This window comes from Chryseobacterium sp. CS2K3, from assembly GCF_059515185.1.
Genome location: NZ_JCAKRW010000009.1, coordinates 114,141 through 171,811, shown reverse-complemented (window position 1 = coordinate 171,811; position 57,671 = coordinate 114,141). Strand labels below are relative to the sequence as shown.

57 protein-coding genes (2 of these 57 cut by a window edge) are annotated in these 57,671 nt (G+C 34.1%); 41 read left to right on the top strand and 16 right to left on the bottom strand.

Features of this window, described 5'->3' with window-relative positions; all coding sequences use genetic code 11:
* Nucleotides 1-207 carry the 5' portion of a S24 family peptidase gene (locus AC5YGG_RS16320; protein ID WP_496145521.1) on the bottom strand. Its footprint begins 459 nt before the window's first position, so 207 of the gene's 666 nt are visible here — the first part of the coding sequence; the start codon lies at nucleotides 205-207; the stop codon falls past the left edge of the window.
* Between the two features lie 921 nt (nucleotides 208-1,128).
* On the opposite strand from AC5YGG_RS16320, the gene AC5YGG_RS16315 reads away from it, so the two are divergent.
* The 14 genes from AC5YGG_RS16315 to AC5YGG_RS16250 all read left to right on the top strand — a co-directional run bounded on the left by AC5YGG_RS16315 (nucleotide 1,129) and on the right by AC5YGG_RS16250 (nucleotide 16,164).
* Nucleotides 1,129-1,287, top strand: a complete 159-nt coding sequence (locus AC5YGG_RS16315; protein WP_165602205.1) for a hypothetical protein — start codon at nucleotides 1,129-1,131, stop codon at nucleotides 1,285-1,287.
* A gap of 357 nt (nucleotides 1,288-1,644) precedes the next feature.
* Complete coding sequence (locus AC5YGG_RS16310) at nucleotides 1,645-1,812, top strand: hypothetical protein (RefSeq protein ID WP_496145520.1); 168 nt, start codon at nucleotides 1,645-1,647, stop codon at nucleotides 1,810-1,812.
* A 52-nt stretch (nucleotides 1,813-1,864) separates the two neighbouring features.
* A complete protein-coding gene (locus AC5YGG_RS16305) occupies nucleotides 1,865-2,242 on the top strand; it encodes a hypothetical protein (RefSeq protein ID WP_065393014.1) in 378 nt (125 codons plus the stop codon).
* Between the two features lie 408 nt (nucleotides 2,243-2,650).
* Nucleotides 2,651-6,676 (top strand): phage tail protein, encoded by a 4,026-nt coding sequence (locus AC5YGG_RS16300; protein WP_496145519.1) that lies wholly within the window; start codon nucleotides 2,651-2,653, stop codon nucleotides 6,674-6,676.
* 6 nt (nucleotides 6,677-6,682) lie between these two features.
* Nucleotides 6,683-7,219, top strand: coding sequence for a hypothetical protein (locus tag AC5YGG_RS16295; protein WP_496145518.1), 537 nt, complete (start codon nucleotides 6,683-6,685; stop codon nucleotides 7,217-7,219).
* A 156-nt stretch (nucleotides 7,220-7,375) separates the two neighbouring features.
* Nucleotides 7,376-7,786, top strand: a complete 411-nt coding sequence (locus AC5YGG_RS16290) for a 5-fold beta-flower protein (RefSeq protein WP_496145517.1) — start codon at nucleotides 7,376-7,378, stop codon at nucleotides 7,784-7,786.
* A 502-nt stretch (nucleotides 7,787-8,288) separates the two neighbouring features.
* Nucleotides 8,289-9,146, top strand: coding sequence for a hypothetical protein (locus AC5YGG_RS16285; protein WP_496145516.1), 858 nt, complete (start codon nucleotides 8,289-8,291; stop codon nucleotides 9,144-9,146).
* A gap of 107 nt (nucleotides 9,147-9,253) precedes the next feature.
* Nucleotides 9,254-10,108: a hypothetical protein gene (locus AC5YGG_RS16280; protein ID WP_496145515.1), complete on the top strand. Its 855-nt coding sequence runs from the start codon at nucleotides 9,254-9,256 to the stop codon at nucleotides 10,106-10,108.
* Between the two features lie 83 nt (nucleotides 10,109-10,191).
* A complete protein-coding gene (locus AC5YGG_RS16275; RefSeq protein ID WP_496145514.1) occupies nucleotides 10,192-11,031 on the top strand; it encodes a hypothetical protein in 840 nt (279 codons plus the stop codon).
* Between the two features lie 199 nt (nucleotides 11,032-11,230).
* Nucleotides 11,231-12,088: a hypothetical protein gene (locus tag AC5YGG_RS16270; protein ID WP_496145513.1), complete on the top strand. Its 858-nt coding sequence runs from the start codon at nucleotides 11,231-11,233 to the stop codon at nucleotides 12,086-12,088.
* A 305-nt stretch (nucleotides 12,089-12,393) separates the two neighbouring features.
* Nucleotides 12,394-13,704: an ATP-binding protein gene (locus AC5YGG_RS16265; protein WP_496145512.1), complete on the top strand. Its 1,311-nt coding sequence runs from the start codon at nucleotides 12,394-12,396 to the stop codon at nucleotides 13,702-13,704.
* A 67-nt stretch (nucleotides 13,705-13,771) separates the two neighbouring features.
* A complete protein-coding gene (locus tag AC5YGG_RS16260) occupies nucleotides 13,772-14,341 on the top strand; it encodes a hypothetical protein (RefSeq protein ID WP_496145511.1) in 570 nt (189 codons plus the stop codon).
* Complete coding sequence (locus tag AC5YGG_RS16255; protein ID WP_496145510.1) at nucleotides 14,338-14,937, top strand: glycoside hydrolase family 19 protein; 600 nt, start codon at nucleotides 14,338-14,340, stop codon at nucleotides 14,935-14,937. The genes AC5YGG_RS16260 and AC5YGG_RS16255 overlap by 4 nt, the downstream gene beginning before the upstream one ends.
* A 108-nt stretch (nucleotides 14,938-15,045) precedes the next feature.
* Nucleotides 15,046-16,164: an HNH endonuclease gene (locus AC5YGG_RS16250; RefSeq protein WP_496145509.1), complete on the top strand. Its 1,119-nt coding sequence runs from the start codon at nucleotides 15,046-15,048 to the stop codon at nucleotides 16,162-16,164.
* Between the two features lie 686 nt (nucleotides 16,165-16,850).
* Here the strand turns inward: AC5YGG_RS16250 and AC5YGG_RS16245 are convergent.
* On the bottom strand, nucleotides 16,851-17,798 hold the full coding sequence (locus AC5YGG_RS16245; protein WP_496145508.1) for an alpha/beta hydrolase family protein: 948 nt from the start codon (nucleotides 17,796-17,798) through the stop codon (nucleotides 16,851-16,853).
* A gap of 95 nt (nucleotides 17,799-17,893) precedes the next feature.
* Nucleotides 17,894-18,364 (bottom strand): hypothetical protein, encoded by a 471-nt coding sequence (locus AC5YGG_RS16240; protein ID WP_496145507.1) that lies wholly within the window; start codon nucleotides 18,362-18,364, stop codon nucleotides 17,894-17,896.
* Between the two features lie 671 nt (nucleotides 18,365-19,035).
* Between AC5YGG_RS16240 and AC5YGG_RS16235 the strand changes: the two genes are divergently transcribed.
* On the top strand, nucleotides 19,036-21,792 hold the full coding sequence (locus tag AC5YGG_RS16235; RefSeq protein WP_496145506.1) for an RCC1 domain-containing protein: 2,757 nt from the start codon (nucleotides 19,036-19,038) through the stop codon (nucleotides 21,790-21,792).
* Between the two features lie 139 nt (nucleotides 21,793-21,931).
* Here AC5YGG_RS16235 and AC5YGG_RS16230 read toward each other — a convergent pair whose 3' ends face one another.
* The 4 genes from AC5YGG_RS16230 to AC5YGG_RS16215 all read right to left on the bottom strand — a co-directional run bounded on the left by AC5YGG_RS16230 (nucleotide 21,932) and on the right by AC5YGG_RS16215 (nucleotide 25,011).
* Nucleotides 21,932-22,720, bottom strand: a complete 789-nt coding sequence (locus tag AC5YGG_RS16230; protein ID WP_496145505.1) for a PhzF family phenazine biosynthesis protein — start codon at nucleotides 22,718-22,720, stop codon at nucleotides 21,932-21,934.
* Between the two features lie 120 nt (nucleotides 22,721-22,840).
* Nucleotides 22,841-23,353 (bottom strand): hypothetical protein, encoded by a 513-nt coding sequence (locus AC5YGG_RS16225; RefSeq protein WP_496145504.1) that lies wholly within the window; start codon nucleotides 23,351-23,353, stop codon nucleotides 22,841-22,843.
* 395 nt (nucleotides 23,354-23,748) lie between these two features.
* Nucleotides 23,749-24,138 carry a hypothetical protein gene (locus AC5YGG_RS16220; protein WP_496145503.1) on the bottom strand — a complete coding sequence of 130 codons (390 nt, stop codon included), beginning with the start codon at nucleotides 24,136-24,138 and terminating at the stop codon, nucleotides 23,749-23,751.
* Nucleotides 24,139-24,243: 105 nt separating this feature from the next.
* Nucleotides 24,244-25,011: a hypothetical protein gene (locus AC5YGG_RS16215; protein ID WP_496145502.1), complete on the bottom strand. Its 768-nt coding sequence runs from the start codon at nucleotides 25,009-25,011 to the stop codon at nucleotides 24,244-24,246.
* Nucleotides 25,012-25,662: 651 nt separating this feature from the next.
* Here AC5YGG_RS16215 and AC5YGG_RS16210 point away from each other — a divergent pair.
* From AC5YGG_RS16210 to AC5YGG_RS16185, 6 genes are all read left to right on the top strand, one after another.
* Nucleotides 25,663-26,490 carry a hypothetical protein gene (locus AC5YGG_RS16210; protein ID WP_496145501.1) on the top strand — a complete coding sequence of 276 codons (828 nt, stop codon included), beginning with the start codon at nucleotides 25,663-25,665 and terminating at the stop codon, nucleotides 26,488-26,490.
* Nucleotides 26,491-26,966: 476 nt separating this feature from the next.
* Nucleotides 26,967-30,866, top strand: coding sequence for an ATP-binding protein (locus AC5YGG_RS16205; RefSeq protein ID WP_496145500.1), 3,900 nt, complete (start codon nucleotides 26,967-26,969; stop codon nucleotides 30,864-30,866).
* A 158-nt stretch (nucleotides 30,867-31,024) separates the two neighbouring features.
* Complete coding sequence (locus AC5YGG_RS16200) at nucleotides 31,025-31,450, top strand: transposase (RefSeq protein ID WP_496145499.1); 426 nt, start codon at nucleotides 31,025-31,027, stop codon at nucleotides 31,448-31,450.
* On the top strand, nucleotides 31,426-31,764 hold the full coding sequence (locus AC5YGG_RS16195; RefSeq protein ID WP_496145498.1) for a helix-turn-helix domain-containing protein: 339 nt from the start codon (nucleotides 31,426-31,428) through the stop codon (nucleotides 31,762-31,764). The genes AC5YGG_RS16200 and AC5YGG_RS16195 overlap by 25 nt, the downstream gene beginning before the upstream one ends.
* Before the next feature lie 266 nt (nucleotides 31,765-32,030).
* On the top strand, nucleotides 32,031-33,032 hold the full coding sequence (locus AC5YGG_RS16190) for an OmpA family protein (RefSeq protein WP_496145497.1): 1,002 nt from the start codon (nucleotides 32,031-32,033) through the stop codon (nucleotides 33,030-33,032).
* Nucleotides 33,033-33,056: 24 nt separating this feature from the next.
* Nucleotides 33,057-33,971 (top strand): hypothetical protein, encoded by a 915-nt coding sequence (locus tag AC5YGG_RS16185; protein ID WP_496145496.1) that lies wholly within the window; start codon nucleotides 33,057-33,059, stop codon nucleotides 33,969-33,971.
* 73 nt (nucleotides 33,972-34,044) lie between these two features.
* On the opposite strand, the gene AC5YGG_RS16180 is transcribed toward AC5YGG_RS16185, so the two are convergent.
* The 3 genes from AC5YGG_RS16180 to AC5YGG_RS16170 all read right to left on the bottom strand — a co-directional run bounded on the left by AC5YGG_RS16180 (nucleotide 34,045) and on the right by AC5YGG_RS16170 (nucleotide 36,731).
* Nucleotides 34,045-34,866, bottom strand: a complete 822-nt coding sequence (locus AC5YGG_RS16180) for an alpha/beta fold hydrolase (protein ID WP_496145495.1) — start codon at nucleotides 34,864-34,866, stop codon at nucleotides 34,045-34,047.
* A gap of 421 nt (nucleotides 34,867-35,287) precedes the next feature.
* On the bottom strand, nucleotides 35,288-36,040 hold the full coding sequence (locus AC5YGG_RS16175; RefSeq protein ID WP_496145494.1) for an HD domain-containing protein: 753 nt from the start codon (nucleotides 36,038-36,040) through the stop codon (nucleotides 35,288-35,290).
* Between the two features lie 100 nt (nucleotides 36,041-36,140).
* A complete protein-coding gene (locus AC5YGG_RS16170; protein ID WP_496145493.1) occupies nucleotides 36,141-36,731 on the bottom strand; it encodes a TetR/AcrR family transcriptional regulator in 591 nt (196 codons plus the stop codon).
* A 286-nt stretch (nucleotides 36,732-37,017) separates the two neighbouring features.
* Here AC5YGG_RS16170 and AC5YGG_RS16165 point away from each other — a divergent pair, with 286 nt between their 5' ends.
* A complete protein-coding gene (locus tag AC5YGG_RS16165) occupies nucleotides 37,018-37,701 on the top strand; it encodes an MBL fold metallo-hydrolase (RefSeq protein ID WP_496145492.1) in 684 nt (227 codons plus the stop codon).
* Nucleotides 37,702-37,739: 38 nt separating this feature from the next.
* On the opposite strand, the gene AC5YGG_RS16160 is transcribed toward AC5YGG_RS16165, so the two are convergent.
* A complete protein-coding gene (locus tag AC5YGG_RS16160) occupies nucleotides 37,740-38,570 on the bottom strand; it encodes an anti-sigma factor (RefSeq protein ID WP_496145491.1) in 831 nt (276 codons plus the stop codon).
* A gap of 1 nt (nucleotide 38,571) precedes the next feature.
* Nucleotides 38,572-39,084, bottom strand: coding sequence for an RNA polymerase sigma factor (locus AC5YGG_RS16155; RefSeq protein WP_496145490.1), 513 nt, complete (start codon nucleotides 39,082-39,084; stop codon nucleotides 38,572-38,574).
* 356 nt (nucleotides 39,085-39,440) lie between these two features.
* Here AC5YGG_RS16155 and AC5YGG_RS16150 point away from each other — a divergent pair, with 356 nt between their 5' ends.
* From AC5YGG_RS16150 to AC5YGG_RS16070, 17 genes are all read left to right on the top strand, one after another.
* Nucleotides 39,441-40,010 (top strand): fasciclin domain-containing protein, encoded by a 570-nt coding sequence (locus tag AC5YGG_RS16150; protein WP_496145489.1) that lies wholly within the window; start codon nucleotides 39,441-39,443, stop codon nucleotides 40,008-40,010.
* A gap of 74 nt (nucleotides 40,011-40,084) precedes the next feature.
* Nucleotides 40,085-40,795: a ferritin-like domain-containing protein gene (locus AC5YGG_RS16145; RefSeq protein ID WP_496145488.1), complete on the top strand. Its 711-nt coding sequence runs from the start codon at nucleotides 40,085-40,087 to the stop codon at nucleotides 40,793-40,795.
* A 23-nt stretch (nucleotides 40,796-40,818) separates the two neighbouring features.
* Nucleotides 40,819-41,634: a ferritin-like domain-containing protein gene (locus tag AC5YGG_RS16140; RefSeq protein WP_496145487.1), complete on the top strand. Its 816-nt coding sequence runs from the start codon at nucleotides 40,819-40,821 to the stop codon at nucleotides 41,632-41,634.
* A gap of 351 nt (nucleotides 41,635-41,985) precedes the next feature.
* The gene (locus AC5YGG_RS16135) at nucleotides 41,986-42,639 is read left to right on the top strand and encodes a MarR family winged helix-turn-helix transcriptional regulator (RefSeq protein WP_496145486.1); all 654 of its coding nucleotides are present in this window, start codon (nucleotides 41,986-41,988) and stop codon (nucleotides 42,637-42,639) included.
* Between the two features lie 42 nt (nucleotides 42,640-42,681).
* On the top strand, nucleotides 42,682-44,166 hold the full coding sequence (gene crtID, locus AC5YGG_RS16130; RefSeq protein WP_496145485.1) for a bifunctional phytoene desaturase/3,4-desaturase: 1,485 nt from the start codon (nucleotides 42,682-42,684) through the stop codon (nucleotides 44,164-44,166).
* 6 nt (nucleotides 44,167-44,172) lie between these two features.
* The gene (locus AC5YGG_RS16125) at nucleotides 44,173-45,009 is read left to right on the top strand and encodes a phytoene/squalene synthase family protein (RefSeq protein ID WP_496145484.1); all 837 of its coding nucleotides are present in this window, start codon (nucleotides 44,173-44,175) and stop codon (nucleotides 45,007-45,009) included.
* A gap of 55 nt (nucleotides 45,010-45,064) precedes the next feature.
* Entirely contained in the window at nucleotides 45,065-45,532 is a 468-nt protein-coding gene (locus AC5YGG_RS16120) for an SRPBCC family protein (protein ID WP_496145483.1), read from the top strand.
* Between the two features lie 2 nt (nucleotides 45,533-45,534).
* On the top strand, nucleotides 45,535-45,987 hold the full coding sequence (locus tag AC5YGG_RS16115) for a sterol desaturase family protein (protein WP_496145482.1): 453 nt from the start codon (nucleotides 45,535-45,537) through the stop codon (nucleotides 45,985-45,987).
* On the top strand, nucleotides 45,984-46,673 hold the full coding sequence (locus tag AC5YGG_RS16110; RefSeq protein WP_496145481.1) for a lycopene cyclase domain-containing protein: 690 nt from the start codon (nucleotides 45,984-45,986) through the stop codon (nucleotides 46,671-46,673). Before AC5YGG_RS16115 ends, AC5YGG_RS16110 begins: the two co-directional genes overlap by 4 nt.
* Complete coding sequence (locus AC5YGG_RS16105; RefSeq protein ID WP_496145480.1) at nucleotides 46,663-47,208, top strand: lipocalin family protein; 546 nt, start codon at nucleotides 46,663-46,665, stop codon at nucleotides 47,206-47,208. Before AC5YGG_RS16110 ends, AC5YGG_RS16105 begins: the two co-directional genes overlap by 11 nt.
* A gap of 151 nt (nucleotides 47,209-47,359) precedes the next feature.
* Nucleotides 47,360-47,659, top strand: a complete 300-nt coding sequence (locus AC5YGG_RS16100) for a DUF883 domain-containing protein (protein ID WP_496145479.1) — start codon at nucleotides 47,360-47,362, stop codon at nucleotides 47,657-47,659.
* Between the two features lie 529 nt (nucleotides 47,660-48,188).
* The gene (locus AC5YGG_RS16095) at nucleotides 48,189-49,475 is read left to right on the top strand and encodes a cryptochrome/photolyase family protein (RefSeq protein WP_496145478.1); all 1,287 of its coding nucleotides are present in this window, start codon (nucleotides 48,189-48,191) and stop codon (nucleotides 49,473-49,475) included.
* A 35-nt stretch (nucleotides 49,476-49,510) separates the two neighbouring features.
* Nucleotides 49,511-50,539 (top strand): ferrochelatase, encoded by a 1,029-nt coding sequence (gene hemH / locus AC5YGG_RS16090; protein WP_496145477.1) that lies wholly within the window; start codon nucleotides 49,511-49,513, stop codon nucleotides 50,537-50,539.
* A gap of 65 nt (nucleotides 50,540-50,604) precedes the next feature.
* The gene (locus AC5YGG_RS16085; RefSeq protein ID WP_496145476.1) at nucleotides 50,605-51,279 is read left to right on the top strand and encodes a MarR family winged helix-turn-helix transcriptional regulator; all 675 of its coding nucleotides are present in this window, start codon (nucleotides 50,605-50,607) and stop codon (nucleotides 51,277-51,279) included.
* Between the two features lie 230 nt (nucleotides 51,280-51,509).
* Entirely contained in the window at nucleotides 51,510-52,106 is a 597-nt protein-coding gene (locus AC5YGG_RS16080) for a Crp/Fnr family transcriptional regulator (RefSeq protein WP_496145475.1), read from the top strand.
* Between the two features lie 1,011 nt (nucleotides 52,107-53,117).
* Nucleotides 53,118-53,720 carry an alpha-ketoglutarate-dependent dioxygenase AlkB family protein gene (locus tag AC5YGG_RS16075; RefSeq protein WP_496145474.1) on the top strand — a complete coding sequence of 201 codons (603 nt, stop codon included), beginning with the start codon at nucleotides 53,118-53,120 and terminating at the stop codon, nucleotides 53,718-53,720.
* 147 nt (nucleotides 53,721-53,867) lie between these two features.
* Nucleotides 53,868-54,290: a low affinity iron permease family protein gene (locus AC5YGG_RS16070; RefSeq protein ID WP_496145473.1), complete on the top strand. Its 423-nt coding sequence runs from the start codon at nucleotides 53,868-53,870 to the stop codon at nucleotides 54,288-54,290.
* 64 nt (nucleotides 54,291-54,354) lie between these two features.
* Here the strand turns inward: AC5YGG_RS16070 and AC5YGG_RS16065 are convergent, their stop codons facing one another.
* The 4 genes from AC5YGG_RS16065 to AC5YGG_RS16050 form a co-directional block, all read right to left on the bottom strand.
* Nucleotides 54,355-54,945, bottom strand: a complete 591-nt coding sequence (locus tag AC5YGG_RS16065) for a YciE/YciF ferroxidase family protein (protein WP_496145472.1) — start codon at nucleotides 54,943-54,945, stop codon at nucleotides 54,355-54,357.
* A gap of 55 nt (nucleotides 54,946-55,000) precedes the next feature.
* A complete protein-coding gene (locus AC5YGG_RS16060; RefSeq protein WP_496145471.1) occupies nucleotides 55,001-55,291 on the bottom strand; it encodes a hypothetical protein in 291 nt (96 codons plus the stop codon).
* 194 nt (nucleotides 55,292-55,485) lie between these two features.
* Nucleotides 55,486-55,935 carry a ferritin-like domain-containing protein gene (locus AC5YGG_RS16055; protein ID WP_496145470.1) on the bottom strand — a complete coding sequence of 150 codons (450 nt, stop codon included), beginning with the start codon at nucleotides 55,933-55,935 and terminating at the stop codon, nucleotides 55,486-55,488.
* A 390-nt stretch (nucleotides 55,936-56,325) separates the two neighbouring features.
* Nucleotides 56,326-56,691, bottom strand: a complete 366-nt coding sequence (locus AC5YGG_RS16050; protein WP_496145469.1) for a Crp/Fnr family transcriptional regulator — start codon at nucleotides 56,689-56,691, stop codon at nucleotides 56,326-56,328.
* A 199-nt stretch (nucleotides 56,692-56,890) separates the two neighbouring features.
* On the opposite strand from AC5YGG_RS16050, the gene AC5YGG_RS16045 reads away from it, so the two are divergent.
* The gene (locus tag AC5YGG_RS16045; RefSeq protein ID WP_496145468.1) at nucleotides 56,891-57,109 is read left to right on the top strand and encodes a hypothetical protein; all 219 of its coding nucleotides are present in this window, start codon (nucleotides 56,891-56,893) and stop codon (nucleotides 57,107-57,109) included.
* A 262-nt stretch (nucleotides 57,110-57,371) separates the two neighbouring features.
* A protein-coding gene (locus tag AC5YGG_RS16040; RefSeq protein WP_496145467.1) for a KGG domain-containing protein crosses the window boundary here: on the top strand, nucleotides 57,372-57,671 show its start. 591 nt of this gene lie beyond the right edge of the window; the window shows 300 of its 891 coding nt (coding positions 1-300); it begins with the start codon at nucleotides 57,372-57,374; its stop codon lies beyond the right edge, outside the window.

Here is a 57,671-nt window from a genome sequence, read left to right as displayed (position 1 = left end):
AACAACGGGAGATGCACCATCGTCATTAAGCTTCTTTTGTTGTTCCTGCAATAAATTGGTTACAAAATATGCTGTAGTTTCCGGTATTTTCCGTTCGCCTTTTTCCCAATATTGTACGGCTCTGGTGCCCACTCCTATAGATTTTGCTATATCAGCTTGCTTCATGTTGAGCTTTTTCCTGATTTCTTTAAATTCTAAATAGTTCATTTTGATATGTTTAATAGTTTACATGAAAAAAATATGCAAAATATTCGTTTTAATGTTTTTAAAAACGAACAATGTTCGTATATTTGTTTCGCCGTTAGAACGACACATGGCAAATATACAAAATTATATTTATAATTTAATGTCGATTTGATGTTTTGAAGCTTTGATAATGTGTTGTAAAATATTGTAATTAAAAGGATTGTGTGGTTGCTTTTCTTCTTAATTCTTATTGCAGGCTGATTTTGGTTTTTTTTCTTTTTCCAGCGCTGATTAAGACAAAAATAACCTTTGTAGCAGAATTTAAATGCAATAATTACATGTTTTTAATCTTTTTTAAATGCTTTTTGTGCGTTTGTTGTTCGTTGTTGCGCGCTTAAAATGCGTTTGTTTTGATTCCTTATCTAAATAAAGCAGCCCTTTTGTTCTTTGTTTTCCTGAAAAATAAAAAAACATCCCAAAATGTATAATAACGCTGCCATTGAGCATATAAAATATCGATTAATTATAATCAGCGGTAGAGAGATATACATTCTGAAGGGTAAATGAATTGGTAAAATAACTCAGCTTTTTTAAGAATAATTTAATAAAAATATAACAGGCTGTTGTGCAATTTTACAGTAAATATTAGATATAAATAGAACTATTGAATTGTTTATAAAGCATAGGCTCCACAAATGTCAATAGAATATTTATATGAAAGTAAAATTTAAAAGAAAGAAGTCAGGGTAATATTTCGACTGGAAAAAGACCTGTGATCGGCTTCCCAAAAAACAAAACTTAAAATGGATTCAGGCATCTGCTTAAAGGTTAAAAATAATTAGCCTTTAGGAATTCTTATGGATTTAATTAACATTCAAGAAATAGGAAATGTGAAGTCTGATTCAAAAAACTATAACCAAAAAACTTTTTAAACCAGAGAAAATGAAACGTAGTAAAGAATTAGTAGAGAAAAGAAAAGATTTTGTGATCGATTATGTAAGACGTAATCAAAATAAACAAATGAAGGTGATTGTAACCGAGCTTACAGAAATGCTGTTTTTATCGGAAAGAACAATATATAATATCATCCTCCAGGCTTAAGTTAAAAATCAGCTTTAACATTACGTTGAATGCTATTGTTAAAATAATCTTTTAGAACTAATAAATACCATGAATCAGATCTTGAAATTATTCATTCTCAAAAACAAAAGAAAGGGATAAATGGTATGATATAATTATCAATAACAACCCTGCCGGACTCTTCTGGAAACAGTATCGGAATCTTTTTCAAATTTAAATTTATAGGTAAAATACTCAGGTGAAAAACGGTTTTTGCTTTTTAGTTCTGTTGCTTTAAATGAAGATGAGCTTTAAAAAAGAAACCGTTTAACCTTGAGCTGTTAACTGAGCCAATGTTCAAAAGATTAAAAACTATTACCCATTTAAAATTCTATAACCATGAAAAAAAAAGAAAAGAAGAAACAGAAAAAAAATAAGGAAAAGCTTGAGGATCAAAGAAGAGACATCAATGATCTGATTGACGAATTAGCTTACGCCGATGATAGCGAAAATATCAAAAAAATCAGAAAATTTTTAGATGATATGTACATTCTAAGTCAGGAATAATGAACTCCTGAAACTTACTGAAAAATAAAAAAACTTAATCAATAACATTTAAATGAATTTGGATAGTATAAAAGCCCTTTTGATCGGAACTGCAATAGCTTTTTCAGGAGGATTATTAAGGGTATTGGTCTCCATACAAAATAAAGAGAAAAAACAGCCGTGGGAACATTTCATTACATTAATGATCGTAATCATTGTAGGCTTTACAATGAGTTATTTAATGAACAGAGCTGAGCTGCATGACAAATGGTATTCCACAGGAATATTGTTTGTTCTGGGTTACGGCTATGATAAATTCCTAAAGATGATTACCACAAACCTGCCTAACTGGATAGACAAATCAGTGAATCTTTTTATTGAAAACAGATATGGAGTGAGATCAGACAGACAGCCTGATGAAGAAGAAAAGAAAGATGATGTGATTCAATAGAACATAAAGTGAAAAAGTGGGAGCTGAACCTAATTATTAATTAAACCTAATAATCAGATATTATAATTGATAAATAACTCTCAAATACTTAGTTCCTTGCGGTGAAATATTTCTTGAAAAATACTTTGCTGCAACTACAGAATCCATCACTTGAAAAAAGGGTAATTCTCCCCAAAAAGAGTGAATTTTGAAACTAATAACCTGAAAACTCAAAAGAGAGAAAGCCAGAAGTGGTTCAGCATTCCCTGTTTCTCATTGCAGCGCTGAACACACTTCCGGTTATTTACCTTCTTAAAGAAATCCACCATACACGGACTGATTTTTCAGATCAGCAGGTATATAAAACGCAGTAGTATCATTGCGTTTTGTTCGCCTTTTAACTCAATATGAAATTAAAAAACTAAGTCAATGAAAACAGCAAATCCTGTAGAAAAAGACAACAAATCCCATCAGAGTAAGGGCAAAAAGCAAAGCCCCAAAGACTCGGTGGTCATCCCTCTATCCGAGGTAGATGTAGCCAGAACGCAAATAAAACAATCCCAACGTAACGGAAATATCGGAGGAGCTTCTGGCTTACAAAACATTCATGATCAGGGATCAGAAATAATGAACGGAAAGTTCCAGAATAGCCTGTCAAAAACCGGCGATATCCACCATCCCCAAACCAAAGAAGCTGAAAAGGATTATATGGCAACCACGAGTATTGATCAGGCACGTGATTACAATGATCGTAAATCGGGAACTTATCTTCCTAAAACGGCGCAGGAACAGGCGGTTGCTTATCAGGGAAGTAAAACAAGTACAGGAGTAACCGGAACAGTCAAACAGGCAACGACAAAAAGTACATCGGGGAAATCAAATATTGCTGCTACAGAACAATCCCCGTTAATCTCAGCGGATGAGGCAGTAGAAATTAATACTGAAGTTAAAGTGCCTGCTAGTGCTAAAGATAATCCGGGCTTTATGGAGCTGAGTGGTAGCATCAATACGACAGCCAAACTACAGAAACACCACGAGTCTGCTCCCAAAGCAAGTAACGATGCACAAGCCGCTGCACCATCACCATCCAATGAGCGTGAAAGTATGGCACAGGCAGGGCAGGTGAATGTAATGGATGAACAGAAGCCTGGGATATTCAGTAAAGACGAGTTTAAAGCTTTATTGACTGCGAAAATCAAAGGAATAAAGCTTCCGGCAAATGAAGCCCAGGCAGATGAATTTGAGAAAAATAACAACATCCAGGAAGTAAATAAAAGCGCAATGGGTGATGTGAAGAACGAGAAAAATGCAGCTTCACATGATATCGCTGATGCAACAGCTAAAAAACCTGATATTACAGGACAGCCTGTACGATCTGTTGCCAAAATGCCTACCCCTAATGTGGGCAAAGCTCCAGGTATACCAAGTGTAGCTAAAGCAATGCCTGTTAAACGAGATGCAGCAAGCGTGGAGAAACCTATTCAGGAGCAAACCGCAAGTATTGATAACGAGATGAAAGCTAATGGTGTGACTGATAGTATGCTTGCTAATTCCAATGAACCTTCGTTTACAAAAGCTTTGGCAGAAAAGAACAACGCAAAAACCCAAAGTGCCGCCGCTACACAGCAGTTTAGAAAAACAGAAGGAGGTGAATTGGCGAAAACCAAAGAGGAAGCTCAATCACAGGCTGCCCGTCATATCACTGGGATGCATAGCGCCCATAAAGGTGGTTTAGATCATGCTCATGGTGAACAAAAGCAAACGGCAACCAAAGACAGCCAGAAACGTAAAGAAATTGCAGATCATATTAACAGCATTTATAATAGCTCCAAAACAGATGTAGATGGTATTTTAAATAATCTCGATAAATCTGTAGCAGAAAAATTTGACAGAGGAAGTAAGGCAGCCAAAAAAGCATTTGAAGATCATATAGATAAAGAAATGGATGCTTACAAGCTAAGGCGTTATGGAAGAGCTGGTATGACTTATGGTGCTATGGCAGCACTCGCTTTAGTAGTATGGGATAAACTTACCAGCTTGCCTGATGAGGTTAATAAATACTTTGACAGTGGTAAAAAATTATACATTAAAGTTATGGACAGTTATATCGACGATATCGCGACCCATGTTACCACTCAGCTTAATGCAGCTAAAACCAGAATTGCCAAAGGTAAAAAAGATGTACAAACATACGTCAGCAGTTTATCACCAAGTTTACGTAAAATAGGTAAGGAAGCTATTACAGAAATTCAGAAAAAGTTCAATGCCCTGGAGGAAAGTGTAAACAGCAAAAAAGATGCATTAATTGATACGTTAGCTAAAAAATACGCAGACAATGTAGCAGGTATTGATGCCAGAATTACTGAACTGAAATCACAGAACAGCGGATTGATTAATAAAGCTCTTGATATGCTTAAAACAAGTGTTTTTGCAATCATAATTGAAATTAAAAACACACTTACCAATCTATTGTCTGGTGTGATAGAAGCAATTCAGGCGATTATAACAGATCCGATAGGCTTCTTCAGAAACCTTATTGCAGGAGTTTCACAAGGGTTTACCAATTTTGGAGCCAATATCTGGACTCACCTTAAAACCGGATTCTTCGGATGGTTGACCGGAGCGATGAAAGGTATTTCTTTAACCATGCCGGAAGATGTATTCTCTCTAAAAGGCGTATTCTCTATTACCACACAGGTGCTTGGTTTGACATGGAATGGCATTAGAGCTATCGGAGCCAGAGTAATAGGAGAACCTGTAATGAAAGTTCTTGAAACAGGTTTTGAAATGGTTCAGGTGGTTCGTAAGGAAGGTGTTGCCGGACTTTGGGAGCACTTGAAAGACCAGTTTGCAGACCTGAAGGAAACAGTAATGGATGCTATTATGGACATCATCCAAAATCAGGTGATCCAGGCAGGTATTAAATGGGTGATGGGATTATTAACTCCGGTTGGAGCCTTTATAAAAGCCGCTATGGCAATTATAGATGTAGTGAAATTCTTCATCCAGCGAGCAGCCCAAATTATGGAACTGGTGAAAGCCTTTACAGATAGTATCAAAGCAATTGCCAGCGGAAATGTAGGTGCAGTAGCCAAAGCCATAGAAAATGCATTAGGTAAAGCTGTTCCGGTACTGATTGGTTTCCTGGCTTCATTACTGGGAATTGGAGGATTAGCAGATAAAGTTGTAGGAGTGATACGCAAAATACGTCAGCGTATTGAAAATGCGATTGTGAAGTTCTGGACTTTTGTGAAAGGTAAAGCAGCTAAACTGCTAAGCAAAGTAGGAATTGGGAAATTTGGTAAGAAGAAAGAGAAGGTTGATGATAAGCATATCAAAAACATGGATTCTGAAATCGCTCCGGAACCATTTACGATGAATGGAGAAAGTCATACTCTGACTTTTGAAAATGGGGAGATCTATATGGCGAGTGAGAAAGCTCCATTAACATATAAACTTACCAAATTTAAAAAGTATGTAAGCAGAAAACCTGATGCTGATGAGTTTGGAGGAAATGGACATGCAATTTTGGCCGATATAGAAGGATTACAAACAAGAAATGAAAGAGTAAAAAAGGATTTAACAAATGCTAAAAATCGTGTAGAAAGTCCAGAAAAAGACCAAAAAATGGAAGAGGCAGAAGCTAAATTTGACAGATTGAGTAAAGATATTGAAAAATTTGGAAATAAATTTAAATTAGAAGATTTAATTGAGTCTTCTAAAAAGACAAAGTACAAACCAGAAAAAATAGATTTTTATGTATCAGGTGACAAGCAAATTACAATAGGATATCATTATGATATTGAAGTTAATGGTAGAAATGCAAGAAGATTTTTTAAAAGTAGTTTTAAATTAAACGAAGACAATTTGATACAACAACAAACAATAGGACGTGGTGTTGTTACAAAAGAACCAGGAAGTAGAAGTCATACAGATTCGGCTAATCAGGCTGCTTCTAACAAAGCTATTGAGGATTTAAAGAAAAACCCTGAAGAGCAGATAAAATTCAATGCGGCTCATATATTAGCAGATTTATTTTTAGGTTCCGGTTATAAATCGACATTAAATCTCGTAACAGTTTCGGCACATTATAACGGAGAAACTATGCTTAAGACTGAAAGAAGATTGAAAGAAGAATTGATAAGATTTGAAAGAGATTTTATAAAAAAAAATGGTGGAAATTATATTACCTTTGACATAAAAGTTACCGCTACATGGAAAGAATTAGTCGATAATATGATAACTTCCGAATTAGCAAAGCTAAATCCTGAGACAGACAAAGAACTATTGGAGAGTATGCATAAAATTTTGGCTAAAAATGTAGATCCTAAGTTGGTGCAAAGTGTGACGTATGAAGTTATAAAAGCAAAACTCAATGGAACCAAAAAGGTTACACATAATATTGAGATAATGGAAATTGGAGCTGATAAAACATTACAAAAAATATTAAAATAATATAATATGGAGAAAATAAAAGAATTCATTATTAATTTTATAAAACAAGAAGCGGAAACGATTTATTTAAGGAGACAACCTGATCTTGCGGCTTACAACAAAGCTCTCCAAATAATGAACGATTATTGTGTTGAACCTTTACATGATAGTTTCAGTATGATTCCTTTAACTAGGCTTTATGGCCAAGAGTATTATGATGAGTGGAGCAAGAAAGAATATCCAAGTACAAGAGATATATATAAAATAAGCTGTTATGAAAATGAAAAATACGGGGAAGTTTATATAGCTTATCTTTCGTTGCGTACTCCAAATAGAATTTTAACTTATGGTGACTGTTTATTCGTAACAAAAATAGATGGGAATTTAATGATTGTGAAATCATATCTTTTTACTAGTGATATAGGTAAAAAGAAAAAATTTGAATTTCCAACAGGTCTTGAAGATATTTCTTTCAAAACTCTAAAAAAACCAGTAAAGATAGAACGATACCTTGAACCAGTAGATGATGAAGATGGTATGGAACATTATTTAAAAGATATTTAATTCTGTAGTTGTTATATAAAGCGAAACTTTGCAAAAAGTTTCGCTTTTTCTTTCCCCAATCACCAATCTCATTTCAATCATCCAACATAAAAGAATAATCAATACTTTTGAATACATCAAATAAACCAAAATTAATAACCCATTAAAATTTTAAATATGAAAAAAATACTATTCCTTTGCTCTTTGCTCTTCGGGCTTGCTGTTGTAAGTGCACAGACTATAGAATCCGGAAGCCGCAGTACTACAGGTTATATCAAAAGTGACGGAACCATAGAAAACAGTAGCCATTCTACAGTAGGATATATTAAAAGCGACGGAACAATTGAAAATAAAAGCCGTAGCACAATTGGTTATATCAAAAGTGACGGAACAATCGAAAATAAGAGCCGTTCTACAGTAGGGTATGTGAAAAGTGATGGGACAGTAGAAAACAGCAGCCGTTCAACCATTGGTTATATCAAAGATGATGGAACGGTAGAAAGCAGTAGCAGAAGCACTATAGGTTATGCAAAAGGGATCAAAAAAGAATGGGCAGCAGTAGTATATTTCTTCTTTAAGCTGGATTAATAATTGATCTCTTCATAAAGAAACTATACTTAAAATATACAGTTAAAAGCAAGGCTCGGATTTTATAATCCGAGCCTTTTTATTGAAACATCTATGAAAGAATTTTAAAAAAATATCACGCAAATCAATCAGCCGCTTTATCAGAATCGATTATCGATTCCCTCCTTAGCTTACTTAAAATAAAGCGTAACTAAGAAGAAACCTTTGCGTTTATAAAATCTACATTACTCAATTCTCCTCATCCGGAAAAACAGAACCCACTGCAACTACAGAATAGGAAGGTCAAAAAACTTTCCCAGGAACAAAAAAAGTATGAATTTTGAGCATTGAAACTTAAGCAACCAGCCATCCGATTTTTTTAAAAAAAGGACTGAAACTACTGAGGATCCGGGCTACAAAATTTTTCCCAACACAAAAAACAAGTTTCGAATCTTAAAAACATACTATAAATCATCTAAAAACCTAAGGCTTTTATACCCAATAAGCCATAAAAAATATTATCATGGAAGAAAATAAACCCATCACGAGAGAAGAGCTAAAAACCTATTTTGAAACAGGTAAATATCCTACACAAAGTCAGTTTTCGGACCTGATTGATTCTTTAAAGCATAAAAAAGACCGCTTTACGAATAAGGAAGCCATCATTATGGCTAACAGCATTGTCTCTATAAATAATGTATACCTTGGTTTTTATGCGTTTGGTGTTGAAAATCAAAAATTTCCAATATTGATCAGTTCTGATGATGAAGAGGTTCAGGAGATCATTATAGAGAATACGCCCAGAGGTGAAATAAAGCAATATTTATTTGGTAATGGTCCTTATACCTTTAGAACAAAAAAATTCCCTGCAGAAGGATTAGGAGAGAATGAGTATTATTATTTAGAGATTGTTTCGAGTGATACTACCAGAATGGTAAGGATATTTGGAAATAACCTTCCAACAATTCCTGAGGGATTAGAGTTTGTGATGTCTGAGGATAGGTGGTTAAGCGCAAGGATAAATAAGATGAATGCAGGGCAACAATTAAAAATTGCACACACAAATATTGAATTTGTTAATAAAACAGAGGTATCTGTTCAATATAAGATAGAGGCAGGACAATGGGCAAATCCTTATACGGGTAAAAGCATCGTTACTGATCATTATGATATGCATGATATCCTTTATTTAGTGTTTAGAGCAGATCTTAGGGGAGTAAATCAATCTGTAGCTTGCAGTGTTTATGATCTGGATAGCAACAAGCTTTTAAAAACTATTAGTCTGGAAGCCGGACAAAATATCCAAGCTGGTGATGTAGTAGAAATAAAAGAAATAAGAAATGTAAGAATCGAGTGTGATTATTACAGAAACGAAAAATAATAGACTGTAAATATAGATCCCAAAATAATCTCAGGCTTAAAAATATAAATAATCATTGAAAACCAAAACAGTAATGCTAATACGCATAAGCTGTAAAAAATAGTATTATGGAAGAAAAAAAACTAATTTCCAAAGATCAGTTGAAAACCTATTTTGAAAATGGAAAACGCCCTACAGAAAATCAATTTTCAGATTTAATTGATGCTTTAAAACATAAAGGAGATGCTCTTACTAACAGAGAAGCTGTAATGATAGCTAATAGCTTGGAAAGTATAGATACGGAGTATATTACATACTCTGGAAATAATATTGATGATCAAAAATTCCTGATGGCGATACATTCAGACGAAAAAGAAGATCAGATTATTACTCTAATTAATACTCCTGAAGGTCAAAAAAAATTATATTTCTTAGGTAATGCACCTTATACCATTAGAGCAAAAGAATTTCCTACAGGCGGATTAGAGCAAAATGAATACTATTATGCGAGTTGCCAATTAGGTGAATACTCTAATACGACCAGACTATTCGGTGGTAATCTGCCAAAAATATATGATGGATTTGAATTTGGGACATTGGAGGCTAAAAACTTGTCAGTTCAGATTGGAAAAATGAATCTTGGTCAGAGAATAGACGTTATAAACGCAAACATTAGGTTCGTTAATACAACAGGAGCCCCTGTTCAATATAGTACTCAGGCACTCTATTGGTCTCATGTATATACGGATAAAGATATTGTTACCGATCATTACAGCATATGGAACTATTTTGCGTTGTACTTCAGAGCAGATCTCAGGAAAATTGATCAGTCTATAGAATGTAACATATATAATGAAGATAACGGAACTCTTTTAATGACAATTATCCTGAATGCAGGACAAAATAATAAAAATATTCCGGCTAGTGAAGCAATCAGGGAAATCAAAAATATAAGAATCGAATGCAGGTATGCTGTAAAATAATCAATAATCCTTCTGAAAATACTTAAACGAAATAACAGCTGTTTTAAAATTCTAAAAATATATCAGAAGAATATTAAAGTACTATGGAAAAAAATAAATTAACCTCAAGGGAAGAGTTAAAAACTTATTTTGCAAAAGGAGAATCACTGAACCAAAATGATTTTTCGGAATTGATTGACTCCTTTAGATATAAGGAAGATAGTCTTACTCATAGAGAGGCTATAGTTCTTTCCAATACTCTCCGTCTTTTAGACAATGGTCACATTCATTATTCTGGAAGCAATATTGGAGATAAAAAATTTATGATCACTGTAAGTTCGAAAGATGAAGAAGATCAGGCGATCATATTAAGGGAATATCTTAGAGATGAAAAAAGATATTTATTCGGCAGTCCGCCTTATACCATTAAAGCAAAACAATTTTCGACAGAAGAATTGCTTGAAACTGAATATTATATTTGGAGTTTGCTGGCAGACAATAGTATGGTGAATAGCAGGTTGTTAGGAAATAATCTGCCAATGATCCCTGACGGTTTTGAATTTGGAACAGTAGAAGGAAAACGACTGCAATTTCGAATCACCAAACAAAATTTTGGAAAAAAAATAAACATCATCAATACGAACGTTAAGTTTGTAAATAATACTTCTGTACCTATTCAATACAACGTATTAGGAATGTATTGGAATCAGGCATCTACCACAGATATGATTACCGATCATTATGATCTTTCGGATGATTTGAATATTTGGTATAGGGCAGACCTTCGGGGAAACAAAGAACGCATAACGTGTAAAATCTATGATACAGATAAGAATGTCCTGTTGATGACAGCTTATTTAAATGCAGGAGAAAATAATACAGATGTTTGGGCTGGCGGTAGGATAATAAAAAGCAGAAATATAAAGATCGAATGTGATTATTAAAGAAACGGAAATATGAGTAATAGAGATCTATTTTCTATAAAGATCATTACAATACCTTCTTTTGAAAGATAAAAAATAACACTTACTGCAACTACAGAATAGAGAAGCCCAAAAACTTCCTCAGGAATTAAAAAATGATGAATTTTGAACTTTAAAACAGAATAAAAATAGAAACTAAACCAAAGAATGATAGAGTATTATGGAGGATAACAAACTAATAACCAGAGACCAGTTAAAAACCTATTTCGAAACAGGAAAATACCCCACAGAGAGTCAGTTCTCAGACCTGATAGACTCTTTAAAGCATAAAGAAGATATTCTTAATAGAAGAGAATTATTAATCCTTGCTAATAGTTTAGCAATTATAGATGATGCAACATTTTACTATACTACAAATAATGTTGGTGATTTTAAAATGCAGGTTGCCATAAGTTCGTCGAATGAAGAAGATCAAATGATGACCATAAAAGACTCTACCAGTTTAGGTGCAGTAAAACAATACTTATTAGGTAGCGCACCTTATACTGCTGAAATTAAAAAAACAGTATTTGATGATTTAAATGGAACTATATATTATAGTCTGAATTATGCTTTGAATAAGAGCTATCGTGTTAGTCGATTATTTGGAAATAATTTGCCGGGTATTCCTGATGGATTCTATCTTGGAGAAGTGAATAATTTTAATGTAGCACTAGAAATTAATAAAGCAGATTTTGGACAAAAAATAGAGACTATCAACACGAAAATTAAATTTATTAATAAAACTGAAGTTCCGATTCAATATATGGTATCCTCTCAGTATTGGGGTGACAGAGCCAGAAGTGAAGATTCTGTTACGGATCATTATAGCGCATGGGATTTTCTGATTTTTAATTATAATGCAGATCTTCGTGCATTCAGTCAATCTGTACGATGTGATATTTATAATGACAATGATAATAAACTTTTAACGACAGGCTATCTACAGGCTGGATTTAATCAGGATTTATGGAGTGGTGGTGGAATTAATGGAATTAGAAATGTAAGAATTGAATGTACCTATTTTGAGGTTCAGTAATAATCACAATATAAACGCTTACATTCTGTAAATATTAAATATAATTCCAGAATCATAAATAAAAAAGAGGTAATATACTTTATTGCCATTCCTGAAAATACAATCCTCATCCAGTAAAAAACTCTTTTAATACTGGAGTTTCCGATGTATCATCATCCATTTCGAAGGATATTCATCATCAACAATTATCGTATTTATTTTTCAAAATCAGTAAACAAATTCCGTGAAAACGGAGCGTGTCGGCTGAGGTTATCCTTAATGGAAAATAAAAAGATCATTTCAAAAATAAAAAAGAATAAAACCCCATGGAGTCAGAACAATTACAAGAATTATTTACTCACTTAGAAAAGGTTATTATATGGCGTATCAACAATCCTTCAGAGGATTTTAATGTAGGAGCCCCTGAATTTAATCCCAATAACCATGAAAACTTTCAATTAGGACATTATATTTCAGGGAAAGGGCTTACCCATAAAGAAATTATCATTCTTTTAATGGCATTATTGCCAAGGTTGGAACCTTCATTGTTGAAGCGCATCTTTCTGGAGTTTCCGGGAAATGCACTGTTTGATTTTTGTTCAACCAATGATAATGGTAGGCTCTTTTATCCTACAATTCAGACCATTCAGTATATTTTGGGAGGTGAAAATATCTCCGAACGATTAAAAACACTGGATTATTTCGGATCAGATTCCGTTTTGATCAGAGAAGAAATTCTTGTTTTTTCGAGTCATGATCCTATAGCAATGAATAGCCAGATCAGTATTCATCCTGAAGCCTTCGGAGCAATGATTTTTGGATTGGAATCACTTCCTACAATGAGCAATGATTTTCCGGCAGAGCAAGTGAAAACCCTTAGATCATGGTCAGATTTAATACTTCCTGAAGCTACCCTCAACGAACTTCAGAATATCGAAGAATGGTATAACAGCAGACATATCCTTATGGAAGAATGGGGCATGCAGAAAAAGCTTAAGCCAGGCTTCAGAGTATTGTTTTATGGAGATCCGGGAACTGGAAAAACCCTTGCAGCAAGTCTCTTAGGAAAATATACCAACCGTCCGGTGTTCAGAATAGATGTTTCTATGCTCGTCTCCAAATATATCGGAGAAACAGAAAAGCAATTGGCTAAGCTATTTGACAAAGCAGAAAATAAAAACTGGATCTTATTCTTTGATGAAGCAGACGCTATTTTCGGAAAACGTACCACCGTAAGAGATGCTCATGATAAATATGCCAACCAGGAAGTTTCTTACTTATTACAACGTATAGAAACCTTTTCAGGACTTATTATTCTGGCGTCCAACTTTAAAAATAATATGGATAAAGCCTTTACGCGACGCTTTCATAGCTGCATACAATTCAATAATCCAAAGCATGAAGAGCGTCTGCGTATCTGGCAACAAAATCTGCCGGTGCAATTACAACTGGAAGAGATAGACTTAGATCAAATTGCCCAACGATATGAGCTTACCGGTTCCAATATTATGAACGTAATACAGGATGTCAGCTTAAAAGCAATTGCATTAAAAGATAAAAGCTATAAAGTAAATCTGGATATGCTGTTGGAAAGCATCAGGAAAGAATATGTGAAGGAAGATAAAATATTCATGTAAGGAATTGAAATTCAATTAGAATTCCTCGCATTGAAAACAAAAAAACAAAAGACTTAAAAATAAAACCATGAAAGCGAAAATTCTAATATTGCTCCTGTTGAGCGGTCTCATGCTGGGCTGCCGGAGTAAACATAAAATTACAACTACTTACAGCGAAAACAGAACGGAAACGGAAAAAGTAAAAGCCGATTCTTCAAGCTTACAAAGCTTACAGTCCGTTCAAAGTACATCAGAAGAGATATCACAGAAAGAAACGAAAAATGAAATATCAGGAGATCTGGTGATCAAAGGAAAATCTGACGTTTCCAATCCTTTTATTTTTCATAATATGATGGGAAAAGATACCATTCAAAGTATTTCCATCATGGGAAATGCAGAATATGTCATCAGCAACCATTATACGAAAGCAGATCATAACAAATCAGAAGTTAAAAAAGAAGAATCTGTATATATTGTTCAGGATGTCGCTCAGCAAGCTATTTCAAAAGAAACCATCAAAGAAGTAAAAGCAAAAGTTTCAGAAGAAACAAAAAATGTAAACTCAACAGGTTTTGAGATCGCAGCCTGGGTTTTCATCACTCTGATAGGAATCGCAGTAATCATCGCCTTTTTCATCTATAAATATTTTAAAAAATGACAGCATTAGAATTATCAAAAAAATATAAAACACTTTTAAATAAAAATGGAATTAACACCCCAATTAGACTTAGTCATTTCTTTGCTCAGTTAGACCATGAATCTAATTTGATTCCTAAAAGGGAAAGCCTTTATTATACTACTGTCGAAAACGCAAAAGCAGTATTTAAAACACCTTTTAAAGGAAAAACAGATGCATTTGTACATTTATATTTAAAGAATTCAGTTAAAATGGCAAATTATGTATATGCAAATCGTATGGGAAATGGTAATGAAGCAAGTGGTGATGGATATAAAAATAGAGGTGGTGGTTATATGCAACATACTGGAGCTAATGAAATGAAAATTTTAAAGGCTAGAACTGGTTTAGATTTCGTTTCAAATCCTGATTTACTAAAAGACGAATCTTATGCAATGATAGCGGCTATTGATTTTTGGAACCGTAGAAACTTAAGCAGTTTTGCTGATCAAGACAATCTTGATGGAATAAGTGATCTTATAAACATTGGAAAACTTACTGTTACTTTTGGAGATGCTAATGGTTTTAAGAAAAGAAAGGAAAAACTAAATTATTATAAGACGATATTTATTTCGTAATAATGAAGTCTATTGAATAAAAATTTGAATTTTATTATAATTCCTAATGTTGCTAAAACTAATTCAAATTTAAAAAAACATTGTATTTTTGATGACTTACTATAAGCTATGGGAAAAACATCATTCAATACAGCAATACGAACAGGAATTTGGGCTGCATATAAAAATAAATGTTTTTATTGTAACAATAATATTGAATTCGAAGATTTACAAATAGATCATATTATTCCAGAAAGCTTATCAGAGCTTTCATTGAAGGAGCTGATTTTAGAATATGGTTTAAAAGAATCTTTTACAATAAATAGTTTTGAAAATCTTGTTCCAACCCACAGGATTTGTAATCAAAAGAAAACGAATAATGTTTTTAACAAAGCAACTATACATTATTATTTAGGCTTAACTACAAAGAAAGTAGATTCTATAATAGAAGAAATTAATAAATTAAAAAGGAAAAGTTTTTTTAGTCAATTAAAATCAAAAATAATTTCTGCACTTGAACAGGATTATATAAATATAGATGAACTAGTAAAAATTATCGATGAAAAAAGAAATCTTGATTGGTCTACACAACAAATAAAAATACCAATTCCTATTAACTTTGAAGATGGTTTACTAAGTATATTTTCTTTTAATGAAAGTTTTGATTATCTACAAAATAGACAAATAATTTTTGGCGGAAGTTATAAATCTATTAATTTAAAAAATGATTCAAATACTGATCTTACTATTTCAAATTTGAAGGAATGGATTGAAGCAACAAGTAATGGCTTTTATCCTTATACTACTATAGATATAAAATTATCAGAAAGTGTTGATTTTTTGACAACCTTTCTTGATGCATTAAAAAAAGCTAAGCTTCCAAAATTTTCATTTCTTGATGAACCTTGGATTAATATTAATAATATAGATTATTTGTCACCAAAAATAATTTATGACCCTGAAGAAAAGTTAATAGTAAATATTCAAAATGGGGACGCTATAGGTGATATTTATAGAAAAAAAATAGTGAAATTAATCCAGACAGATATTTTTGATATTTCAATAGAATTTAATGGATTTATTACACTAATTAGTGAACAATTTAGAGCAGATTTGAATGATGATGGAATTGAAGATATTTTTGTTAGGATGTGGTACAAAGCTATTAATGGGAGTCTGGGTTTTGGAGAAACTTTAGTTTTAACAAAACAATCAGCTAAGTCACTTATAGAACCATATAGATATTAAAGTTTATGTGTGTTCTTATTATTTATTTTATCTATATAGTGATTTAATTCTAATTTTTAATTGAAAAGTATTGAAGTAGTAATATATGAAGATTTCAAAAATTACTTTAAAAATTATTTAGATGTTATATTCATTATTCTTATTTAAATAGCATCATAATCAAGTGATTATTTTTATTTTTCACATTTTTTTTATTACTAAATAAAATATTAATACAATTCCTTCACATGAGAATTGCAAAAACGATTATTATGTTCTAACTTTGCACCTGATTCTCATATTTAATTTGAGTTCATGGTTATTAGTTTTTATCCTCGGAGTCATCCGGGGATTTTTTATTTATGCGAATGAACTATTAATAATGATATTGGGGAAATAGTAAGAAAAATTTTTATGATTATACTCATAATGTAGTGAATTAAAACATGTTAATTTTAACATTAAGTTTTTCATCATCCGTTTATTTGAATAGTTCCCTGGAGAAGTCCGGGGATTTTTATTAAATATCTTAATGTAAAACGTTAGTTTTTTAACTCCATAGAAAAATAATTTTCCTTTAGCCATAAGCTTTATGCAGCTATTTTGTGAACACTTGTATATTATTTTTCCTTACTTAAAATAAAAATCTCCAAAGTTTGTGGACCTCGGAGATTGAAATTAATTTTCTTGATGATAGCTGGGCTGTATTATTTTGTTGATTTTTTGTTTTTAATCCATTCTATAGCATATTCTACAGGTTCCTTGGAGTCTGAAAATGCAGTATTGTGTCCCAAAGCAGGGTACAGCTTATATTCATATTTTGTATTATTGGATTGTAATAGATGTAAATGCTCAATAGACAGATTTACAGGAACCTGAATATCTTTTCCTCCAAAAATCCAAAGCCCCGGAATAGATAGCTTAGAAAGAGTATCATGGGGATCTGTGTCTGCAAACTCATATCGATCCGGATCAGTCATGATATGCTTTCTTGCATCTTCTTCTGTATGGGTATCCCAGAAATTTGAATCTCCATTGGTATAAAACTGAAAACGAAGCTGTTCCTTTACTGTAATAAGTGCCCCGCTGAAGATCGTCATAAATTTGACTTTCCTGTTTTTTTGAGCCGTTAAAGGAATAATCCAGCCAGCTTGGCTGCCACCAATCAAACCGATGGATACTTTACTATTTTGTAAATCTTTAGAAAGTACATCTACAGCAGCACTGGCATCTGAAGATAACAAATTAAGGTTGAAAGCATCTACGTTATTGGTCCCCACTTCGGGTCCTGCATACACTCCACCGGATTCTCCAACTCCTCGTTTGTCATAAGTAAGAACAGCAATACCATTATGAGCCAAAAGCGTTGCAAATTCTGTCATTCTTTTCTCCTGTCCGGAACCATGAACAATCACTACAGCAGCAGTTGCATGATCAGGCTTGAAAATTGTTCCTGAAAGTGATACTCCCGAACTTTTAAATATTATATTTTTTGTCGTAAAGCTTGTCGGATTGGTTGCTGACAAATTATTGGTAAAAACACTTAATAACAGAATGAGAATAGTTAATAAGTTGAAGTTTAGTTTTCGCGAAGTTTTAGGAATACAACTCGTTCCTTTAGATGAATTACGGACATTCATTTCCGCAGTGTTCAAATGTTTAAAATTTTGCACTTGGTTTTAGTTTATTGTTTGATTGTAAAAATAATCGAGATTCTATTCAATCCATACAAGCAGATTCCTTATAAAAATTAGCGGACAAGATACCAGATTAAAGCACCGATTCCGGCATAAGCAGTAACCGTAATAATATCAGCGATAGGCTGTGAAAAACGTTTTTCAGCAATCTTATCAGCATTGATCTGATTCTTATGGAACTTCAAAATTTTCTTAGGGCTGCCAACGGGATGGGCAACCAGACTGTCGCTTTCCCATCTGTCAACGATTATTTTATAGCTTCTGCCATCAACATCAATTTTAACATTCTTATTAGGCGCAAGCTTGTCTTGAATATTGATTGGAGCAGGCGTTTGCTGTATACTTAGAACTTTGGGTTGATCCGTCAAAGTTTTCATTGGGACAGCAGTATTATTAAATGGAGTAGCGCTCCTTTGGGATGCCTGCTTATTGTTGGTCTCAGGATTCGGTTGCTTTTTTAACTGGTAAGTATAGCAACTGGTAAGAGATAATGATAAAATAATGAAATAAAGATTCTTTCGCATTAGCCAAATTTAAGAATTAAACGGAATATTTAGCGTTTTCTTTTGAAAGATGCTGTTTTTTGAAAAATTTTTAATGGAAAATTTTTTTTGAATTAGATTCGTCCATAAAAAACTTTTATCTTTTTGTTGTTAAATATTTTCAGTAAAAGTGTATTTTTACAATAAATAATACATTTTATTTTAATGTGTTGTATTATTTGTATCAAAAAACTAAAAAATAACCGGAAAAGTCATCAAATCATGAACAAAACTACCTGCGCTTATTCTCGAGAATATGTCAAAAACTCATTGTTTCCAGCAATGTAAAACAACCTTAATGTATCAAAAATTTTTCAACGCTATAAATCAATAAGCTAAATGATTTATTGATCATTTCTACAGATCAAAAGTGAAATTGTCTGATATGAAATCAGCTTCTGATATTGAGCTATCGATCTGTGGGTGGATAATACTGAGATGTTTTTATATGGTTTAAATTATGATGCTTGGTGAGTTAAAGAAACTCTTAAACTCAAAGTTTATTCAAGGATAAAAGGTCCTGTTATATATGAAATTATTTGATTTCAAAATTTTTTTATGTTCAGATTACTTATGATATGGAGTTCAGAAACCATTAAAACGAAGCGTAACCGAAAAGCTATACGAGTAGGAAAATATCACAACATTAAAAAATGAAAAAAACATTTTTATTATTTGTATTCATTAGTTTACACTCTTTTGCCCAGTGTTGGCAAAGTATTAGTGTAGGAGAAGAACATTCCGTAGGTGTAAAGACAGATGGGTCGCTATGGGGCTGGGGGATTAATTTCTCAGGAGAATTAGCCGATCTGGGCGTAAATGGCAAAAATACCCCAACCCGAATAGGGAAATTGACCAATTGGAAAATAGTAAGTGCCGGTGCAAGTCAGACCTTCGCCATCAAAACAGATGGAACATTGTGGGCATGGGGAAGAAATGAATATGGACAGCTGGGAGATGGAACTACCCTTTCAAAAAGAGTTACAACACAAATTGGAACTGCAACTAATTGGAAAAGTGTTAGCGCGGGACAATTTTTTACGGTAGGAATCAAAACAGATGGAACATTATGGGCATGGGGGCGTAATGAATATGGACAATTGGGAGATGGAACTACCATTTCCAAAAAAACTCCAATACAAATAGGAACAGATACCAATTGGCAAAGTGTTAATGCCGGATACAATAGTGTGTTGGCAATTAGAACAGATGGAACACTATGGGGATGGGGATCGAATTCTGGTGGACAATTGGGAGATGGGACCATTATCGCAAAATCAATCCCCACGCAAATTGGTACCGATATGAATTGGAAAAGTATTGATACGGTAAATGGATATTCTGTAGGAGTAAGAACAGATGGAACATTATGGACATGGGGTTCGAATGTTTACGGACAATTAGGGGATGGAACTACTGTTTCAAGAAAAACGCCAATGCAGGTAGGAACCGCAACAGACTGGCTGAATATAGCTGCGGAAAATGGTTATACATTTGCAACAAAAACAGACGGAACACTTTGGTCTTGGGGATATAATTATTATGGACAGTTGGGAAATGGGACAGATGAAGTAATAAATGTAGGACCTCCTGTACAAGTAGGAACCTCTTCAGATAATCTGGAAATATATGCAGGAAAGAATCATGTTCTTGTAAAGGGCACTGATGCTTCCTTAAAAGCTTGTGGTGACAATAATTACGGTCAGCTGGGTGACGGAACTTCAAGTACGAATACGATTGATAATGATAAAAATACTTTTATTTCTATTGCTTGTCCTGAAGTATGTATTCTTCCAACACAATTGGCAGTAACAAATATTACTTCTTCAACAGCTACTATTAGCTGGACAGCAGCAACCCAGGTACCTAGTAAAGGGTATGTATATATTTACAGCACAAATCCTGACCCTGAAGGAAATAAAACTACTACAGTTTCTACAACGGCAAACCTAACCAATTTATTACCCAATAACACTTACTACTGGTGGGTGTCATCTGATTGTGGTTTCAGCCAGGTGGTCTGGGTGCCGGGAGGTTCCTTTACTACACTTCCTGTAGGTGATAATGGTTGTTGGCAAAGTGCGAGCACTGGGGTATACCATTCTATTGGATTAAAAAAAGACGGAACATTATGGGGATGGGGAGACAATTCTGATGGAGCATTGGGAAATGGAACGAATATCGACAAAAATATACCGACACAAGTAGGAATAGGAACAGACTGGGTGAAAATCAAGGCAGGACTTTCTTTTTCAGCTGGGCTCAAAGCAGATGGAACACTATGGACATGGGGATGGAATTATAATGGACAATTAGGTGATGGAACAATAATCAGCAAAAATATACCGACACAAGTAGGAGCAGGAACAGATTGGGTAAATATTACAGCTGGTGAGCTTCATATGATAGCTCTAAAATCTAATGGAACACTTTGGGTTTGGGGTAGTAATAGGTATGGGCAATTAGGGGATGGTACCACCGTCAATAAAACCTTACCTGTACAAATAGGAACAGCCACAGACTGGGTACATGTTGCGTCCAGAGGAAATCATACGCTCGCAATCAAAACAGATGGAACGCTTTGGGCTTGGGGAGATAATTCCAAAGGACAACTGGGGAATGGAACTTTTACAGCCAGTACTTCTCCTATCCAAATAGGAACAGCCACAGATTGGAAAGATATTGATGGAGGAAAATTTTATTCCATGGGGATCAAAACAGACGGCACACGTTGGAGCTGGGGAGATAATACAAAAGGGCAGTTGGGTGATGGAACCACCATTTCAAAAAATACTCCAACACAAGTGGGAACAGCAACAGATTGGCGAAATATTCGTACTGGTTTAAATGGTTCAGTTATCGCAATCAAAACAGATGGAACGCTTTGGACATGGGGAGATAATACAACGGGACAGTTAGCTGATGGAACAGAGACGAACAGATCTACACCAATGCGTATTGGGACTGCTACAGATTGGCAAAGTGTAGAAGCAGGAGCTCAGAATACCCTTGCAATAAGTATTGATGGAGCTTTGGGGATTTCAGGTTATAATAGTAGAGGAGAGCTAGGGGATGGAACGAATATTTGGAGTAAAATTTTTAAAGCTATTGCTTGTCCTTCTAACACTGTAACTCCTCCGGTAAATAACTTTGCTTTTGGGAAAGTTTCAACACAAGAGAATCAACTGAAAGTTTATCCAAATCCTGTACAGGATATCCTGACCATTTCGTTTGATCAAAAGATTATTTCAGTAACAGTATATAATACAGCAGGGAAACCAGTCCTTACGAAAGAAATAAATGATACAAAAGGAAATATAGATCTTTCCGGAGTATTATCAGGAGTGTATCAGATTAAAGTGAAGTTAGATAATAACCTCATAAAAACAACGAAAATAATTAAAAGGTAGACGATAAAGTACAATAATAGTTAGACTTTTAAGTTTATCATCTTTACAAAATAACGCCACTTAAAAATAAGTGGCGTTATTGTTTATATACTTTTAATATCACTAAACTTAATGTTTAAATATAGCTATACAAAAAACATTATTCTATCCATAGATGTCCGCTGGAATAAGTTCTGGCTTTACCGGCTACAATTACTCTTTCATTCTTGTTTTCACAATAAAGTTCACCACCTCTTTCTGATATCTGGCGGGCAAAAAGTTTATCTTTTCCTAATCTTTCCGCCCAGAAAGGTATAAGGGAGCAATGCGCAGAACCCGTCACAGGATCTTCAAGAATAGAGGATTGCGGTGTAAAATATCTTGAAACAAAATCACTGTCAGTTCCAGGAGCAGTTACAACTACACCTCCCGGATCCAGATTGATGAGGTCAAGAACAGATCTTTCAACTTTTATATTCTTTACATCTTCTTCAGATTCATATACAAGGACATAATCTCTTGATTTGAAGATTTCTTTAGGCTGTATATTGAGTGATTTGGAAATTGTATCTGGAAGTGTAGAAGCTTCAGGCATTCTTGATGGAAAATCCATATAATAAAATCCATCTTTTACATCCACCGTCAATTCTCCGCTTTTGGTTTCAAAAACGATTCTGGTGTTCTCATAATTTAAAATGGAAGCAAGACAATGAGCAGTGGCAAGGGTAGCATGTCCGCATAAATCCATTTCTATCTCCGGGGTAAACCATCTCAGGTGAATGCGGTCACCATGGTCTATAAAAAAAGCAGTTTCTGCTACGGCATTTTCACGTGCTATTTTTAAAAGAACCTCATCAGGTAACCAACTTTTAAGGGGAACAACACAGGCAGGATTGCCACGAAAAATCTCTTCTGTAAACGCATCTATTTGATATAATTCTAACTTCATGATTGAGAAAATTTAGGTCTTTAACAAAGGTAAATAAAATATTGAGTCCTCCAATAAGCTGAAAAGATTACAGCAGCAGGAATTGAACGCAATATTTGCTTATTCATTTAATATAAATTTTTACGATTGATTCTGTTTGTGAAACGCTGCAAAACCCACGCTGGATTGCATTTTTTCCTTTGTTTTTGAAGAGAATAGAGGATTTTCATTTAATAATTTCATGGTAGGAGATTCACCGCTCCAGTTCATCCTTTTATCCAGAAAATAAAAAAAAGTACCATCATTGGTTTTAATTTCATAAAAATAGTCCGGAAATTTGTTCAGCGTATTTCTTACAGACATAAAGTTAATTTCTTCAATTTGTTCGGAAGAATAAGAAACATCATTAATGATAATACTGTCGTCAGTTAAAAAAACATTTGCAGGAGGAAGATTTTTTCTCAGCATCCGATATTCTGATGAACAGATAAATAACAGAAACAGAATACATAAAACACTTAAAATTGCCAAATAAACAGGATCTTCTTCTTTGAGATAAACATATAGGGACAGGTTTACTATCTGAACAAAAATAACAATGATTCCATATCTGAAAAAGAAGAATTCAAAATAGCTTGGATTTAATTTTTTCATGAAATAATAAAGTTGAGGTATTGTCTCACTTCTATTGAGCAAGCAGAAATTGTATTTTTTCTTAAAAATACAAAAGTTTACGGTAATATTTTACTCCATGGCATCGTGATCGCGAAATTGAACTGGGAAATCAACCAGTTATTGCCTCATTTAAACTTAGGACAGGCACATCATTTCGATTTTCGTAAGTTTTCCGAACACTCAATAAACATTCTCTTCTCCTAACGAATGAATTCCTGCGGAATATCGGACCGCAAAATCAACAAAACCTATGAAATCCAGAATTAATCTTACGTTTCATCAGATTTTGATTGTCATTCAATTTTAATTTATTTTAGTAATTACCGAATGATAATAATCCAAATAATAGCTAAGATTATTAAGCAAGACTTCAACTACAATTTTACCAGATCGAACCAAGGTCCATCAATACTGCTTTTACACTTGATATGAGTTTCTGAGATTTTTCTGAACTCAAAGCTTTCTATTGTATTGGGATTATTGTATTTAATAAGGAAATTATATTGTGCACTGTTATTGAGAATCTCCTCTATTGAACCACCATAAGGAATTGTTTTAATCGTTTCCGTGATACTTTTTTTACTTCCATCCGAAGTTGTTATGATGAAATCATTTGCCGTAATCTTATAGAGCTCATTAGAACTTGTTTCATTACTGATACCCCAATTATGTTGTATCCATACTGGTGGATGAAAATATTGATCAGGTTTGATAATCTCGTTTTTTTCTTCACTGTCATAGTCATCATTAGCTGAACAGTTCATCGTAACAAAAGTCAAAGATATTAACGATAGTAGGAGTATATGTTTTTTCACGGTATATTATATTTATAATTTATTAAATATCAATTTAGAAATGAAAATCTTTATTTAAGGAGTTATCTTAACAAAAGAAACATGGGTATATCCCGTATTATCATTAAATATCGCTCCATTGATACCAGTTGCTTTTACGCCGAGATTTAATACCTTAGGTGCAGTAATACTTATCAGCATGCTTCCGGTACCAGTTGCTCCGATGATCTGTCGGTTGCTGTCAGCTGATGAGACTATTAAGACTTCAGACCCCGGAAGTATATTTCCCACAGAAGGAGCAGAGCAAAGAAATGCTGTTAAAGAACCCGAGCCTCCTGTTACTCTTATTTCTCCTCTTACAACATAAGTAATTAGATATGTACCTGCAATCGGTAAAATAAACGTTGTCAGATCGTAGATTGTTTGTTCAGCATTAATATTAACCACATTGGATATACTAGGGTAAGCAACACCATAAGAAGGCGTAAAAGAAGGAGTGTTAACAGTAACAACATTTCCCGAACCATCTACTCCCAGTGCTGTTCCTGCAGAAATAGGAGTAGAAGAAATAAGATGGGTTAATCTTAAGCCTGAAACATTAGGAATCCCTGAATTTATTTCCAATTTGGCTGAAGGCATATTTGTGCCTATGCCAACATTTCCAGTATCTGTTATAACAAAATCATTTGCTTGCTCAGCAACTGTTGGAATTCCGATTGGAGGATTGTCTTTTGCTCCGTCAATATGTAATATACCCTGCGGATTGGAAGTATTAATACCGATTTGAGAAAATAAGGAAGTGAACATTGCCGTAAAGCATATGGTCAGAATATTTTTTTTCATTTGAAATTTTTTTATAAAAACTTATATGTACTACCCATTGATATGTGGCATGATTTAAATTTGGTAATATATTAAGATGCTGAACTTATCCTGATCAAATATTTTTATGAATATAACGGAAGGTAAAAAGTACAGTACTATAATAATATAAAAAATGATAATTGGTATTCTTTTGTATCCTATCAATTAATTCTTGTGCAAAATTGAAGTTTTTGAAGATTTAATATTATAACAGATGTTACTTTTTCTATAATAAATGTTACTAGAGATTTTCTTTAATATGTTATTTCGTTGTTATTCAGTGTGAACAGCACAATCAGTGAGTATTTAAATGCTGTTTTTTTTGGTTGCCGAAAAGAGCTTTTTTGGATATCAATAATCTGGCATCCTATAACAAGTTGAATTTATACTTTTTGTTTTTATTAATGAAAAATTATATCAAACCAAAAACTGTTAAAAGTATTTTTTTTGAAACATTTGTTATAAGATTGGTACCATATGTTATAGTTATCAATAGTGTTATAAACTGAACTTTGCAACAGAAATAAGAGCTTGAAGGTTGATGAATTTTAAAAACAAAAAAACATAATCAGAGAACTTATAAATCAGCAATCATTTTCTAAAAACAAAACTAATTTAAAAACATAAAATATGAGAAGATACTTTTTAATGGTAGGTCTTATAGGTTGTATAAGCATAGCGCACGCTCAGATAGGGATAAATACGGAATCTCCAAAAGTGACAATGGATGTTGAACCTCAGAAAAATCCGGTAACGGGCGAACCTGACAACTCAAAATATATAGGATTGAAAGCTCCAAGCATATCACGAGGTCAGTTGACACTCAGTACTGTAGCATACGGAACCGCACAGACAGGTGCTATGATTTACATCAATGATATAAGCGGTGGAGATATGGCAGGACAGAGGATAAACATGAACAGCAAAGGATATTATTATTTTGATGGTGCTGTTTGGAAAAAAATGCTTGATACCAACAGAAATATTTCTCTTTTAAAAGCTTTTAAAACAGGTACCTGGAGTTTAATCAGTTTAACAGGCGGCTGGAATAAAGTATCAATTGATCCTGTCGATAAATTGATGGGAGCCGCATCTTTATTAAATGCAAATGGTGAATACGTTGTGCCATCAGATGGAATTTATCAGATTAAATACGAATTTCGTATTCAGGGAGTAAATGCAAATCTTCTTGGAAAAAGCTATCTAGGATTGATAAAGAACGGAGGTGCAGTTCCTATTGAGGAAAAACAGATGGATTCTGTTACCCTGTCAATTAACCTTGGAATTCTTAATTTAGACCTTGCAGATGTACCCGTGAGTGGAACAATCATGGATACGGTACTGGAACTTAATAGTGGTGACCGAATTTCTACAGTATTCAAAACAGGTGCTATTTCGCTGGGATTATTAACCAATAAACAGGTAGCACTCTATATTTATAAGCTTTCTGATCTTTAATTCTGTTCCCAATATACAGATTCAAGAAAATTATAATATGTGATGATGAAATGAAGACGGAAACAGATTGTGAAATTATACATATCTTAATTGATATTAAGAAATATAATTCATTTTAATGATCATAGTCTTATTGCTTTATTACTTATTATGGTTTTGTAAACCTAAAATGATTCTAAAAACACTTTTTAAAAGATAAATAGAGCATACCTCTATTCATCTTTCTGACTCAAAACGGGAAAAATAATATCCCGTTTTGAGATTTATACTATTTGTGAATTTTATCTGTTTTAGCCGTACGTTTGAATTTTAGTGTTAATGATATATACTTTTTTTTAAATTAGTATATATAAACTGTGGTATCAGCAAAATCCTTCTTAAGAAATGGCTGTGCAAAAAATATATAAAGTAAATTAATTAAACATAGATTGATAAAAACACTACTTCATCGCTGGAATTGGATATGTTTATTGTATTTGTTATTAATAATATTTCCAATTGATTTTTGCTGCCAGCAATATCAGCTGATTTCAACTTCGGATGGGCTTCCGCAATCCTTTGTCTCTGGAATTGTTCAGGATAAAGCTGGCTTTTTATGGATTGCAACTAAAAATGGGCTGGCAAGGTATGATGGTGTTCATTATAAGATTTTTCAGCATAATACAGATGATGTCAATAGCCTAAAAGGTGACCTGATCATCTCCCTAAAGTATTTTAACAATGCTGTATGGATCGAATACAAGTCCGGAGATATAGATAAATTCAATACCGAAACTGAACGTGTAACTCATTACTCCCTGAAATCAACACTTGAAAAATCAGATCTAAAAATGCTGAAAAGAGGCTGGGTTATTGATGATAACTATCTGCTTTGGGCAATTTGTGAAAATAATTCCCTTATTTCTTACGATTTAAAAAAAAGAAAATTAAAAAAGTTTTTTTTTAAAAATAACCTGGATGATCTTAGTTTATGGGGTATTGAAAAAGATAATGAAGGAATTATCTGGATGGTTACGGGTAATGGGATACTGAAATATAATACAAAAGACAGAGTTTATACCAGTTTTAAACTGCCGATAGCATCTTTATATAAAAATAATCTTGTTGCTGGTAATACAGCACTTGATCTTCATTATAAAAGGAATGGAGAATTCATATGGGGAGATACAGAATATCTGTATATATATTCCCAAATGTTACACAAAATAAAAAAGGTAAAATTACCCGGAAAAAATAAAGATAATGTCTTGTGGATAGCCGCGGGAACCGACGGAAATGTATATTTTGAGCGTAATGGAATAATATGGCGGTATAATCATAAAGAAGGGCTTTCAAAGATCAATGAGGTCCTGAATAAGCGTTCCATCGCTGCCAAATCGTTTTACATGGATAAAACTGGTGTGATATGGGTAGGAACCGATGCAAGAGGAATACTAAAAATTGATATAAACAATCCAGTGTTTTATTCATTTGCTCCGGCAGAGACTTTTCCTGGGAATTTATTAGAACAGGAGTTTAATATGTCTTTATCAGGTACATTTGGATGGACTTCTGCTGATTCTGAATTCTCTTTACCAGGTTATCATATTCGTTCAGGTTACAGTAAAGATCATAAGCTATTTATAGGGCTGAAAACCACTGTTGCTTATTATGATTTGCAAACGAAAGGCGTCTTTCAATTGCCTGATGTGAAGGAACTTGAAGATGAAAATAGCAGAGGTATTGGATTGAAAGGGCTTACGTTTAATAGAGAAGGCACGCCTATGGTTGCAGGATATAATGGAAATATTCTCATATATGACAAATCAAGATCAGTATGGAAATATTTTTTACCTTCAGGGTCCTTGAAAGCATTATTGGGAGACAATCTTGTTTTAAGTGATATGTATGCTGATAAGGACAAAGTATGGATAACAACAGAAACCCATGGGCTTTTCTATATAGGATTATATGACAGGAAACTGAGGAAAGTAAATCTCGGGAAAAAAGAGCCATTATTAGCCATAAGAAAAGATCCTAAAAGAGATGATATATTATGGATAGGAAGTTATTATGGACTTGTGTGTTTGAATAAAAAATCACTGAAATCTAGTGTGTTCACTGTTGCTGATGGACTGCCCGATAATATGATTTATGCCTTATCCGATGATAATAAAGGTAATTTGTGGTTTTCTACCAATAAAGGACTTTGCCGATTCAATCCGATAAATCATAATATCAGAATATTTCAGTCTCAATATGGATTACCAGGAAATGAATTTAACAGGTTTCATACCTTAAAATTACCAGATGGAAGACTTTCGTTTGGGGGACCGGAAGGATGGATCATTTTTGACCCTTCAAAAATACGTGATAATGACTATCAGCCAGATGTGGCATTCACCAGTCTCAAGATCAATAATGCTGAAGCTACACATTTGGAAAAATCCGATATCCTTAATAAACCTATTAATGAAGTTAAAGAATTACTTCTTGATTATGATCAGAATTCCTTTACGCTGTCTTTTGCCGGAATGGAATTTAACCAACCACAGGATCTTAAATTCCGTTATCAGCTTGTAGGCTATGATAGAGAGTGGGTAGAAAGCGGCAGTATTCCTTTTGCCAATTATACGCGACTTCCGTCCGGAAATTATCAGTTCAGAGTAAATTGTACCAATACAGAAGGGAAATGGAGCCGAAAGATAAAAACAATCAATATTTCTGTAGCTGCACCACTGTGGCAGAGATGGTGGGCTTATCTGCTTTATATTCTTTTATTTTTAACAGGAATTATCTATTGGCTTTATTTACAGCGTATCCGTATCAAGCTCCAGCAGTCAATTGCTTTTAAAATGAAGGAAACAGAACAGCTTAAAAAACTTACTGAAATGAAATCAAGATTCTTTACAAATGTAACCCATGATTTCCGAACACCGCTTACTTTGATTCTTTCTCCACTTTCAGAATTAAAAGAATATTTGGCAGGAACACCTGAAGAGAAAAAAATAGATTCAATCCAAAAGAATTCTCAGGAATTGCTTGATTCCATCAATAGATTACTTGATCTTTCCAAACTGGAAGAGAATATACCAATATCAAGAGAATCAATTGGTAGTATTTCCGATTTTGTACAGGGAATTGTTGAGCAGTTTCAACATGAGGCTATACTTAAGAATATTCAACTCTCGTTTACTTCGGATCTTAAAAATCTGTATGCTTTTAATGCAGAAAGCCTTAAAGGAATATTGTTTAATTTGATAGGGAATTCACTGAAATTTACGATGCCGGGAGGTATGATAAGTGTAGTGGTCAGGAATAATCAGGCAGGAATAATATTTACTGTAACAGATAATGGTATCGGTATTCCAGCTAATGATCAACCATTTATCTTTAATAGATATTTCCAGTCTGAAAAAAACAGTAATATATTAAATATTCAGGGTACTGGTATTGGTCTTTATTTGGTTCAGGAATTTGTTTCCTCACAGCAGGGAACTATTAAAATGGAAAGCACTGAAGGTCTTGGAACTACTTTTACAATCACTATTCCTTACTGTGAAGTAGGTTTGCAAACTTCATGTTCCATTCATGATGGTGTGGTAGAAATCTTAATGAAAGACGAAAATGAACGGAATGCTGAACAACCTGTTATATTATTAGTAGAGGATAACCTTGAAATGTCAGAATTTATTCTGGATTCTCTATTACCCGATTTTATTACTGTCAGGGCGTTTAACGGAGAGCAGGGACTCACAATAGCAAACGAAATTATTCCGGATCTTATTGTTACTGATCTTGTGATGCCGGTAATGGATGGCTTAACCTTATGCAAGGAAATTAGAAAAAATGAAAAGACCAGCCATATTCCTATTATTATTCTAACAGCGAAAGAAGGAATGGAAAATCAGCTGGAAGGACTGAGCTCTGGAGCAGATGATTATATGGTTAAACCTTTTAACATACGGGATCTGATTTTAAGAATCCAGAACAACCTAGAAGCACAAATGCGTCATCGTAAGCTTTTAAAAGCTCAGGTTAATGCTATTTCTGATCAAGAAGAAAAGAAGATCATAGATCCGTTTCTTAAAAAATTATATGATGTTCTGGAAGCTGATCTTAACAATTCTTCCGTTGGAATAGAGGAAGTTGCTTCTCTTATGCATGTAAGTCGTGTTCAATTGCACAGAAAAATCAAAGCAATTACAGGAAAAACATCAGTTGAGGTCGTAAGGAACTATAGATTGGAACGTGCAGCTGAATTTCTAAAGTCCGGTTATAACAGTTCAGAAGCAGCGTTTATGGCAGGATTTGAAAGCCCTGCATATTTTTCTAAATGTTTCAAGGCATATTATAACCTGACGCCATCAGCTTTTGTTAAAGAGCATTTAAAATGATTGATTGTTAGCCTTCAATTTTATTGTAATGGATTATAACGTTAAATCTTTTCTATCGTAAGATTTCATCAGTTTTAATCAATTAGTTGGTTTTAGATCAGGATGTTAGGCGATTTAATCATACTCAAAACATAAATAAATATACTAAAAACGTAAAAATGCTAAGAGATTTTAAAAATATACATATAGGAACTGTTATTTCAGAGAGAGTAAAAGAAATAGATATTGATATTGTAAGAATTTGTAATTTTTTACATTGTACTGAAGAAATGGTGGAAAAGATGTATCAATCAGAAAGCATGGATTCAGTTGTATTATTACGATGGAGTAAGCTGCTGGAGTATGATTTTTTCAGATTGTTTACACAGCACTTAATACTTTATGCCCCTCCGTCTAATATTCCTGTAGCCAAAAAGACAAGTTATGTACTTCCACAGTTCAGAAAAAATATTTATACACAGGAAGTTATTTATTTTATAATAGAATTGATTAAAAATAAAAAGAAAACCAAACTACAGGTAATAGAAGAGTATGGTATCCCTAAAACAACATTATATAAATGGATCGAAAAGTACGGAAAATAATTGCACAACCCAATTATCACAAAATTTACAGTGATATTTTAGAGCAGAAATTTCCGGATAAAATAGATGATTGTAAAGTATTTCTGGAAAAGAAAACATTCTCTGCATTAGAAATTATCACCCTAAACCAAATTATTTTTGGTAAAGAAATGAATACTGAAAATATAAATGCTAAGCACCGTTCTTACGATGAAAAAAGTATTAAAAAGATTTTAGCTTTTCAACAGAAAAATAACATGAATAATTCAGAACTTTCAAAGTTTTACAAAATCAGCAGAAATAGTGTGACTAAATGGAAAAAATTATACGGATAAACCAAAAGTTTACTTACTCTGATGAAGCGTAATTTTTATCCATCAGCTTTGTTGATTCTAATCTTTGCTCGCTTAAAAATGTTCAGTTTCAAAATAAAACCCCTTAAATCTAGGTAGTTCCTATTCGCTTTTTATTTGTAAGTTAGTGCCACAAAAAATAGTAAAGGATAAAAATATAGAGAACAATTCTGAAGATAAAGAATTAGATTGATCTTATTACTCACTATTTGAAAAAATAATATACCAAAAACCTAAAAAATATTACAATGAAGAAGACCCTGATTATTCTATCAATAGGCACTTTGCTTGCTGCCTGTAGCAAAAAGTCTGAACAGAAAACAGATACAGCAAAGGATACCACCACCATAGGAAATACAGCTTTAGAAAAACCTACTGAAGGAACCGCTCATTTTAATGTCAACTCCATACCGGTCTCTACCGCTGAGGTGGGTGATTTTCCCTTTTTCAGTTTTCCGAAAGGATTGGAATTCCAGAACAAACCGGTACAAAGAAGCTATGATATACTGTTATTTCCAATTAACGGAGTAATGACGCCCATCGAAGGAAAAATTTGGAAAACCTATGTAGTTAATGGGAAAAGCAATACAGAAGAATGGTCGTTGCCGTATTTTCTGAAAAGTTATGATGATGCAATTACAAAAGTTGGCGGTGTAAAAATATTTGATGGTAAAGTTTCTCAGGAAGAGCTTGAGAGAATAAAAGATATCAAATACTTTGGTGAGGAAGGATCTATAGATTACTGGAACGAACCCGTAAAAGTGTATGTCATAAAAAGAACCAATGGCGATGATATTTATATTCAGCTTTATGGAAATAGCTCTTCCGGGGCAATACAAATTCTACAGAAAGCACCGTTTGAGCAAACAATTTCGATCATAAAATCTGATGCAATTAAAAAAGAATTAGACGCAAAAGGCAAAGTGGTATTACACATTAATTTTGATACCGATAAAGCAAGCTTAAAACCTGATGGTAAAACAGCCGTGGATGAAATATCAAAAGTACTTAAAAACGACAGCAACCTAAAAATTGCTATTAACGGCTATACAGATAACAGCGGAAATGATGCTCATAATCTTCAACTGTCAAAAGACCGAGCAACAGCCGTGCTGAATGCTATAGCTACTTCAGGGATAGATAAATCAAGACTTTCAGCAGAGGGCTTCGGCAGCAAAAACCCAATTGCAGATAATAATTCTGAAGAAGGGAAGACGCAAAACCGCAGAGTGGAGCTGGTAAAAAAATAATCTAAACCCGTAAACTATTTAATCATGAAAATCAGATATTTTACCCTGTTATTGGGAATGTTTTGTGCTAACTTTTTGGCTCAGACTCCCGAGAAAATAACTTTTAAAGATACAGAAAACCATTATTTGAAATTGGTTCCGGAGGGTAAGCCTGAAGGAATACTTGTTATTTTACCCGGAGGTGGTGAGAATGGAGAAAAAGTAATGAATCAGATTAGTCTGGATAATCTGGCATTGGAAAAGAATCTTATTGTATTATTGCCAACCTGGGAAGATGGGGATTTTGGATTTCATATAGAGCAGAAGTTTTTAGACAGAATAGTAAAAGATACAGTAGAAAAGCATAAAGTTTCTAAAGATAAAATATCAATTGGAGGACTTTCAGGCGGCGGTATGCTGGCTGTTACCTATGCTGAAAGAGCAGTCAGGGACAAAAATACTTATTTTACTCCCAATTCAGTATTCGCTCTTGATGCACCGTTAGATTACGAGAATATGTATTACAGGTTGCAGAGAGAGATAGAAAGAGATTATTCTGATATTGGAACTAATGAAGCTAAATATTTAACGGCTGAAATGGTTGCTGCCATGGGTACACCAGATAAAAACAGAGCCAATTATGTAAGAGAATCCATGTTTTCTTATCGTGAAAAAGATGGCGGCAATGCAAAATATCTTCTGAATATTCCTATTCTGATCTATACAGAACCCGGGATTATATGGCAGATGGAAAACAGGGGAAGGGATCTTTACGACCTTAATGTGGCAGATATTACTGCTATGATTAATCTGTTGCGACTAAAAGGTCACAAAAACGCTGATCTTGTCATCACCAATGATCGTGGAATTCGCCCGGACGGGACAAGACATCCTCATTCCTGGAGCATCATGGATTCTAAAGAATGTTTAAACTGGATATTAAAACATATGAAGGCATAAAATTGCCCTATCAGATGTAATCAAAAAAGAGATGAATCAAACCGGTTCATCTCTTTTTTATATTACTTTTTTATTAAGCTTCAATAAATTCCAAAAGATCTTTATTGATAGTTTCGTGCTCCGTAGTCGGCATTCCGTGAGGGAAACCTGGATACGTGATCAGTTTTCCGTTTTTCAATAGTTTTGCAGATTTTATAGCAGAATTTTCGATAGGGACAATCTGGTCATCTTCACCGTGAAGAACCAAAACCGGAATATCCACCGCTTTCAGATCTTCAGTGAAATCAGTTTCAGAAAATGCTTTGATTCCGTCATAGTGAGCTACAATACCTCCCATCATTCCCTGTCTCCACCAGTTTCTCTGTACTCCGTCTTTTACATTGGCACCTTCTCTGTTATATCCGTAGAAAGGGAAAGTTAAATCAAAGTAAAACTGGTTTCTGTTATTCAAGGTTTGTTCTCTGATTCCGTCAAAAACTTCCATTGGAACCCCGTCAGGATTGTTTTCACTTTTTACCATTATCGGTGGAACGGCACTGATTAATACTGCTTTTTTGGCTCTTCCGTTAGCATATTTATGAACGTAGCGGATCACTTCACCACCTCCTGTAGAGTGACCAATGTGTACAACATCTTTCAAATCAAGGAATTCTACAAGTTCCGCAGCATCAGAAGCATATTGCTCGATGGTGTGATTATAGATGTTCTGGCTTGAGCGTCCGTGACCTCTTCTGTCATGGGAAATTACTCTGTAACCTCTCTGTAAGAAAAAGATAACCTGTGCATCCCAATCGTCAGATGATAATGGCCATCCGTGGTGAAACATCAATACGGGTCCTGCTCCCTGGTCTTTATAAAAAATCTCTGTTCCGTCTTTTAATGTAAGTGTGCTCATAGTTTTAAATTTTTAATGTTAATGGGTGTTTTATTTTATAATTTTTTGTTGTCTTAATTCTTTAGCAAATGTAGGACAGTTCGCATTCATAGAAATTAATCTAGTTTAATTTCGTACCTATTGCTACGATTTTTTTTGTTCGAGCCGTTTATCTTACTTTTTGATCCCAGTCTTTTCAGATCACCATTAAATATGAGCTCTCAGGTAATATCAAATTCCGCAGCGTGTAGCACAGTATTGTATTGCATCGTATCTTGGCGTTTCTAAGGAGTTCGTGAGCACCATCAGGAAACGATTAGCGAATAAATCAAAATAGATCAAAAGTTTAAAATCATAAAATATCGAATACAAAAATATTCAACATTTTTTTTTGCAGGAGATGAGGTATTGGCTTTTTGATCAGAGAGAAGGGAGGTTTCAATTAGGCTGAATATTCTCTGTTCATAGGATTTTTATCAGCCATTTTTGCAAATCCCATGCGGTAAAGGATATCAGCTCTTGTTCCTTCCTTATGACTGAAATTTTCCATGGTATTTAAAATGTCTTCTTTGAAACCCTGTCTGGAATAATGCCTGTTTACATCTTCAATATATTTTTTGCTGAACTGGAATCTATTGGCTCCAATTACATCCATAGCTGCTCCTTTGGAAAGACTGTAAGCTTCATTTCCATATTTAACTTTATCTACCATAGGATTCAGATGCAGATCAATAGCCTGCTTAACGGCTGATGCCTTTTTCTGATCAAGGTTATTTTCTAAACAGAACTGCTGACTGAACGCTCCACCATAGTTCGCAAAACATTGTTTTGAACAGACATGATTGTGTTTATCCGTTAGTCCTATATCATGCAGTAAGGAGGAAATAAATAACAATTCAGCATCCACTTTCAGGTTTTCGGATAGAGCAAATCCGCTGCTCCAGAAATAAGTCCTGTAAGAATGGGAGAACAGGATTGGGTTACAGTATTCCCGAGCCTCTTCTACAGCCTTTTTAGCAATGGCGGAATCTGGTACAACAATGCTTTTGAAATCAGTCTTGGCGTAATGTTTCAGGTTAATGGATGACATTATTTTATTAATGTTTTCCTGAAGTTTAGATTGTATAAGCATCAGTTTGAACTTTTGGATTTCGCTTTTGCTTAAAATGCCGGAAGCGGGTAAGATAATTTCCATATAAAAATAGTTTTGTATTATATATTTTATTTTAAGTATTTGATAATGTGAAATCTGTATTATAAAACATACTAATTAGTATGTTTTTGATGAAAAAAAATTACTTTAGATTTTCAAGGAAAATTTTGAGTTCATTCAGGTAGTATAGATAGACGGATTTATCGTTTTGGAGCTTGCCAAAATTTCGTATTCCCCAGTAACCGGAAAGAATGAAAAACGCAGCCTGAACGGAGTTAACATCCTGTCGTATAAAAGAATTTTTTTTCCCGTTTTCTAGTATAGTGACCAGGCGGTTCTCCCATTCAGCAGCTTCTTTTTTTAAAGCTTGCCTGAACTTATCATGCCAAGGTGTCATTTCCTGTACCAGATTGGAGATAGGGCAGCCATATTCCACTTTCATGAATTTATTTTCAATGAGCAGCTCATACATCATCTGGTAGATGGTTTCCACAGGATCCCAGTCTATGATTGCTGATAATTGAAAGTGGTACCCTGAGGTTCCCCTCAGTACTTCATTAACAACAGCAATTCCCATTTCATCCTTATTCTTGAAATGATAATAAAAAGCTCCTTTGGTCACTTTTGTGGTCGCAATAATTTCATCTATACTTGTAGCCTGATATCCTTTTGTATAAATAAGCTCATACGCTTTCTGAAGAATATTTAACCTTGTAAGTTCAGCTTTTTTCATAAAACATACTAATTAGTATCTTTTGCAAATTAAATACATTTTCCCGGAACTTACAACTTAAAAGAAGAATTATAAAAGATTCGGTGCTGAAACCGATAGTAGTTGGTAAGGGTATTTTAAATGTAAGGAACTGAAAGAATAGGAATGAAAATAATAGCATTGTTACTGATGCTATTCCCAACGATCACTTACAAGAGCAAAAGGACAAATACACACCTCCAATACATTATAGGACAAATGTCCTCATGCAGCACGGATCAGCAATGTAGATTTGCACAAAAAAAATATGTTACATCACATTGCTCCCGAAGTGTACCACGTTTCACTGATGCCACGAAACAGCATCAACTGCTATATTATAGAAGGTGTACTTGTAGATTCCGGAATACGGAACTCTTATTCCTCTGTCAAGAAAGCTATCCAAAAAATCCCTGTTTATCAACATGTACTGACGCATGCCCATCCAGATCATCAAGGCTGTAGTGATCAGATATGTGCTGAATTTGGAATACCTTTGCTCTGTCATCCCAATGAAGTCTTTAGAACTGAAACAGGTATGGTAACCAATGATTATCCAACTCCGCAACATTGGATAGCGAAACTTCAACAAAAATTTTGGGCAGGTCAGGGACATAAAGTAGAACGGACTCTCGTTGAAAACGATAGCATTGGAAACTTTCGGGTAATAGAAACTCCCGGTCATTCTGCTGGTCATATCTCCTTATTCCGTGAGCGAGATGGCGTACTGATAATCGGAGATGTGGCTACGAATATGAACCTGCTTACAACAATACCTGGTCTTTGGCTTCCGCCAAACATATTCACCTCAGATCAGCACCGTAATATCAAATCACTCCAGAAGTTAGCAGAACTGAATCCTTCCATCATCTGCTTCGGTCATGGACCTGTCATGCGAAATAAAGATCGGAAGTTTGAACAATTTGTAGCCAAATGTAGTGTTGCTATTTAAGATGGACCCAGTTTCTCTTTGAGATGTAAAATGATCAGTTATATTGTTCCCATTACATACATATTGCTCATGGTAGGAACTGTACTTCCGCCTTCTTTTTCAAGGGTTATCGCAAATGCTTGTGCCTGTGGAATATTTGCCAATACAATTCTGCTGTCTTTATCTTCAGAGTACATCCCCGCATTCAGAGGTTTTCCATCTTGTATTGCCCAAAGCTGATACTGCATTCCTGTTGGAGCTTTGGGTAGATTTTCTGCATTCAGATAGACTTCTTTTGTTTTCTTATTCCAAAATACAATAGCTTTTGCATCTTGATGTTTTTCTATTCCTTTTAACATCACCATTTGCATATCAGGATTCGAAAACATGTTCAGTTTTTGATTCATCTTTTCCATGGCAGCATCCTGAGATTGCCTTTCGGTCACCATTTTTTTAATTTCCTGGTTAGTAGCAGACTCGTTATTTATCCAGAATAAATTTCCGGCAACACTTATCAGGAATAAGGCAGAAGCCGCTATTGCATATGTTTTCCAACCAGTATTTCTATTTATATTTATATTCTCTCTGGTTATGTTATGTTCTCTCTGGTCCTTAGCTTCAGGAATTTCCGGGGAAAGAGTAGGAGCTATTTCTTCAACAGTTTGTTCTTGCTGAATTTTATTCCATATTTTAGATTTCAAATCACTTGGAGGTATTACAGCCTGCGCTGTAGCAAGATGTTCCAATGTTTTCTGTGCTTCTTCAAAAGCTGCTTTTACTTCAGCATTATTCTTCATCACACACTCCAAAATCCCAGCTTCCTCGGGAGAAGCATGACCTAGAATATAAGATTCTATAATTCCGGATGATATGTATTCTTTAGTGTTCAATTTATTGATAATCTTTTAGCAAATCTTTTAGTTTCATCAATGCATTCCGCATTTTCGTCTTTACCGTTCCCAGCGGTATTTTCAGTTTTTCTGATATTTCATGTTGGGTAAAACCTTGATAATAGGCAAGATCAATGAGTTCCTGCTTGTCTACTTCCAACCCTTCAAGAACATTATTGAATCCAATATAATCAGATGAATGGTTTACGGTAGAAAGTTCTGTTGAATTATATACGAAATCAGGAAGCGGATGGTTTTTAAGTTCGTTTTGAAAACCTTTCGATTTCAGGTAGTCAATTGCTGTATTTCTGGCAATATTGATCATCCAGGTATAAAACCTCCCTTTAGATGCATCATACTGATGAATAGAGTTCCATATTTTAACAAAAACATCCTGTATAACCTCTTCAGTATATTCTTTAGACTGAACAATTCGGAGGACAACTCCGTATAGCGCACCAGAATAGTGGTCATACAGATAATGAAAACCAGTTTCGTTTTTTTCTTTTAGCAAAACGATAAGTTCGTCTTCCGAATAGGTTGTTTTAATAGCTTTTATTTTTCAAACCAAATGTAATAAAATAAATCATATGCACATCAAAATTCAAAATATCTTTTATTTAGTATATGATTTTAGAAATATTATTTAAAAATATACAATGAAAAAATTACTTCCAAAATAATATTCATCTTCTATTCAATAGCTATTGTGTTGAATCTATTCTATATGTTCAATTTATTTTAAATTAAAAATAAAGTGTTGTAATTCAGTTAATTGAAAATTATTTCATCTTTTTTTAATCCAAAATAAAACCAACCTCGTAAATGAAATTAAAAGCACAATTAATCATAATTAAAAAAATCATCACAATGAACACACAATCGAAAATTACAGTTTTAGCAATGGTAGCTTTATCATTTGCTTTCAGCGGGAAGGTAACTGCACAAACGATGAAAGAAAAAACAGTAATGGTAGGAGGGGCTCCTATGTATCCATCCAAAAATATTATTGAAAATGCAGTGAACTCCAAAGATCACAAAACCCTTGTAGCGGCGGTAAAAGCAGCCGGTTTAGTAGAAACATTAAAAGGAACAGGTCCTTTCACTGTATTGGCACCCACTGACGCTGCCTTTGCAAAACTCCCTAAAGGAACAGTAGAAAATCTTGTAAAACCTGAAAATAAAGCAATGATTACCAGTATATTAACCTATCATGTTCTTCCTGGAAGATACAGTGCAAAAGAAATCTGGGCTGCCGTAAAGATGGGTAATGGAAAAAGTATGATGAAAACAGTACAGGGAGAAGATTTGACATTCTGGACTAAAGGAAAGGATCTTTACATAAAAGATGCTAAAGGAAATAGTGCTAAAGTAACCATTGCAGATGTGAACCAGTCGAACGGAGTGATTCATGTTATCGATACGGTTTTAATGCCTTAAAAATTGTAAAAACAGCATACCAAAATATGCTGTTTTCTCTCTCTTTATTATTCAAACACTAAAAAATTAATAATATGAAAAAAACAATTCAGGTCTCTAATCAGGGAGCAACGCTTGATACAAGCAGAAGAAACTTTTTAAAACTGAGTGGTGTAGGACTTGCCATTGCCGGTCTTACCATAATAGGATGCAATGATACCGATGATTTTCAGATCATGGAAGAATCCAAATATGATTTGGGAACAGGAGATGTAGGAGTGTTGAATTATGCTTATGCTTTGGAACAGCTGGAAGCCGATTTCTATACAAAAGTGGTCAATAATTTTTACATGGGAATTTCCAGTATTGAAAAAGAGCTTTTTACAGATCTCTATCATCATGAAGTTATTCATCGGGATTTCTTCAAGGTAGCCATTAGCGGTGCTACAGATCATGTGCTTCCCAAACTTGAGTTTCAGTATCCTAACGTGAATTTTAATGATAGAAACTCAGTGTTGGCTACTGCGAAAGCGTTGGAAGATACTGGCGTTGCTGCCTACAATGGAGCGGGAAAATACATTTCTAATCCTGCATATCTTGTTATCGCGGGAAAAATAGTATCAGTGGAAGCAAGACACGCTTCTGCCATCAGAAATCTTATCAATCCCGGATCTGCAGATTTTTCAGGAGATGATGTGATAGATGCCAATGGTCTTGATCTTGCGAAAGAACCAAAAGACATCGTTATGGCTGCAGGAGCTTTCATCAAAACACCTTTTACCTGGAAAGAAAGAGGTATTAATTAATCTTCACCTTAAAAACTCACATTATGAATATTCTTCGATTATTAGATAAGCTTTCTCATGATAAATTTTTCACAACGGAAGCAACAAGACTGGAAACTATTACAGATATTTCCCTTTTCGGAAAAAAAGCAGCTACAGCAGCTGTACCCCTTGGTTTAGGATCACTTATGGCTACATCTGCCAAAGCAGAGACGATAGAAACAAAATTAACGGGTGCTGCTTTAAAAAGTACCCTTACAGATGCTTTACAATTAGCATTGGTATTGGAATATCTGGAAAATGAATATTATAGCATCGGATTGTCTACACCTGGGTTAATTCCTAATACAGATAGAGCTGTTTTTATGCAGATATCAAAACACGAATCTGCCCATGTCGGGTTTTTAAAAAGTACTCTAACCTCTTTAGGAGCAACTCCCGGCAATAAGCCTACTTTTGATTTTACAGCAGGCGGAAATTTTATGCCTTTTACAGACTACAATCAATTCCTTATTTTATCTCAAGCTTTTGAAGATACTGGTGTACGGGCTTATAAAGGACAGGCAGGAAATGTAATGTCCAATAAAGTGGTGCTTCAGGCAGCTCTTCAGATTCACTCTGTAGAAGCTAGGCATGCTTCACAGGTAAGACGAATGAGGGCTAATAAAGGCTGGATAGAGCTTGATAACGGTGGAAATATGCCTTCCGCAACCAATCCTGTGTATGCCGGAGAAAATAATGTCAATCAGGCAGGCTACAATTCAGGATCTTTATTTGGAAATGCGGCGGGTTCTGCAGCTTATGATGAGGTTTTAAGTGGTAGTGATGCACAAGCTATTGCCTCTCTGTTCATAGTATAGTGGTGATTTTATAATGGTGAAGTGGTTAGACCCTTTTAGAATTTATTCTGAAAGGGTCTTTACAATTAACGCATTTACTGCAATGTATTTATGTATTAGGATTCGTATAGTAATTTGGTCTATTAATACATCATTTTTCATTTATTAAAATTATAATATAAGCTATATTATTTTTTACCCTGCTCATATTAGGATAGGTTTTCGTCTGTTTAATTTGTTGTTAAACAATGTTTTGATGATTATTGTGCAGAGTTCTTTTTTAATACAATACAAAAAATATTAAATAAAAAAAGAAAATAAAAGTATATTTATAAACTTTAATAAGTATATTTGTGTACTAATTTGTTTGATATGAATTTTGATCTAATAAAATCAGTTGTGGAACTCGTTCAGCAATTTATGGAGCAGAATGAAAAGAAAGCGATGTACAGTAACGACCTTCAGGGTTTGACAGAATGGATCAACGCTTCATATAAAGATAACTCTCAGGAAGAACCCGACTGGGCAGGAAAAGAATTGGGAAGAAGCTCAGACAGTGTCATCAATACATTACTGATAAGAATGGGAAGATATGCGAAAACGTACTCGCGGTCAATAGGTAATTCCGTTTTTTCAAGTCAGGATGACTTTATTTATCTCATTAGTCTGAAGACTAGGGGAGCGATGTCCAAAATGGAGCTCATAAGACATAATGTAGGTGAAAAATCCTCAGGGATACTTATTATTAACCGTTTAATTCGCAATGGCTGGGCTGAACAGACCGTCTCGAAGGAAGATAAAAGAACAAAACTTATCAAGATAACACAGAAAGGGCTTGATCTGCTGGAGGAACATATGAGCGAGATCCGTAAAGCTTCAAAGGCGGTAGTAGGAAACCTGAGTCACTCCGAACAGATGTTGCTCATCGCCATACTCTCTAAACTGGATGAATTTCATGATTCTTTTTACCGTATGCAAATGGAAACAAAAGATATGTTAGATATGATGCATAAAAGATTGAACTAGTACAAGTAAAAAATACTTGTTAAAACAATTAAATAAATAACAATGAATACTGAAAGCCTAAGAAAGAGAATTGCAGTGATAGGTTCAGGGTTTTCCGGAATCTCTGCCGCTGCCTATGCTGCAAAATCCGGAAATGAAGTACATGTATTTGAAAAACATCATCAGCCCGGCGGACGCGCAAGACAATTTACCACAGATGAAGGCTATGTTTTTGATATGGGACCCAGCTGGTACTGGATGCCTGACATTATTGACGGTTTTTTTGCTGATTTTAATTGTAAAACATCTGATTTTTTTGATCTTGTTTCTTTAGACCCTCAGTTTGAGATGGTTTTTTCAAAAGAAAAAGTTTCAGTTCCCAAAAAAAACGAAGACATCCGTGATTTATTTGAAAAAATAGAACCTGGAGCAGCCAGGCAGTATGATCAGTTTATGGAGTCTGCCAAGTTTAAATATGAAGTGGGAATGAAAGATTTCGTGACCAAACCCTGTTATAGTTGGCTTGAATTCGCTTCTTTAAAAATTGCAGGAAGTGCTTTGAAGCTTGATCTTTTAAGTAATTTCAGGAAATATGTTTCAGGTTATTTTACAGACCCTAAGCTCAGATCTTTGATGGAATTTCCTGTTATATTTCTTGGAGCTTCACCTCAGCAGATTCCTGCCATGTACAGTCTTATGAATTACGGAGGCTATGTGTTAGGTACAAAATATCCAATTGGAGGTTTTTATCAGCTTGTTCTCGCCATGAAAGAAGTGGCAGAAAAACAAGGCGTTACTTTTCATTTTAATCAAGAAGTACAAAAAATCAATACAGAAAACGGAAAGGTGACTTCAATAACGGTAGACGGTAAAACGCATGAATTTGATGCCATTATTGCTTCTTCAGATTATCAGCATACAGAAACTTTAATTTCCAAATCACTCAGAAATTATACTGAATCCTATTGGAAAACCAGAACTTTTGCACCGTCATGTCTTATTTATTATTTGGGAATCAAAGGGAAAATTTCTCATTTAAAACATCATACTCTCTTCTTTGAAAATGAATTAGACAATCATATAGATTGTATTTACATCAATAAAAAATGGCCCGCTAAACCACTTTTTTATGCCTGCTGTCCTTCCAAAACGGATTCCGGTGTAGCTCCTGAAGGGAATGAAAATCTTTTTTTACTATTACCTCTCGCACCAGGAATACATGATGAGGAACATATAAGAGAAAAATATCTGGACGAGATGCTTCAAAGAATTGAAAAACATACCGGCGAATCCGATCTTGCTTCCAGAATCGAATATAAAAGAAGCTACTGTGTAAGTGATTTTATTTCCGACTATAATGCTTATGAGGGGAATGCTTATGGATTATCCAACACTTTATCACAAACAGCAGTCTTAAAACCTAAAATAAGAAACAAAAAGATCAAAAATCTTTTTTATACGGGACAATTAACCGTTCCCGGACCCGGAGTTCCACCATCAGTGATTTCAGGTAAAATTGTAGCGGCTGAAGTGAGTAAATTAAAATGAAATAATATGAAAAATTTGTTTGATGAACTGTCTTACGAAGTCAGTAAACATACTACTCAAAAATACAGTACCAGTTTTTCATTGGGGATACTGGCATTGAAGCCATCCATAAGACCTGCTGTGTATGCAGTATATGGGTATGTGCGCCTTGCAGATGAAATTGTAGACAGCTTTCATGGCTATGATAAAGAGAAGCTTTTGAGGAGATTAAAAGCTGAAACCTATGATGCGCTGGAGGATGGGATATCACTCAATCCTATTTTGCATTCATTTCAGGAAACCGTTCGTCAGTATGATATTGACAGGCAGCTGATCGACCAATTTCTACACAGCATGGAAATGGATCTTCATAAAATTGATTATAATTCCGAACTGTATAAAGAATATATCTATGGATCAGCAGAAGTAGTAGGGTTGATGTGTCTGCAGATATTTACAGAAGGCAATAAGCAGCAATTTGAGAAACTCAAGCCGTTTGCTATGAAGCTGGGGTCTGCTTTTCAGAAAGTTAATTTCTTACGGGATTTAAAAGATGATTTTGAGGTTTTAGGAAGAACTTATTTTCCGTCACTCAATATGTCAGTCTTTAATAATACAGTAAAAACCCAGATTGAAAAGGAAATTGAAGAAGAATTTATAGAAGCATTACAGGGCATTAAAAAACTTCCGGGCTCATCCATTTTTGGAGTATACCTTGCTTACAGATATTACCTTTCCCTGTTTGAAAAAATAAAGAAAACAAGTTCCCAGAATATGCTGCAGCAAAGAATCAGAATTGCCAATTCACAAAAGCTGCTGGTTGCGTTCAAAAGCTACATCCGTTACAAATCTGCTTATTTCTGATCGCTGGATTCAGCTTGGTAATGATTTTTAAAAGGTTTAACGATTAAAAAAATAAATGATGTACAGATTATACAGAGAACAACAGCTGAAGTGTACGATGGAAACAGCATGGAAGTTCTTTTCATCCCCTCATAATTTAGCAGAAATAACCCCTAAGAGCATGAATTTTGTGGTTCTTTCAGATGTTCGCGACCAACCTATTTTTAAAGGAATGGAAATAGATTATACAGTATCTCCCGTGCTGGGAATTCCCATGAAGTGGAAGACCATTATCAGCCAGGTTGAAGACAATAAAAGTTTTACAGACTTTCAGAAAAAAGGTCCATATAAGCACTGGAATCACTTTCATGAATTTATTCCCAATGAGAACGGAGTACTTATGAAAGATACAGTAGATTATGAACTTCCATTGGGGTTTTTAGGTACAATTGCCCATCAGCTGTTCGTAAAAGAGAAACTCAATAGTATTTTTGATTTCAGATACAGAATTCTGAATGAACTTTTTAACAATAAGAAAGATTAAAAATGAATATTCTGATCGTTTTAGGAGTATTTATTTCCATGGAAGGCGCTACATGGATGATCCACCGATATATTATGCATGGCTTTCTGTGGATGCTGCATCGGGATCATCACGATCATAGCCATAATGGGAAACTTGAAAGGAATGATCTGTTCTTTTTCATTTTTGCAAGCCCAGCCATTGCTTTATTATATCTGGGAGTAAGGCAGGATTTCAGTTATTGGTTTTTTATCGGTCTGGGAATAAGCCTTTATGGCATGTCTTATTTCTTTATACATGATATTTTTATTCATCAGAGAGCAAAGGTCTTTACCAAAACAAAGAACCCGTATTTCCTTGCCATCAGACGTGCTCATAAGCAGCACCACAAACACCTTGGTAAAGAACATGGAGAATGCTTCGGCTTTCTGTGGGTTCCTATTAAATATTTTAAAATGTATTTCAATAAAAAATGATGCCTTATACTTACATACTGATCAATTTTTTCACAGTCATTATCTGCTTTTTGGCTTCTTTTGACGGAAGAATACAATTCAACAGGTTTTTCGGAAAATTTCTCCTGTCATCCACCATTGTAGCCATTCCTTTTATTGCCTGGGATATATGGTTCACCGCAAAAGGAGTGTGGTGGTTTGATCTCAATTATACCTTAGGATTTAAAATAGCGGGACTTCCCATTGAAGAATGGCTGTTTTTTTACTGTATTCCTTTCGCCTGTGTATTCACTTATTACTGTCTGGAAAAATTTTGTAATATAGGCTGGGCAGACGTTTTCAATAATCTTATTGTATTTACATCTGTCATTGTTCTGGCAGTGGCAGGACTTCTTTATCATGAAAGGATATATACTTTGCTTACCGTGATCGTGACGATACTCACTCTTTGCTATCTGCATTTTATCGCTCAAAAAGAATGGATAGGCAGAGCAAGTCTTGTATATCTGGTCTTAATACCGGGGTTTTTCGCAGTGAATGGAATCCTGACAGGATCTTTAATTCCTTCACCAGTTGTTAACTATAATCCAGTTGATTTTTTAGGGATTCGAATGGGAACCATCCCCGTTGAAGATGCGGTGTATGGTTACAGTCAGTTTTTACTCAATATTTATTTCTTTAAAAAAATAACTAAAAATGAAAAATAGAATAATTTTTATTGTATTACTAAGTTTAGGACTGTTGAACAGCCTGTCTTCCTGTTCGTCTATGCCTGAAAAAGCGCAGCCTGTCAATCAGTTTGAGATCAATCGGTATTTAGGCACATGGTATGAGATAGCAAGATTCGATTATCGTTTTGAAAAAGATCTTGATAACGCGATGGCGCAATACAGTCTTAATTCGGACGGAACTGTAAACGTGGTTAACAGTGGTTATAATTTTAAAAAGAAGAAATGGGTATCAGTCAATGGTACTGCTAAATTCAGAGGAGAAAAGAATACCGCAGCGCTAAAAGTAAGTTTTTTCGGACCTTTTTATGCAGGATATAACGTAGTAGCACTGGAAGATTACAAATATGCATTAGTTGCAGGAAAAAACTTAGATTATCTCTGGATTTTATCACGTGAAAAGTCCATTCCCGAGAATATAAAACGGCATTTTATTACCAAAGCTCAGGAGATTGGTTATGATACCTCAAAACTTATTTGGGTACAGCAGGATAAAAAAAATCCGTTTAACTAATGATTGTAATTAACTTAAAATCAGCAAGAATTTTCAAAATACAATGTTGCACTTCTTTAGCAATTTAATTCTTTAAGAAAATTTAACAGTATAAAATATATTTTGGGCATGGATATTGTTTATTTATATACCAATTACTAAAATATATATTATGAATAATTCAGATTACAACAAAGCGGAAAATGCAGTTAACGAAACAGAAAACTCTTTAAAAAATGCAGCTGATAATGCAAAATGGAAGATCAGTGAATTAGCAGATAAAGCGAAAGACTATATCAATGAAAAAAGAGATAATGACCAGGAAGCTACTCAGGAAGACTGGTTGGAAAGGGTGAAGTCAAATGTTTCAGATACATGGGAAGATATCAAAGATAAGGCAGATGAAGCATGGGAAAAAACCAAAGATGCCGCTGAAGATGTAAAAGCAGAATGGCGTAAGAAAACAAATTAATTTTATTTAACAAATGACTGTAGCTGAAAAGTTACAGTCATTTTTTTGTTTTATTTAGTTTATTTATATGTTATTTTTATTCATTTGAAGTGATTTATTGGATCAGTTTCAAAAACTGGGGATTACCTTGTTAGGATTTATGGGAATTTAATTTGACGTAAAGTTTTTATAGCCTTATTTCATATTCTTAAGAAAGCAAAGGATTGAATCAATTTCATTGATTCTTTCTAAACGAATGCCTAATCGATAACACTTTTTCAGCAACAAAGTCAAACTTCTTATTTTCCTGAAACATTTGAATTATCTTTCTTTGCGATTAAAGTGTAGATGTTTTTCCATAGTCCACAACTTTTGTGCTTGATCCGATTTATTTTTTACATAAATATTTAATCATTCACCAAATGCTTCATAATTTATGTAGGATTTATTTTTTTAAATAATTAGTGTATTAATATACTTTTAAATTTATTTAATGGTATATTTGTATTTCGTTTGTGGAAAACAAATACCTATGCCTTAAAAAAGATAAATGATGGATAAAGTAAATATTTTTTGGTTCAGAAGGGATCTAAGACTCGAAGACAATACTGGACTTCACCACGCCCTTGCCACAGGAATAAAAGTTGTTCCGATTTTTATTTTCGATACCGAAATACTGAACCAGCTTCAGGATAAAAAAGATAAAAGGGTAGATTATATTCATCAGAGCTTACAGCAGATTCATCAAGAACTGAAAAAACATAACAGTGGACTTTATGTCTATTATGGTACTCCAATAGACATCTTTAAAAAAATAATCAAAGAGTTTAATGTAAATGAAGTTTTTTGTAACAGTGATTATGAACCGCAGGCGATACAACGGGATCATCAGATCGCTGATTTACTGCTGAAACATCATATTCAGTTTAAAGATTTTAAAGATCAGGTTATATTTGAAAAGAATAATATTCTGAAAAATGACCTTACTCCCTATACCGTTTTTACGCCTTACTCGAAGAAATGGAAGGAACAATTGAAAAATATAGAAACTTTTACTGTGAATTTGGACCAGTTTGCCAGCTATAGTGGGGCTTCAGAGATCATTTCACTGAAAGAGACCGGATTTGAAAAAACAGACTTTGAGTTCATAAACCCTGAATTAAACGGAAATATTATAGATTCTTACGGAAAATACAGGGATTTTCCCGCAATGGATCATACCACTCATCTGGGCATAGCACTTCGTTTTGGAACCATATCGGTCCGAAAATGTGTTCGTTACGCTGCCAAACATAATGAAGTCTGGCTTAATGAACTCATCTGGAGGGAGTTTTTTATGCAGATCCTCTATCATTTCCCAAATGTTGTCCACCAGTGTTTTAAAACGAAATATGAAAATATTGCATGGAGAAACAATGAAGAAGAATTTAAAGCATGGTGCGACGGGAGAACTGGATATCCAATCGTAGATGCAGGAATGAGACAACTCAATGAAACCGGATTTATGCACAATAGGGTAAGAATGATTACGGCAAGTTTTCTTACCAAACATCTGCTTATTGACTGGCGGTGGGGAGAGGCTTATTTTGCTGAAAAATTGTTAGATTATGATCTGGCTGCCAATAACGGAAATTGGCAGTGGGTAGCAGGCTGTGGCTGTGATTCGGCACCTTATTTCAGGATTTTCAATCCTTATGAACAGACAAAAAAATTTGATCAACAGAATCAATACATCAAAAAGTGGCTCCCTGAAGATTATAGGGAAGAGCCTATTGTGGAACACACAAAAGCCAGAGAAAGAGTATTAAAGGCATATAAAGAAGCATTGGCAGAGTAAAGAACATATAATATTCACTAATAAAATAGATAACATTGGCTAAAAAAGGAATTTTACTAATCAATCTTGGTTCTCCAAGATCAACCGCAGTAGAAGATGTAAAGGAATATCTGGATGAATTCCTGATGGATGAAAAAGTGATTGATTATCGCTGGATCTTCCGGGCACTTCTTGTTAAGGGAATTATCCTTAATACAAGACCGGCAAAATCTGCCCAAGCTTATAAAACAGTATGGACAGAAGAAGGGTCTCCACTTATTGTAATAACGAAAAAGATACAAAAAAAGCTGCAAAATCTGGTGGATATACCCGTAGAAATAGGGATGAGATACGCAGAACCAAGTATTGAAACAGGTATCAGGAATCTTGTTGAGAAAGGAGTTACAGAAATTGTACTCTTTCCTCTGTACCCGCAGTATGCAATGAGTACTACTGAAACGGTAATTGAAAAAGCAGAAGAAATCAGGAAGAAAAAATTTCAGGATGTAAGAATAAACTATGTACAGCCTTTTTATAATCGGGAAATATATACCGATTGCCTTGCTGAAAGTATCAGAGAAAAGCTTCCCGAAGATGTTGACGCCTTGTTATTTTCCTATCACGGGGTTCCTGAGCGGCATATTTATAAGACAGATCGAACAAAGACCTGTAATATGAATGATTGCTGCCATAAAGATAAACATCCCAGCCATTCATTTTGTTATCGCCATCAGTGTTTTAATACTACCGAGCGGGTTATCAGAAAACTTGAATTGCCGAAAGATAAGGTGATCGTTTCTTTTCAGTCCAGATTGGGGAAAGATAAATGGATAGAACCTTATACAGATCATACATTGGAAACCATTCCAGGTAAAGGAATTAAAAAGCTTGCAGTGGTTTGTCCTGCATTTGTTTCAGACTGTCTGGAAACTCTGGAAGAAATTTCTGTTGAAGGAAAAGAGCAGTTTCTGGAAGCTGGTGGCGAAAATTTTACCTATATCTCCTGCCTGAATGATGAAGACCGCTGGATTGAAGTGATCAGAATCTTATGTGAAGAACAGCTTAATCAATTCTATTTACTATAGTTTTGATTATATTATGATGGAGTTCTTTCGGGAATTAGGTATTTTTGTAAATTATTTTAACGGATATGAATTATACACTTATTAAAGATTTTATAGACCTGTTGCAGGAGTTTGAAAACGAAGTCCATGCTTGTCCTGATTTGTATCCGGGAACCATTCAGGGGTTTAAGACCTGGATTTCCGACAAGGAAAATGCAGAAGCAGATCATTTTGAAGAACCTTATTGGGAAGGTAAGGAGAATGGGAGAACACCGGAAAGTGCTATTAGTACCTTGCTAGTTCATCTCAACCGATATGCCAAGACTTACTCAAAGTCTGCTATTTTAGACTCTGAATTTTCTACTCAGGAAGACTTTATTTACCTTATCAATCTGAAAGCTTTTGGTGAGATGAGCAAAATGGCTCTTATCAAAAAAAATATCCATGATAAGCCTGTAGGAATGTTAATTATTGCCAGACTTCTACGTCAGGGGCTTATTGAACAGACAGATTCTGATCTGGATAAAAGAAGTAAACTGATCCGTATTACTGAAAGAGGATTAATGATTCTGGAACAGCAGATGGAAAAAATTCGTCAGGCTACAAATATTGTTGCCGGAAATCTTACTCACAAAGAAAAAATGGAGCTTATCCGTATTCTTAATAAATTAGATCGTTTCCATTATCCTATTTTTTCACGAAATATCCATTCCGATCAACTTATCAATACGGTATATGATGAATACTCGTTTAAAAATTAATTGATTTAAAATCAGTTCCATATAAATATCAATTCAGTTTCTGATATTTGAAGCGTATTTAAAATCAATAAACGAAAAAGTTATAATTTACTTTACTTGGAAAGGCAGGTGCTTTATTTTCAGTAATTTGTGGTACCTGTCACCCCTTTGTTGGTCTGGATTTTGTATTCAAAAAAGCACCAATTTTACTAAGAATTTTCATTGCAAAACCATATCAAAAAAATAAAAATATGATCATCGATGAGAATCTTTTGCTCGAAAATGGAGCTGTTTATGAAGATTATCCCGCAAAGGAAGTAATTTACCAAATGGGTGATACTCCGCATTTTTATTTCCAGATTGTACGTGGTACAGTGGAACTGAACAATTATCATGAAGATGGTAAGGAATTTACCCTGAACATTCTTTCTGATGGGCAAAGCATAGGAGAATCTCTATTGTTTGGAGAGAATAAATATCCTATGAATGCCATAGCTAAAACAGATTGCAAAATATTGAAGATGTCCAAAACAAATTTCCTTTCGATGCTCTCTGAAAATCGGGAAGTTATGTTCCGTCTCTTTAATTATCTTTCTGACAGGCTTTTTTACAAGTATGTGATGCTGTTCAATAATTCAGCTACTGAACCTTTATCCAAAATCAGATCATTGATGGATTATTATAAGGAAAGTTCAATAAGTAAGGCGCCTTATTCCTATCAGATTCCGCTGACCCGGCAACAGATTGCCAATCTTACCGGTCTTAGAGTGGAAACGGTAATCCGAACCGTAAAGAAAATGGAAAAGGAAAAAATATTGAAGCTCGAAAAAAGACATATTTTTTATTAGGCAAGCTGTATTTCTAAAGATATTGCTAGAAAAAACAAAGGAAAAGAATGGCTGTTATTATTGGCAGCCATTTAAAATTAGCTAATACATTAATATAAAAGAATATTTTTCGTTGATCGGCTTAATTTTTGTAATTTTTAAAATGATTAATTTAAAATACTAAATAGTTTGCAATACGTCTATGGCAATTGTAAACTTCGGAATCTCCCACATGTTGATGACAGAAAATAGACTTTGAGAAAGATATTCCAGGAATCAAAGAATAAGAAAAAGTTTTTTCAATAATTATTTAACCCTATAATATTTTTGTTATGAACGTAAAACGAATATTTGGTACGATTTTAACCATTTTGGGAATTGGAGGCTTAATATATGTTGGTAATGGTCTGATTAATAAAGGGGTCGCCAATATGACTCTCATTGTAGTAGGTATTATTGGTTTATTATTCTTTTTTTCAGGCATAAGCTTAGTCAAAAATACCAGAGACGAAGGCTGAAACGGGATCAGGGTGCAAAATTTGTGGACTAAGTAAAAAGTTTCGTTAATCTGAGAAAAAACAAATTATCTTTTTACTCCTCTAAGCTTTATACTTAAATTTTATTTAAACGCAAAGACATGATGGAATTGATTATTGATAAGGGAGCTAAGAAAGCGATAAAAGTCGCTGATGAAGCGATGTAGATATGGGTACGCTTAGAAAGAATCAATACAATTGATTCAAGCTTTGCTTCCTAAAATACAACACCAGATAATAGAAATCCTTTGCGTTAAATTTTAAAATTAAACTGATCTAAATATTCTAAGCCCCACAACTTTTGCGCTTGATCCCTGAAACGTACGCGCCATTTTCATGTGACAATTCATAAGATAAGCCTTCTCTGAACTGAGAAAGCTTATCTAAATGCAAAGTATGATGTTTTCAATTAACTAGACACGAATTTATGATTTATATACGGATATGAATTATGATCTCAGTCATAATTGATAGCAATCATAACCCATAAAACCTAATGATGGATCAACTCAGTTTATTTCCAGATGAAGGCTATGATTTTCCTGAAGACTTAGTGGACTTTCATAAAGAATACTTATCCCATGAGGAGGCAGACTACCTTTTGGGTATGCTGATGGAAAAAACACCATGGCAGCAAACTAGCCAGATGATGTATAACAAAACGATGCTCACACCGAGGCTAACGGCTTGGTATGGAGATCATAAAACATATAAGCTTGGAGATAAATCTATAAATGCTAATCCGTGGTTGCCGGAACTTTCAGAACTAAAAGACCGTATAGAAAAACAGTTCGGGTATCGGTTTAATTCTGTTCTTTTAAATCTATATAGAGATAATAATGATTCTGTAGCGTGGCATCGGGACCGGGAAAGCGAATTGGGTAACAGACCTGTAATTGCTTCTTTAAGCCTTGGTCAGCTAAGAAATTTTGATTTCCGGAATATACTTGATCATTCAAAAAAATATTCTATCCCTCTCAGTCATGGATCGCTGCTTTTTATGAAGGGTAAATTGCAGGAAGAATGGGAGCATAGAATCGCTAAATCTACACGCTCTATGAAACCAAGAATAAACCTGACCTTCAGATTAATTATTTAATGTGAAGTATATTTTATTTTAATAATCTAGAAGAAATCAATTTATCATCGATTGTGATAACTTTCCTTTACTGACTTGATTTCAGTCATAAAATTAGCAGCATATTATAGGTAAATTGGTAATGAAGAGTAGATAAGTGACTATATTATGAACAAGAATTTTTTTGAACGTTTTTCAGATCGTGTGGTCTGTTTTACAGGAAGCCCGTCGGCTTTTCTTATTGCCTGTGGATTCGTAATCATTTGGGCGGTTACGGGACCTATTTTTAATTTTTCCGAAACATGGCAGCTTGTCATCAATACGGGAACGACCATTGTGACCTTTCTTATGGTGTTTTTGATCCAAAAAGCTCAGAACAAGGATTCCAAGGCAATTCAGATTAAACTCAATGAGCTTATTGCTTCCCATGAAAAAGCCAATGATCGTTTGGTTGATATCGAAGATCTCACTGAGGCGGAACTGGATGAATTGCACAAGTCATACGAAAAATCACAGCATTTTATTAAGAGACAGCAAAATGGTCAGCATCAGAATGAAATCAAAGAAAATGACACTAGTATAATACATTGATAATTAACTTATAATAATCAATGAGCAAAGGGAACTGATGAGTTCCCTTTTGTAAATGTTATAATTATTCAGCCTTACTGTTAAGCGCTGTATCTGCAATCTTAGAGAGTAGCTGGTCGCATTTTTTTTCTTCAGCTAATGTATCTGTAAAATTTTTGAGACATCTTTTTTCCTTTAATACCTTTGCAAAGGCGGCTAATGTTCCGTACGTCGCTATTTCGTAATGTTCCACTTTTTGAGCAGCTGCAATAATGCCTACATCCCTTACGGCTCCGGGCTTTGTTTCTTTTATAATACTTTTTCCTTCATCAAGAATGCCTTGCATGGCATCACATTTTTTGGCTTGCGCTTTTTTCCCTAATGATTTAAAACAATCTTCAAGCCTTTCGACATGAACTTTTGTTTCAGCAAGATGCTTTTCTATAGCATTGATCAGCTTTTTATCCGTAGCATTTTTCATCATTAAAGGAAGTGCTTTTACAAGTGCTTTTTCTGCCCAGTAAATATCTTTTAGTGAATCTTCGAAAAGATCCTGAAGGTCTTTGGCTGCATCTTTTTTTGCTGCTGTCTTGGCAGTGTTTTTAACAGGTGATTTCCTTCCTGACTTTGCTTTGGTTGTAGCTGTTCTTTTTCTGGATGTGTTCTTTGTTTCCATAATAAATAATATTTTGTGGTTGTTTAAATTGAATATTTATGAATAAGAGATTCTCTTATCGTTTTTGTCTTGAGGGCTGTAAACTGTCTGATACAGCTGCGTTCACATTACCGCTGCCATTGCCCGTGTTGTTATTGCTTGTTTTTCTTCCTCCTATGTGAGTCTTTGTGTTGATGCTATCCTGTTTTGATGTGCTATCTTTCGAGTTATTGGATCTTGAAGAGAGTGTATCAGACTGATTGTTTTGTATATTGACAGGTTCTGTGGTATTTCTTTCAGTTTCATTTTTCTTACATGCCAAAGCAATAAAGCTAATAGCTAAGAGGGATAAAAATAGATTTTTCATAAGTGGATTGAATTGTGAGTTAGTGTTGTATGTGCTGCAGCCTTTCAAAATTAACAGTTACTTTCCAGAAATTATATGAGTACAGTCATAATGTCTGTGAAGATTTAAACATATCTCGGAATATAAATTCTAAAGTGGACATAATAATTCCGGACATTAATTTCAATATCCGGAATTATTGTAGTAGTGAGATTTTAATTCATTTCTTCCAGGTTTTCAAACTTGTGATAAGAAGATTTGAGATGATGCAGCTGATCTGAAATTGTTTGTTGGGTTCCTGGAAGCAGATCATTATTCTCCAATGCTTTTTCATAGGCATTGATAGCTGCTTTTTCTCCAAATACTACATTTTCTAAAGTAGATTCTGTTGTATCCCCTGAAAAAGAATTTTTAACATCAATCCATGCTCTGTGAATGGCGCCTGCGGTACTTGTAGTGTCATCAGGATTACCTCCCAGCTCTCGGATCAGATTTATCAATTCTGTTTTCATGACTTGGGATTGGGAAACCATATAGTCATAATCAGCTTTTAAGGAAGAATGGGTATTCCATACTTTTTCCTCTACTTTTGAAAATCCTGCAATTCTGTCATTGGTAATGTTCAGTAAATCATTAAGTACTGAAACAGTGTTTTCATTGTTCATATTATTTATTTTAAATGGTGTAAAATGTAACAAGTTTGATTCTTGATAGCTTATTCTAATTTTATAGCGAGAAATTAAATATTGAGTGAAAAAAAGAAGACCTCTCCAGACATAGGAGAGATCATTCTAAAATAAATTATTAACAGGTCTGTAATCGCTCTCAAACTTTTTCAAAAATAAACACAATTAGATGGTTTTATTATGATCGGGCTCATAATAGGAAATTTTAAGGTATATCAAAAAAACCTTCCATGATAGGGGAAGGTTTATAAGATCTCGAACAAAAAGTGAAGATGAGAATTTAATATTTCAAATGTATAAACTTATTGATCCTGCCTCTATGACTGGAATCATAATGAAAATCTTTTTCTTAAAAGAATTGTTTGTGAATTAACTTTTTCTTTCAAGCTCTGTATAAAGTTGTTTAATGATATTTAGCTGAACTTTCGGGTTGTCTTCCAAAAGCTTAAAAAAATTATCTTTAGAAAGCTGAAGAATTTTGCAGGACTCGCAGGCTGTCGCATTGAATGGATATCTTTTGTCAGTAAATAATAAAAATTCACCGATAGCTGATCCTTCTTCACATAGATCTATTATTGTTTCAGTATCATTATCATAGTGGTTGAGCTGAACTTTACCTGACATGACCTGATAATAATACTCAGGAATATCATTTTGTACAAAAAGTGGCTCTGAACTTTCTAATTCTGTAATAACAGCTCCATATATTAATAGAAGATCCTCTGATATAAGCATTGAGTCTGATTTAATAAACAATACAATATAAATAAAAAACATGTGGTATCATTATGACTGTTGTCATAATAGGATATTTTTGCATGCATTATTGTACAAATTCTAAAATAAATTGTAATAAAGCTTTATTATGATACTAATCATAAAAATGAGAAAGCATTAGTCTATACATTTGAATACACCTATCAAATATATTATTATGAAATTACTTATCAGGCTCATGCTATTTATAGGCTTTCTTATTATTAGCGGTATAAAAGAAAGACAAACGCAGCAAACCAATAGTAAAAGTTTGAACACTGGAGATCATAATGTTTCACAATATTTACAAATTACACCAGATTCTGACGATAATACTCTCAATATGAAGAGTACGACTTATGAGATTGACCTTTTTAAGAAAAACAAATGTTCTTAAAATGTTTCATATTGATGAATATAATTGAGATTATTCAAAAAAAATGAAAAAAACTCGTTTATGAGTCAAATCATAGTAAAGAGAATTAATCTGTTATACATTTGACATACATTAAATCATATTTCTCAGCCGATCTTTTTTAACGGATATTTTAGATCCGATACTTTAAAATAATTACAAAAAATACAACTGTTTATTGCTGTCTAATACTAGTCACGGCCAGCAATAGTCATCACTAAATATTAATATAAAAAATTCAATTATGAACACTAGAAATTCAAGAAACCGCAGTTCAAGAGGAAATTCACATTCAGAAGAAAATCTGGAAGAAGTATATCAATTAGGATATGATCATGGTTATAATGATGCATCCCAGGATGAAGATTATGACGATGATTTCTCAGAATATGAAGATTATTTTGACGACGAGTACGATAATGACTATGATGATGAAGACTATGACGACGATGAAGATTATGATGATGACGAAGACTACGATGATGATGAAGACGATGATTACGATGATGAAGACGACGACGATGATAATGATAATAGAGGAAGA

Bases quoted from the DNA above. Each gene is read 5' to 3' on its own strand.
- AC5YGG_RS16045 (WP_496145468.1), top strand. From the start codon at position 56,891: ATGAAATTACTTATCAGGCTCATGCTATTTATAGGCTTTCTTATTATT.
- AC5YGG_RS16270 (WP_496145513.1), top strand. From the start codon at position 11,231: ATGGAGGATAACAAACTAATAACCAGAGACCAGTTAAAAACCTATTTC.
- AC5YGG_RS16305 (WP_065393014.1), top strand. From the start codon at position 1,865: ATGAATTTGGATAGTATAAAAGCCCTTTTGATCGGAACTGCAATAGCT.
- AC5YGG_RS16140 (WP_496145487.1), top strand. From the start codon at position 40,819: ATGAATATTCTTCGATTATTAGATAAGCTTTCTCATGATAAATTTTTC.
- AC5YGG_RS16310 (WP_496145520.1), top strand. From the start codon at position 1,645: ATGAAAAAAAAAGAAAAGAAGAAACAGAAAAAAAATAAGGAAAAGCTT.
- AC5YGG_RS16175 (WP_496145494.1), bottom strand. From the start codon at position 36,040: ATGGAAATTATCTTACCCGCTTCCGGCATTTTAAGCAAAAGCGAAATC.
- AC5YGG_RS16215 (WP_496145502.1), bottom strand. From the start codon at position 25,011: ATGAAAAAAAATATTCTGACCATATGCTTTACGGCAATGTTCACTTCC.
- AC5YGG_RS16195 (WP_496145498.1), top strand. From the start codon at position 31,426: ATGGATCGAAAAGTACGGAAAATAATTGCACAACCCAATTATCACAAA.
- AC5YGG_RS16050 (WP_496145469.1), bottom strand. From the start codon at position 56,691: ATGCTTATATCAGAGGATCTTCTATTAATATATGGAGCTGTTATTACA.
- AC5YGG_RS16135 (WP_496145486.1), top strand. From the start codon at position 41,986: ATGAATTTTGATCTAATAAAATCAGTTGTGGAACTCGTTCAGCAATTT.
- AC5YGG_RS16165 (WP_496145492.1), top strand. From the start codon at position 37,018: ATGTTACATCACATTGCTCCCGAAGTGTACCACGTTTCACTGATGCCA.
- AC5YGG_RS16070 (WP_496145473.1), top strand. From the start codon at position 53,868: ATGAACAAGAATTTTTTTGAACGTTTTTCAGATCGTGTGGTCTGTTTT.
- AC5YGG_RS16220 (WP_496145503.1), bottom strand. From the start codon at position 24,138: ATGAACTGTTCAGCTAATGATGACTATGACAGTGAAGAAAAAAACGAG.
- AC5YGG_RS16230 (WP_496145505.1), bottom strand. From the start codon at position 22,720: ATGAAGTTAGAATTATATCAAATAGATGCGTTTACAGAAGAGATTTTT.
- AC5YGG_RS16100 (WP_496145479.1), top strand. From the start codon at position 47,360: ATGAATAATTCAGATTACAACAAAGCGGAAAATGCAGTTAACGAAACA.
- crtID (WP_496145485.1), top strand. From the start codon at position 42,682: ATGAATACTGAAAGCCTAAGAAAGAGAATTGCAGTGATAGGTTCAGGG.
- AC5YGG_RS16250 (WP_496145509.1), top strand. From the start codon at position 15,046: ATGGGAAAAACATCATTCAATACAGCAATACGAACAGGAATTTGGGCT.
- AC5YGG_RS16290 (WP_496145517.1), top strand. From the start codon at position 7,376: ATGAAAAAAATACTATTCCTTTGCTCTTTGCTCTTCGGGCTTGCTGTT.
- AC5YGG_RS16190 (WP_496145497.1), top strand. From the start codon at position 32,031: ATGAAGAAGACCCTGATTATTCTATCAATAGGCACTTTGCTTGCTGCC.
- AC5YGG_RS16180 (WP_496145495.1), bottom strand. From the start codon at position 34,866: ATGAGCACACTTACATTAAAAGACGGAACAGAGATTTTTTATAAAGAC.
- AC5YGG_RS16075 (WP_496145474.1), top strand. From the start codon at position 53,118: ATGATGGATCAACTCAGTTTATTTCCAGATGAAGGCTATGATTTTCCT.
- AC5YGG_RS16285 (WP_496145516.1), top strand. From the start codon at position 8,289: ATGGAAGAAAATAAACCCATCACGAGAGAAGAGCTAAAAACCTATTTT.
- AC5YGG_RS16295 (WP_496145518.1), top strand. From the start codon at position 6,683: ATGGAGAAAATAAAAGAATTCATTATTAATTTTATAAAACAAGAAGCG.
- AC5YGG_RS16055 (WP_496145470.1), bottom strand. From the start codon at position 55,935: ATGAACAATGAAAACACTGTTTCAGTACTTAATGATTTACTGAACATT.
- AC5YGG_RS16265 (WP_496145512.1), top strand. From the start codon at position 12,394: ATGGAGTCAGAACAATTACAAGAATTATTTACTCACTTAGAAAAGGTT.
- AC5YGG_RS16235 (WP_496145506.1), top strand. From the start codon at position 19,036: ATGAAAAAAACATTTTTATTATTTGTATTCATTAGTTTACACTCTTTT.
- AC5YGG_RS16095 (WP_496145478.1), top strand. From the start codon at position 48,189: ATGATGGATAAAGTAAATATTTTTTGGTTCAGAAGGGATCTAAGACTC.
- AC5YGG_RS16260 (WP_496145511.1), top strand. From the start codon at position 13,772: ATGAAAGCGAAAATTCTAATATTGCTCCTGTTGAGCGGTCTCATGCTG.
- AC5YGG_RS16255 (WP_496145510.1), top strand. From the start codon at position 14,338: ATGACAGCATTAGAATTATCAAAAAAATATAAAACACTTTTAAATAAA.
- AC5YGG_RS16115 (WP_496145482.1), top strand. From the start codon at position 45,535: ATGAATATTCTGATCGTTTTAGGAGTATTTATTTCCATGGAAGGCGCT.
- AC5YGG_RS16145 (WP_496145488.1), top strand. From the start codon at position 40,085: ATGAAAAAAACAATTCAGGTCTCTAATCAGGGAGCAACGCTTGATACA.
- AC5YGG_RS16240 (WP_496145507.1), bottom strand. From the start codon at position 18,364: ATGCGAAAGAATCTTTATTTCATTATTTTATCATTATCTCTTACCAGT.
- AC5YGG_RS16105 (WP_496145480.1), top strand. From the start codon at position 46,663: ATGAAAAATAGAATAATTTTTATTGTATTACTAAGTTTAGGACTGTTG.
- AC5YGG_RS16110 (WP_496145481.1), top strand. From the start codon at position 45,984: ATGATGCCTTATACTTACATACTGATCAATTTTTTCACAGTCATTATC.
- AC5YGG_RS16300 (WP_496145519.1), top strand. From the start codon at position 2,651: ATGAAAACAGCAAATCCTGTAGAAAAAGACAACAAATCCCATCAGAGT.
- AC5YGG_RS16150 (WP_496145489.1), top strand. From the start codon at position 39,441: ATGAACACACAATCGAAAATTACAGTTTTAGCAATGGTAGCTTTATCA.
- AC5YGG_RS16125 (WP_496145484.1), top strand. From the start codon at position 44,173: ATGAAAAATTTGTTTGATGAACTGTCTTACGAAGTCAGTAAACATACT.
- AC5YGG_RS16185 (WP_496145496.1), top strand. From the start codon at position 33,057: ATGAAAATCAGATATTTTACCCTGTTATTGGGAATGTTTTGTGCTAAC.
- AC5YGG_RS16065 (WP_496145472.1), bottom strand. From the start codon at position 54,945: ATGGAAACAAAGAACACATCCAGAAAAAGAACAGCTACAACCAAAGCA.
- AC5YGG_RS16080 (WP_496145475.1), top strand. From the start codon at position 51,510: ATGATCATCGATGAGAATCTTTTGCTCGAAAATGGAGCTGTTTATGAA.
- AC5YGG_RS16315 (WP_165602205.1), top strand. From the start codon at position 1,129: ATGAAACGTAGTAAAGAATTAGTAGAGAAAAGAAAAGATTTTGTGATC.
- AC5YGG_RS16060 (WP_496145471.1), bottom strand. From the start codon at position 55,291: ATGAAAAATCTATTTTTATCCCTCTTAGCTATTAGCTTTATTGCTTTG.
- AC5YGG_RS16225 (WP_496145504.1), bottom strand. From the start codon at position 23,353: ATGAAAAAATTAAATCCAAGCTATTTTGAATTCTTCTTTTTCAGATAT.
- AC5YGG_RS16200 (WP_496145499.1), top strand. From the start codon at position 31,025: ATGCTAAGAGATTTTAAAAATATACATATAGGAACTGTTATTTCAGAG.
- AC5YGG_RS16280 (WP_496145515.1), top strand. From the start codon at position 9,254: ATGGAAGAAAAAAAACTAATTTCCAAAGATCAGTTGAAAACCTATTTT.
- AC5YGG_RS16085 (WP_496145476.1), top strand. From the start codon at position 50,605: ATGAATTATACACTTATTAAAGATTTTATAGACCTGTTGCAGGAGTTT.
- AC5YGG_RS16275 (WP_496145514.1), top strand. From the start codon at position 10,192: ATGGAAAAAAATAAATTAACCTCAAGGGAAGAGTTAAAAACTTATTTT.
- AC5YGG_RS16120 (WP_496145483.1), top strand. From the start codon at position 45,065: ATGATGTACAGATTATACAGAGAACAACAGCTGAAGTGTACGATGGAA.
- AC5YGG_RS16210 (WP_496145501.1), top strand. From the start codon at position 25,663: ATGAGAAGATACTTTTTAATGGTAGGTCTTATAGGTTGTATAAGCATA.
- AC5YGG_RS16170 (WP_496145493.1), bottom strand. From the start codon at position 36,731: ATGAAAAAAGCTGAACTTACAAGGTTAAATATTCTTCAGAAAGCGTAT.